This window comes from Sporolactobacillus sp. CQH2019 (assembly GCF_028765345.1).
Lineage (GTDB): Bacteria > Bacillota > Bacilli > Bacillales > Sporolactobacillaceae > Sporolactobacillus.
Map to the genome: position 1 here is coordinate 57,672 of NZ_JARAJZ010000014.1, position 57,659 is coordinate 115,330.

The 57,659-nt window shown below is 44.6% G+C and carries 54 protein-coding genes and 1 riboswitch (1 of these 55 only partly in view); of the genes, 35 read left to right on the top strand and 19 right to left on the bottom strand.

Annotated elements, in window-relative coordinates:
- The 3 genes from OYT88_RS17230 to OYT88_RS17240 form a co-directional block, all read right to left on the bottom strand.
- A protein-coding gene (locus OYT88_RS17230; RefSeq protein ID WP_274401593.1) for a PTS mannose/fructose/sorbose/N-acetylgalactosamine transporter subunit IIC crosses the window boundary here: on the bottom strand, positions 1-498 show its 5' portion. Its footprint begins 273 nt before the window's first position; 498 of the gene's 771 nt are visible here — the first part of the coding sequence; the start codon lies at positions 496-498; its stop codon lies beyond the left edge, outside the window.
- An 18-nt stretch (positions 499-516) separates the two neighbouring features.
- Positions 517-969, bottom strand: coding sequence for a PTS sugar transporter subunit IIB (locus OYT88_RS17235; RefSeq protein ID WP_274401594.1), 453 nt, complete (start codon positions 967-969; stop codon positions 517-519).
- Between the two features lie 666 nt (positions 970-1,635).
- Positions 1,636-2,418: a glycyl-radical enzyme activating protein gene (locus OYT88_RS17240; protein WP_274401595.1), complete on the bottom strand. Its 783-nt coding sequence runs from the start codon at positions 2,416-2,418 to the stop codon at positions 1,636-1,638.
- A 238-nt stretch (positions 2,419-2,656) separates the two neighbouring features.
- On the opposite strand from OYT88_RS17240, the gene OYT88_RS17245 reads away from it, so the two are divergent.
- Genes OYT88_RS17245 through OYT88_RS17255 form a run of 3 tightly spaced genes read left to right on the top strand, consistent with a single transcriptional unit; the run spans position 2,657 to position 6,475 of the window.
- Positions 2,657-3,448, top strand: coding sequence for a DeoR/GlpR family DNA-binding transcription regulator (locus OYT88_RS17245; RefSeq protein WP_274401596.1), 792 nt, complete (start codon positions 2,657-2,659; stop codon positions 3,446-3,448).
- The gene (locus tag OYT88_RS17250; protein ID WP_274401597.1) at positions 3,435-4,184 is read left to right on the top strand and encodes an N-acetylmannosamine-6-phosphate 2-epimerase; all 750 of its coding nucleotides are present in this window, start codon (positions 3,435-3,437) and stop codon (positions 4,182-4,184) included. The genes OYT88_RS17245 and OYT88_RS17250 overlap by 14 nt, the downstream gene beginning before the upstream one ends.
- Positions 4,184-6,475, top strand: coding sequence for a pyruvate formate lyase family protein (locus OYT88_RS17255; RefSeq protein ID WP_274401598.1), 2,292 nt, complete (start codon positions 4,184-4,186; stop codon positions 6,473-6,475). The genes OYT88_RS17250 and OYT88_RS17255 overlap by 1 nt, the downstream gene beginning before the upstream one ends.
- 1,020 nt (positions 6,476-7,495) lie before the next feature.
- On the opposite strand, the gene OYT88_RS17260 is transcribed toward OYT88_RS17255, so the two are convergent.
- On the bottom strand, positions 7,496-8,179 hold the full coding sequence (locus OYT88_RS17260; RefSeq protein WP_274401644.1) for an ABC transporter ATP-binding protein: 684 nt from the start codon (positions 8,177-8,179) through the stop codon (positions 7,496-7,498).
- 37 nt (positions 8,180-8,216) lie between these two features.
- Positions 8,217-9,656: an ABC transporter permease gene (locus OYT88_RS17265; RefSeq protein WP_274401599.1), complete on the bottom strand. Its 1,440-nt coding sequence runs from the start codon at positions 9,654-9,656 to the stop codon at positions 8,217-8,219.
- Between the two features lie 476 nt (positions 9,657-10,132).
- On the opposite strand from OYT88_RS17265, the gene OYT88_RS17270 reads away from it, so the two are divergent.
- From OYT88_RS17270 to deoC, 7 genes are all read left to right on the top strand, one after another.
- The gene (locus tag OYT88_RS17270) at positions 10,133-12,256 is read left to right on the top strand and encodes a BglG family transcription antiterminator (RefSeq protein WP_274401600.1); all 2,124 of its coding nucleotides are present in this window, start codon (positions 10,133-10,135) and stop codon (positions 12,254-12,256) included.
- A gap of 6 nt (positions 12,257-12,262) precedes the next feature.
- Positions 12,263-12,565 (top strand): PTS sugar transporter subunit IIB, encoded by a 303-nt coding sequence (locus OYT88_RS17275; protein WP_274401601.1) that lies wholly within the window; start codon positions 12,263-12,265, stop codon positions 12,563-12,565.
- A gap of 46 nt (positions 12,566-12,611) precedes the next feature.
- Positions 12,612-13,901 (top strand): PTS sugar transporter subunit IIC, encoded by a 1,290-nt coding sequence (locus OYT88_RS17280; RefSeq protein ID WP_274401602.1) that lies wholly within the window; start codon positions 12,612-12,614, stop codon positions 13,899-13,901.
- Between the two features lie 14 nt (positions 13,902-13,915).
- Positions 13,916-14,326, top strand: coding sequence for a tetratricopeptide repeat protein (locus OYT88_RS17285; RefSeq protein WP_274401603.1), 411 nt, complete (start codon positions 13,916-13,918; stop codon positions 14,324-14,326).
- 43 nt (positions 14,327-14,369) lie between these two features.
- Positions 14,370-15,227, top strand: coding sequence for a class II fructose-bisphosphate aldolase (locus OYT88_RS17290; protein ID WP_274401604.1), 858 nt, complete (start codon positions 14,370-14,372; stop codon positions 15,225-15,227).
- An 83-nt stretch (positions 15,228-15,310) separates the two neighbouring features.
- Complete coding sequence (locus OYT88_RS17295) at positions 15,311-15,922, top strand: ATP-binding protein (RefSeq protein ID WP_274401605.1); 612 nt, start codon at positions 15,311-15,313, stop codon at positions 15,920-15,922.
- A gap of 353 nt (positions 15,923-16,275) precedes the next feature.
- Positions 16,276-16,998: a deoxyribose-phosphate aldolase gene (deoC, locus tag OYT88_RS17300; protein ID WP_274401606.1), complete on the top strand. Its 723-nt coding sequence runs from the start codon at positions 16,276-16,278 to the stop codon at positions 16,996-16,998.
- A 290-nt stretch (positions 16,999-17,288) separates the two neighbouring features.
- Here deoC and OYT88_RS17305 read toward each other — a convergent pair whose 3' ends face one another.
- Both OYT88_RS17305 and OYT88_RS17310 read right to left on the bottom strand, forming a co-directional pair.
- Positions 17,289-18,671, bottom strand: a complete 1,383-nt coding sequence (locus OYT88_RS17305) for an amino acid permease (protein ID WP_274401607.1) — start codon at positions 18,669-18,671, stop codon at positions 17,289-17,291.
- Positions 18,672-19,158: 487 nt separating this feature from the next.
- Entirely contained in the window at positions 19,159-19,368 is a 210-nt protein-coding gene (locus OYT88_RS17310) for a hypothetical protein (RefSeq protein ID WP_274401608.1), read from the bottom strand.
- Positions 19,369-19,897: 529 nt separating this feature from the next.
- Positions 19,898-20,005, top strand: a riboswitch (SAM riboswitch).
- Positions 20,006-20,183: 178 nt separating this feature from the next.
- On the opposite strand from OYT88_RS17310, the gene OYT88_RS17315 reads away from it, so the two are divergent.
- From OYT88_RS17315 to OYT88_RS17335, 5 genes are all read left to right on the top strand, one after another.
- On the top strand, positions 20,184-21,746 hold the full coding sequence (locus OYT88_RS17315; RefSeq protein WP_274401609.1) for an ABC transporter substrate-binding protein: 1,563 nt from the start codon (positions 20,184-20,186) through the stop codon (positions 21,744-21,746).
- Positions 21,747-21,819: 73 nt separating this feature from the next.
- On the top strand, positions 21,820-22,764 hold the full coding sequence (locus OYT88_RS17320) for an ABC transporter permease (protein ID WP_274401610.1): 945 nt from the start codon (positions 21,820-21,822) through the stop codon (positions 22,762-22,764).
- Positions 22,765-22,776: 12 nt separating this feature from the next.
- Positions 22,777-23,670, top strand: a complete 894-nt coding sequence (locus OYT88_RS17325; RefSeq protein WP_338000562.1) for an ABC transporter permease — start codon at positions 22,777-22,779, stop codon at positions 23,668-23,670.
- A 37-nt stretch (positions 23,671-23,707) separates the two neighbouring features.
- Positions 23,708-24,769 carry an ABC transporter ATP-binding protein gene (locus OYT88_RS17330; protein WP_274401646.1) on the top strand — a complete coding sequence of 354 codons (1,062 nt, stop codon included), beginning with the start codon at positions 23,708-23,710 and terminating at the stop codon, positions 24,767-24,769.
- Entirely contained in the window at positions 24,766-25,737 is a 972-nt protein-coding gene (locus tag OYT88_RS17335) for an ABC transporter ATP-binding protein (protein ID WP_274401611.1), read from the top strand. The genes OYT88_RS17330 and OYT88_RS17335 overlap by 4 nt, the downstream gene beginning before the upstream one ends.
- A 486-nt stretch (positions 25,738-26,223) precedes the next feature.
- On the opposite strand, the gene OYT88_RS17340 is transcribed toward OYT88_RS17335, so the two are convergent.
- From OYT88_RS17340 to OYT88_RS21100, 6 genes are all read right to left on the bottom strand, one after another.
- Positions 26,224-27,198, bottom strand: coding sequence for an acetyl-CoA carboxylase carboxyltransferase subunit alpha (locus OYT88_RS17340; RefSeq protein ID WP_443217542.1), 975 nt, complete (start codon positions 27,196-27,198; stop codon positions 26,224-26,226).
- A gap of 381 nt (positions 27,199-27,579) precedes the next feature.
- Complete coding sequence (locus OYT88_RS17345; RefSeq protein WP_274401612.1) at positions 27,580-27,990, bottom strand: MaoC family dehydratase; 411 nt, start codon at positions 27,988-27,990, stop codon at positions 27,580-27,582.
- A gap of 127 nt (positions 27,991-28,117) precedes the next feature.
- Positions 28,118-28,615, bottom strand: coding sequence for a pantetheine-phosphate adenylyltransferase (gene coaD / locus OYT88_RS17350; RefSeq protein ID WP_274401613.1), 498 nt, complete (start codon positions 28,613-28,615; stop codon positions 28,118-28,120).
- 53 nt (positions 28,616-28,668) lie between these two features.
- Complete coding sequence (locus OYT88_RS17355) at positions 28,669-29,658, bottom strand: electron transfer flavoprotein subunit alpha/FixB family protein (RefSeq protein ID WP_274401614.1); 990 nt, start codon at positions 29,656-29,658, stop codon at positions 28,669-28,671.
- Positions 29,659-29,680: 22 nt separating this feature from the next.
- Positions 29,681-30,460, bottom strand: coding sequence for an electron transfer flavoprotein subunit beta/FixA family protein (locus OYT88_RS17360; RefSeq protein WP_274401615.1), 780 nt, complete (start codon positions 30,458-30,460; stop codon positions 29,681-29,683).
- 737 nt (positions 30,461-31,197) lie between these two features.
- On the bottom strand, positions 31,198-31,320 hold the full coding sequence (locus OYT88_RS21100; RefSeq protein WP_527194300.1) for a transposase: 123 nt from the start codon (positions 31,318-31,320) through the stop codon (positions 31,198-31,200).
- Between the two features lie 771 nt (positions 31,321-32,091).
- On the opposite strand from OYT88_RS21100, the gene OYT88_RS17365 reads away from it, so the two are divergent.
- The 4 genes from OYT88_RS17365 to OYT88_RS17380 all read left to right on the top strand — a co-directional run bounded on the left by OYT88_RS17365 (position 32,092) and on the right by OYT88_RS17380 (position 35,890).
- Positions 32,092-33,225 (top strand): acyl-CoA dehydrogenase family protein, encoded by a 1,134-nt coding sequence (locus tag OYT88_RS17365; RefSeq protein WP_274401616.1) that lies wholly within the window; start codon positions 32,092-32,094, stop codon positions 33,223-33,225.
- Between the two features lie 249 nt (positions 33,226-33,474).
- On the top strand, positions 33,475-34,269 hold the full coding sequence (locus tag OYT88_RS17370; protein WP_274401617.1) for an enoyl-CoA hydratase/isomerase family protein: 795 nt from the start codon (positions 33,475-33,477) through the stop codon (positions 34,267-34,269).
- 242 nt (positions 34,270-34,511) lie between these two features.
- A complete protein-coding gene (locus OYT88_RS17375) occupies positions 34,512-35,231 on the top strand; it encodes a 3-oxoacid CoA-transferase subunit A (protein WP_274401618.1) in 720 nt (239 codons plus the stop codon).
- Positions 35,231-35,890: a CoA transferase subunit B gene (locus tag OYT88_RS17380; RefSeq protein WP_274401619.1), complete on the top strand. Its 660-nt coding sequence runs from the start codon at positions 35,231-35,233 to the stop codon at positions 35,888-35,890. The genes OYT88_RS17375 and OYT88_RS17380 overlap by 1 nt, the downstream gene beginning before the upstream one ends.
- Positions 35,891-36,702: 812 nt before the next feature.
- Here the strand turns inward: OYT88_RS17380 and OYT88_RS17385 are convergent.
- Positions 36,703-37,620 carry a LysR family transcriptional regulator gene (locus tag OYT88_RS17385; protein ID WP_274401620.1) on the bottom strand — a complete coding sequence of 306 codons (918 nt, stop codon included), beginning with the start codon at positions 37,618-37,620 and terminating at the stop codon, positions 36,703-36,705.
- Between the two features lie 613 nt (positions 37,621-38,233).
- Between OYT88_RS17385 and OYT88_RS17390 the strand changes: the two genes are divergently transcribed.
- The 6 genes from OYT88_RS17390 to OYT88_RS17415 all read left to right on the top strand — a co-directional run bounded on the left by OYT88_RS17390 (position 38,234) and on the right by OYT88_RS17415 (position 44,416).
- Positions 38,234-39,529, top strand: coding sequence for an FAD-dependent oxidoreductase (locus tag OYT88_RS17390; protein WP_274401621.1), 1,296 nt, complete (start codon positions 38,234-38,236; stop codon positions 39,527-39,529).
- Positions 39,526-39,831: a ferredoxin family protein gene (locus OYT88_RS17395; protein ID WP_274401622.1), complete on the top strand. Its 306-nt coding sequence runs from the start codon at positions 39,526-39,528 to the stop codon at positions 39,829-39,831. The genes OYT88_RS17390 and OYT88_RS17395 overlap by 4 nt, the downstream gene beginning before the upstream one ends.
- Before the next feature lie 113 nt (positions 39,832-39,944).
- Positions 39,945-40,721, top strand: a complete 777-nt coding sequence (locus OYT88_RS17400) for an enoyl-CoA hydratase-related protein (RefSeq protein ID WP_274401623.1) — start codon at positions 39,945-39,947, stop codon at positions 40,719-40,721.
- A gap of 75 nt (positions 40,722-40,796) precedes the next feature.
- On the top strand, positions 40,797-42,371 hold the full coding sequence (locus tag OYT88_RS17405) for an acyl CoA:acetate/3-ketoacid CoA transferase (RefSeq protein WP_443029663.1): 1,575 nt from the start codon (positions 40,797-40,799) through the stop codon (positions 42,369-42,371).
- Between the two features lie 25 nt (positions 42,372-42,396).
- Complete coding sequence (locus OYT88_RS17410; protein ID WP_274401625.1) at positions 42,397-43,536, top strand: acyl-CoA dehydrogenase family protein; 1,140 nt, start codon at positions 42,397-42,399, stop codon at positions 43,534-43,536.
- Between the two features lie 163 nt (positions 43,537-43,699).
- Positions 43,700-44,416, top strand: coding sequence for an MIP/aquaporin family protein (locus OYT88_RS17415; RefSeq protein ID WP_274401626.1), 717 nt, complete (start codon positions 43,700-43,702; stop codon positions 44,414-44,416).
- 352 nt (positions 44,417-44,768) lie between these two features.
- Here OYT88_RS17415 and OYT88_RS17420 read toward each other — a convergent pair whose 3' ends face one another.
- The 3 genes from OYT88_RS17420 to OYT88_RS17430 all read right to left on the bottom strand — a co-directional run bounded on the left by OYT88_RS17420 (position 44,769) and on the right by OYT88_RS17430 (position 46,971).
- Positions 44,769-45,692 carry a LysR family transcriptional regulator gene (locus tag OYT88_RS17420; protein ID WP_274401627.1) on the bottom strand — a complete coding sequence of 308 codons (924 nt, stop codon included), beginning with the start codon at positions 45,690-45,692 and terminating at the stop codon, positions 44,769-44,771.
- Positions 45,693-46,230: 538 nt separating this feature from the next.
- Positions 46,231-46,368: a hypothetical protein gene (locus tag OYT88_RS17425; RefSeq protein WP_274401628.1), complete on the bottom strand. Its 138-nt coding sequence runs from the start codon at positions 46,366-46,368 to the stop codon at positions 46,231-46,233.
- A 33-nt stretch (positions 46,369-46,401) separates the two neighbouring features.
- Complete coding sequence (locus tag OYT88_RS17430) at positions 46,402-46,971, bottom strand: TetR/AcrR family transcriptional regulator (protein WP_274401629.1); 570 nt, start codon at positions 46,969-46,971, stop codon at positions 46,402-46,404.
- Positions 46,972-47,075: 104 nt separating this feature from the next.
- Between OYT88_RS17430 and OYT88_RS17435 the strand changes: the two genes are divergently transcribed.
- Positions 47,076-47,849, top strand: coding sequence for a sulfite exporter TauE/SafE family protein (locus OYT88_RS17435; RefSeq protein WP_274401630.1), 774 nt, complete (start codon positions 47,076-47,078; stop codon positions 47,847-47,849).
- A gap of 88 nt (positions 47,850-47,937) precedes the next feature.
- Here the strand turns inward: OYT88_RS17435 and OYT88_RS17440 are convergent, their stop codons facing one another.
- Both OYT88_RS17440 and OYT88_RS17445 read right to left on the bottom strand, forming a co-directional pair.
- Positions 47,938-48,171: a hypothetical protein gene (locus OYT88_RS17440; RefSeq protein ID WP_274401631.1), complete on the bottom strand. Its 234-nt coding sequence runs from the start codon at positions 48,169-48,171 to the stop codon at positions 47,938-47,940.
- Positions 48,172-48,483: 312 nt separating this feature from the next.
- Entirely contained in the window at positions 48,484-49,326 is an 843-nt protein-coding gene (locus OYT88_RS17445) for an aldo/keto reductase (RefSeq protein WP_274401632.1), read from the bottom strand.
- Between the two features lie 320 nt (positions 49,327-49,646).
- Here OYT88_RS17445 and OYT88_RS17450 point away from each other — a divergent pair, with 320 nt between their 5' ends.
- The 9 genes from OYT88_RS17450 to OYT88_RS17490 all read left to right on the top strand — a co-directional run bounded on the left by OYT88_RS17450 (position 49,647) and on the right by OYT88_RS17490 (position 57,323).
- Entirely contained in the window at positions 49,647-51,383 is a 1,737-nt protein-coding gene (locus OYT88_RS17450) for an MFS transporter (RefSeq protein ID WP_274401633.1), read from the top strand.
- Entirely contained in the window at positions 51,346-51,855 is a 510-nt protein-coding gene (locus OYT88_RS17455) for a PadR family transcriptional regulator (protein ID WP_274401634.1), read from the top strand. Before OYT88_RS17450 ends, OYT88_RS17455 begins: the two co-directional genes overlap by 38 nt.
- A 295-nt stretch (positions 51,856-52,150) precedes the next feature.
- On the top strand, positions 52,151-52,309 hold the full coding sequence (locus tag OYT88_RS17460) for a hypothetical protein (protein ID WP_274401635.1): 159 nt from the start codon (positions 52,151-52,153) through the stop codon (positions 52,307-52,309).
- A 646-nt stretch (positions 52,310-52,955) separates the two neighbouring features.
- Positions 52,956-53,237, top strand: coding sequence for a FeoA family protein (locus tag OYT88_RS17465; protein WP_274401636.1), 282 nt, complete (start codon positions 52,956-52,958; stop codon positions 53,235-53,237).
- A 16-nt stretch (positions 53,238-53,253) separates the two neighbouring features.
- Complete coding sequence (locus tag OYT88_RS17470) at positions 53,254-53,475, top strand: FeoA family protein (protein ID WP_274401637.1); 222 nt, start codon at positions 53,254-53,256, stop codon at positions 53,473-53,475.
- 66 nt (positions 53,476-53,541) lie between these two features.
- The gene (gene feoB / locus OYT88_RS17475) at positions 53,542-55,683 is read left to right on the top strand and encodes a ferrous iron transport protein B (RefSeq protein WP_274401638.1); all 2,142 of its coding nucleotides are present in this window, start codon (positions 53,542-53,544) and stop codon (positions 55,681-55,683) included.
- A gap of 50 nt (positions 55,684-55,733) precedes the next feature.
- Complete coding sequence (locus tag OYT88_RS17480; RefSeq protein ID WP_274401639.1) at positions 55,734-55,952, top strand: hypothetical protein; 219 nt, start codon at positions 55,734-55,736, stop codon at positions 55,950-55,952.
- A gap of 54 nt (positions 55,953-56,006) precedes the next feature.
- Entirely contained in the window at positions 56,007-56,426 is a 420-nt protein-coding gene (locus tag OYT88_RS17485) for a heavy-metal-associated domain-containing protein (protein ID WP_274401640.1), read from the top strand.
- A 381-nt stretch (positions 56,427-56,807) separates the two neighbouring features.
- Positions 56,808-57,323 carry a Dps family protein gene (locus OYT88_RS17490; RefSeq protein ID WP_274401641.1) on the top strand — a complete coding sequence of 172 codons (516 nt, stop codon included), beginning with the start codon at positions 56,808-56,810 and terminating at the stop codon, positions 57,321-57,323.
- Positions 57,324-57,659: the final 336 nt, after the last annotated feature.

Genomic DNA, 57,659 nt, shown 5'->3' on the forward strand with positions numbered 1-57,659 from the left:
ATAGTAAAGAACTAAAAAAGCCGGAATAAATCTTAAAATGAAAGCGAAAATCTGCGGCACTCCTAATGTCATAAAAGTTAATTTTCCTAAGCTGCCCTCAGCTGCATATTTATCTGCTCTGTGCGCAAAAAGGGCATTAACAGTCGCAAACAGTTGCCATACAAATGTTCCCAGTAAGCCAAGCGGAATCGCAATGGTCAGCGCCATATTAGCCGAAACATGTGCGGATAGTGCTAATGCTGTACCGACATAGCCGGCAAATGTCAAATCAGCTGCCATTGCTCCGCCGGGAGTTACCAATCCAATATATAAGGCGTTAATCGTGGCTCCTATGATAACCCCATTTTGAACATCCCCCATGATTAATCCTACAATCAAGCCTGCAACAAGGGGTTTGCCAAATACTAGATAGGCAATATCCTGTCCAAATAACCACGGGGTAGCTATCCATCCTAAATAGGCTATGAACGCAATCAATATAGCTTGTAAAAGTGTCATATTTCTTGCCCCTCTTTTTTATAATGTTTTAATTGCTTGACCAGGTACGGTCTGCATAAAACAGTGGACATTGCTGTATTCGTCTAAAGTTTTGCAGGCTTCATAATTATTTTTGTCAAGATGAACGGTTTGTGCAAAAGTTTTGCGGCCAGGTGCCATGCCGATATTGCCAATATTTAGATTCCAGTGAAAATTCATGTTCCCGTCAATCACTTTTTTAGCAGTAATAGGTGTTTTACAAATAATCAGCAAATCATTTTCGTTATAATCTTTGACACTATGGATGCCATCTGCCACTTTTTTAACGACCAGTTTTATTGATCCCGGCGTCGCCATTTTTAATGCTTGTCGGATTACAGGATTACTCGCAGCTAAATCATCGATCACCATGATGACTTTTACATTCAGTTCTCTCATCCATGCCGTCACAACCTGACCGTGAATTAATCTATCATCCACTCTGAGAAACATAAGCTTTTCCCTCCTCGCAAAGTATTGGACTTAATAATGAATTCCCCCTCGGCTTGGAGATCTGGGTCGCCTACAGTTGTTCATTCTGGAATATATCCAATTGAGTTATAGGTTTTCCCATCATCCAAACTCGAGATAAGCGCTTACATTTTTTCTTTGTATCAAACCGATTACTTCAATGGTCACCTCCTCTGACATACCAAGCAGCTAGAAGTGATATAATTTGAAAGCTCGCATCCACCCCCTCAATTATGGAGTATACATCAACTATCATCAAATTGACTCATAAAAATTCACTATTCATCAAATTGACTCATATTTATTTTGGATAAATTCGTTAAATGTTCATAAATAGTGTCTTGTTATTCTTGTATCCTTCTGTAAATAAATTTTATTTAAATGAAATGAAGCAATCAGAGATGCTCTGCATTATCCGGGAAATGACACTGATGATTCTTTGTGCCGGCAGGGAAGATGCTTGAAATTGTGTATACCCATCATGGGTCATAGCAATAAGTATACCTATGGGTCCTGCCAAAAACGTACGTTGATGTACAGGCTTTACTGCACGAGTTTGAAGCATGCAAAACTAATAGTGGAAACAGGGAGAGGGAAAACAGGCAAGGATAATCGTCATCAAATTCAAAAATTCAAGTTTTTATGAGCTTAGGAAATGGAACATTTTATACCTATACCCGTTATTATGCTTTTAATTGGTATAAGATCTTCGCCATGGAGGGGTTTAACGTTCTCGAAAGAATAAGGACGGTTTAAAAATTTATATTTATTTTTGCCGAATTGATGAAAAGGCAATAATTCGACTTCATTAATCCTGTGTTCTTTTAGTAAAATAGCGAGTCGCTTGGCGTCTTCGATTGAATCATTAAAACCTGGAATGATTGGGATCCTGACAAGCATATTTTTTCCGGTTGAAATTGCATAATCCAGAGCGCGTAAAATGGGTTGAACACTTACACCCGTGGCCTGCTTGTGTTTCTCATTGTCATAATGTTTGATATCGATGATCAATAAATCGATGTTTTCCAGTAGTAATTTAAAAGTCCGCAAAGAAGCAAAGGCTGATGTTTCACAGGCTACGGAAATATTATTTTTTCGGCATTCCTTCAATAGTTTTACAACAAAAGGAATTTGATTTAATATTTCTCCGCCTGTGACTGTAACCCCCCCTCCAGATTCCTTGTAATAGTCAATATCTTTTAAAATTGGGTTCATTATTTCTGCAATCGTAAGATATTTTCCTACTGTCGTATAGGCGTTTTTTGACTTATCCCATATTTTTTCCGGTATGGCTTTCTGAGATTCCGGATTTGCACACCAAGGACATCTTAGAGGACAGCCTTTAAAAAAGATTGAGGTTCTGATGCCGGGGCCGTCATGTATACTGAATCTTTGAATGTTGAAAATACATCCCCGCTCTTTAGATAGCATAATTATTTACCTCCAGAGTTCCATAAAATTTGAGTAATTCTCAATAGCAATTATAACAAGTTCTTTCATAAAGTAAATAAGATATGGTCCATTATGATTAAATATGAATAATTTTGACTGAAAATAATTGACCTCTTTAGCGAACAATGCTACTGTATAGTCAGAGTAAGCAAGAAAAATATTCTTGGACGATATTAAGTCTTGCGGTTCATAAACTACAGATACACGAGAGGTTATTATGATAGCTAAAGAAAGATTATTATACATTTTAAAAAGATTAAATGCACAACCGGCTGTTAGCGTTGCCGAGCTGTGCAAAGAGCTTCAGGTTTCAAAGTCCACTGTACAAAGGGATTTGGCAACTTTGGCAAAGGAGAAAAAAATATCCAGAGAAAGAGGTGGTGCCGTAACAAAAAAAATGGAAAAAACGATGAGTGATCTGACTGAAGTATCCGTTCTTGAAAAGATTAACGTTCATGCGGAAGAAAAACAAGCAATTTGCCAGGCTGCTGCTGAAGTTGTGCACGATGGGGATTTAATTTTTATTGACTCAGGTACAACGCCGAGTTATTTACTCCAATATCTTCAAAGTAAGAAAATCAAAATTGTAACAAACAGCTATTTCATTTTATCGAAGGCAAGAGGGACTAATGCTGTCGTCTATATGCTCGGTGGACAGTATTATCCCAAGTATGAGGTTTGTTACGGGCCCATAACAACAAAACAATTAAGCCAATTTAGATTTGACTATGCTTTTATTGGAGCAAATGGGATTGACCTTGATCTTGAAGAAGCCTATGCCAGTGAATTTGAGATAGGTGCTCTAAAAGCAGCGGCAATGGAGAGAAGCAAACACAAATTCTTGCTTGTAGATTCCTCAAAATTCGCGATTACCGGTATTTGCACATTTGCTAATCTTTCACAGTTTGACAAGATATTTGTTGATGATTTTCCGGGAAAAACGAAAAAAATTAAAAATATAGTTAAGGTGAAAATTGATAAGGAGGAACCAGAAAATGAAGACGTGTGACCCGAAGAAAAAGGCACTGTTAGAGTCATTGAAGGGTGGTTTAATTGTTTCCTGTCAGGTTCAAAAAGACGATCCAATCTACACGGAGGATATCGTTGTTAAAATGGCAGAAGCTGCTCAATGGGCCGGCGCTGTAGGGATCCGAGCGAATACCCCTGAGCAGATTAAACAAATTAAAGCTCATGTGGATCTGCCGGTGATTGGACTCTATAAAATTTGGCATGAGGATACGGATGTTTTTATCACGCCGACATTGAAAGCCTGTCAGGAGGTGTGGGAGGCCGGAGCAGAAATTATCGCACTGGACTGCACTTCACAAATTACTCATGAAAACAACTTAGCGTGGGATCTGTTACCGGTCGTAAAAAAGGAGATTCCTGAGGCAATCATTTTTGCGGATGTTTCGAATTACGATGAAGCAAGACGCGCTATTGATAATGGTGCGGATATTGTTGGTCCCACTTTGTACGGATATACACAGCAAACGAAAGACATTGAAGAACCGAATATGCGGGAATTCGCGCGCATGTGCCGCGATTTCAAGAATGAAGCCTATGTGTTTATGGAGGGTCATATCTATACACCGGAGGATGCGATGAAGTGTATTTTTCTGGGGGCACACTGTGTTGTTGTTGGAAGTGCCATTACAAGGCCGCATTTAATCGCAAAGCGATTTGTCGATCTGCTGAGCGGCTATCAGGAAAATTGGAGAATTGCGGAAAGGAGTAAGCACTGATGTTGGAAACAAAGGTTGATAATGTTGCCGGCCAACAGAACGTAGAAGTCAGTGTTAAATTGCCGAGTGAAAAATCCTTAGATGAACAATTAGCAATTATGGAAGAGTATACAAAAGTTCATAAAGAATCCTCCCGATTTTCAAAAGAAAAACGAGAAATCAATTGTCTCAATGTCATCTATCCCCGTTTGTTCCGCAGCATTGAAACGGGGGATTTAATCGCCGGAAGATTGGATTTTCTGCCGATTGGCTTTGGGTGTGTCACCTCACTTGGCGGTGTCGGCCATTATTGCGTTTTTGATAAATTAATGGAATTTAAAGACCGATTATCATCCGAAGAGGATAAGAAGCGAGTGGATAAATTATACGAATATTGGGAGGATCACGATATTAAGGCTCTTTACTGTAGGAAGGTGTTGACAGAACATACGATTGGTCGTTTTATTGATTGTAATTTCCCGTTGATGGCCACTGCCCGATTGAGCGGGATGATGCTTGATTATCCGAGATTACTGGACAATGGCACTGATGGACTCAAAGCAATCATCAGAGAAAAACTGACTTTGGATCCGAAGAATGAATTTTTGCGTGCCGGCATAGATACTCTGGAACTGTATGAAAAAGTTATTGATTACGAAAGAATGATGATTCGTAAGGCCATGCGGGATGCGGATGCCATAAGAATGAATCAGCTTCAACTGATGGATCGGGATTTAGCCGTCATTCGAAACGATAGACCGGTAACTTTCCATCAAGCCCTGCAAATGGTCTGGATGTATGCTCTGCTGGCCGGATGCATTAATTACGGCCGGCTGGACGATATTCTCGGATCTTACCTAAAAACGGATTTGGACGAGGGACGCATTACCGAAGAAGATGCTTATGACTATTTGAAGTCGCTGTGGACACTGATTGAAAATAGAAGGACAACTGTGAATGGAAGAATCATTGTCGGCGGTTATGGACGTAAAAACCCTGAAGCTGCGGACATTTTTACGAGAATTGCTCTCCGTGTGGCAAGGAATTGCAGATATGTAGAGCCTCAATTTACGTTGCGTATCACTAAAGATACACCAGCTGATATTATTGATAGAGCTTTGGATGCTTTAGGCGAAGGAGCAACCTATCCGACGCTGTATAATGACGAGGTCAATGTGCCCGCGGTTATGCATGGTATGCGTTTAGATCGTAAAACAGCAGAACAATACGTTCCTTTTGGATGTGGCGAATTTGTCATTCAGGGACAAAGTGTCGGTACACCGAATACACTGATAAATTTATTAAAACTGTTAAACATGACTCTGAATAAAGGAATCGATCCGATGGATGGGATTAAAAAATCGGGTCCTGTTGAAATAAGCGATCTTTCGGAATTCAAGACGTTCGATGATTTTTACAGTCAATATAAAAAGCTGCTGGATTATTATTTCGATCTGTCTATCGATGCACAATATTATAGTTATGAGTCGATGAATAAAGAAGTTTCATTCATGTTTGCCAGCCTATTGATGAAGGATTGTATTGACAGAGGCAAGGCAATACTGGATGGTGGAGTTCGTTATCTTGGCGGAACGAACGAAACTTACGGAAACATCAATACGAGTGATTCACTGATGGCCATTAAAAAATTGGTCTTTGATGAGCATAAGCACTCGCTTAATGAATTAAACACGGCTGCTCTGCATAACTTTGAGGGCTACAAAACGATTCGTGAAGATCTTTGGAATGCTCCGAAATATGGGAATGACATCGATGAAGTTGATGATCTCGCTAATGATTTGTATGAATATATTGCGAAGGGGATTCGTCAGCGCGGTATTGATAGGGGGATGCAATATTATCTGATCGTCATCAGCAATAACCAAACGAATACGGAATGGGGCAGAAGAACCTCAGCTTCTTTAGACGGACGTTATCGCGGCCAGTTCATGAATCCCGCGAACAATCCTCAGGGTGGCGCGGATAAGAGCGGCCCAACGGCTTTGTTGAATTCGTTAAGTAAGTTTAATGCCCAGTTTCATGGCGGTTCGGTTCAAAATATTAAGTTTACGCCAACAATGTTCAATAAACATCGCGACCAGATTAAAAATCTTTTTAGAACCTATTTTAAAAAAGGCGGTTGTCATTTGATGGTGACCGTAGTTGATCGCGGCGTCTTGGAAGATGCCCAGAAGCATCCGGAAAAATATCCAAACTTAATTGTCAGAGTCAGCGGGTTTAGCGCTGTTTTTGTCAATCTGGAAAAAGACGTTCAGGATGAACTCCTCAGCAGAATGCTCTATGACGAATAAAAATTTTAATATTAAAATCGCGGAATATGTAACTGGTATACTAAAATGGATGGATAGCTGAAAAAATGAATTTTCTTTTTGGAGAGATCTGTTACGGTTGCTGTCTGAACTTCTTTTGAATTTCTTCCATAGTCCATGAAATGTTTTTGCCAGAAAGGAAGAGTATCACAGTCGTTTGTTCTGTGATACCTCATTTTATATTTTTTTATTTAGCATTTTCCGAATATATAGAAAAGCATTATTTAGCGGTTTCTGAATGAATAAAATCGCCGGTCTTGAACATGAACAGAATGGAACATGAATATACGAAATTGAGAGGGAAAAATAAAGGAGCGGCTTAAATTGAATCATTGAATATATGAGGATAATCTGTAGAACGTTGTATTTCAAAAAAACGATTTTTTTAGCGATGATTTCTGAGGGGGGGAGACTCGGCCGTATCTTAATCTAGGTTTCCGCCAAATATACTACTATTTACAAAAATATGCTCTCGCATTCAATACGAATATTCATTAATTTGGAATAATAAAGATAGGCAGGAAACTTTCATTGCCTGCCTACCAACGGCTGTACAGCGACACAAAGAGCGAATAATCGTAACCTAACAGGATCATCTGTATAATTTAAAATTTTTATAAGTCAATGAGTCTTCGTATGGCTCAGCAAAGCCGAATGGATCTGAGATGTCGGACGGTTCAATGAGTTTTACCGATATCCGGCATCGGATCCTCGCGGCACACCCTATTTCATACATGCATATCAAAAAAAGCGGAACGAAAAGAACGTCCCGCTTGATATCCATTTAATTTATGATCAATCCCGTCTTGATTGCCCGGCATTCAAGGCCTGCCTGACACTAAAAAACGAATCAGCCGGAACGTGTGTAAGCATCGGAAATCGAGGCAGCCGTACTGATACAAGCTGTAATGATGCCGGCCGGCAGCGTCGCCTGTTCTGCCGAATGGATCGGTTATGCGGGTGAACGGAGCTTGCTCCGGCCGGCGGGGCCGGGCAATCGTCTCAGATTTTCTCTACCGCATGCATTTCTTGCAAATGACCGTCCTGCAGCCTGAGCTGACAGTCGGAAAGCTCGGATATTCGGTCATCATGGGTTACCATAATGATGCATTTATTTTCCTGATGCGCCAGTTCAATAAAAATATTAATGATTTCACGGCTTGTTTGCGGGTCAAGACTTCCTGTCGGTTCATCGGCAATAATTAAATCCGTGCCCGAACATAAGGCCCGGGCAATCGCAATTCGTTGCTGCTCGCCGCCGCTCAGCGTCAAAATTTTCTGCTTGGCCTTTTCCTCGGTGATATTGATTCTTTTAAGAAAATTAAGCGCTTGTTGCTTTGGCTGGTCGGATTGAATTTTTCGAATCGACATGGCGCTCACAATGTTTTCGATGCCGGTCATGTAGTTTAACAGATTGTGCTGTTGAAAAATAATAGAGACATATTTCTTTCTGAATTCGCCGAGGCCGATCTTCTTAATGCTCGTCCCTTCATACAGAACCTCTCCTTCCGAAGGATTATCCAGTCCGGCCGCCAGTGAGATAAACGTTGTTTTGCCTGAACCGCTTGGTCCTAAGAGCGTGTAGAACGTTCCCTTATTAAATGAATAAGAGATGTTGCTCAGGACTTTCTGATCTTTTGATTTGTACCAGTAACTGACATTTTTATACTCAGTGATCGGATTCATGATCATGCTAAAATCCTCCCTTAATTTATTTGTCCATTTATTCTTGCCGGGTCAGAATTTCTTTCGGTTTCAATCGCATGATTGCAATGGACGGAAGCAGGACCGAAAGAACGGCAATTCCGGTAGCGATGCCCACTGTTTTTATTCCGTCGGTATAATTCATCGTTACGGTCAGTTTTGTCTTAGCGGCCGTTACATTCTGACTGCCTCTCGGACCGCCTGAAGCCATCGCGGGCGCGTTTCCCGGCCCGCCGCCCTGGCCCGTTCCGGACATCTGCGTCGTGCTCGAAGTATTTGAATAGCTGTTTGCCAGTTTATCGGAGACGACATGAGCAATCGGCTGACCGACTGAAAGAGCCACAACAAATGCGAGAATGGCCGCCATGACAGTCTCCAGCACAAACTGTGAAATAATTTTCCCCTTTCCTTCGCCGATTCCCATGAGAACGCCGACTTCATATTTCCGGTTTTTAATTTGCATCATGACTACAAGGGAAATGATGGCAAGGCCGGCGATCGTCACTATATAGACCAAATTTTTCGAGAAAGATCCGATACCGGAAATTGAGCTGACAAGTGACTTATATGTAGAATCGTTGGAGATTAACGTGTATTTTTTCCAGGAAATGCTTGAAATAGCTTTTGCTTTTTTTTCAAATGATTGAATGTGGCTGGCGTCATCCATCGTGTATACAGCCGAATCAATACTCGTCGTCGTCCCTTTTAATTCATTCGCATCTTTATAGTTTACATAGATTCTATTGTATGGATTCATCGACGTAAACATGTTGGCCGTATTACTGCCGCTGGAGCTTGTTTGATAGAAACCGGCGATTTTTAAAGCGAGAGTTTTTGTTCCCTGAACATTTTTAATCTTGATCGTATCGCCGACCTTCAATCCGTCTTCCTGTGCGAGTTTCTGATTGATGACGGCTGCCGCTTCGGAGGAAGAGGTGATCGATGTTCCGGACGTTATTTTACTTGTACCTTGTTTAAATTCATCGAGGGCACTTAAATTACTGACACCTTCGATCGTTAGATCACCGGTCTGCATGCTCCTGTTTGAATTAGACTGCTGAGGGCCGCCTATATTATTTGACGACGTCTGACTGGAGTCATTGCTTGATTTTATTGCCGTAAAATTACCGGCATTTGCCTGTGCGTTGACAAGAAAATTGTAACTGGCGACATAGCTGATCGAGGCCAGCTTCTTTGCATCGGATAAACTAACTGAAGAAGTTTTAAAAGTGGGCCGTTGGCCGCTGGACGATGCTGCCAGCTGCTGATTGGGATTGTTCTGAAAGGTAACCGTGCTGCCTATCGAAGCTTTTGTCAGGGCCGTCGCTTTATTGGAAGCAGTCTGAATCAATAGCCCCGTTAGAATAAGAGACGCGACGATAGCAAGAATTAACACCTGCAACAAAAAACTCCCTTTTTTGGAACGGATACTTAAAAATGCCCGATGAAGAAAATCCACTCAAATTCCCTCCTAAGTAAAGACGTGAAATACGCTTTATAAATACAACCCTATCAGGGGAAGATGAATATTTAATTAATATTTGGCCTAGATGAGAGTGTTTTCCGCTCTCTGGAATTGACAGGTTCACATTTCAAATGTAAATACACTGCCTGTTTCCCATGATTAGATAAAATCTAAACGGCTGCGGAATGCCTTTCTGCATTTCCTCGGCTTTGACACCCTATGGATCAGAAAGCTTTCAGCAGTGGAGCCCGGATATCAAAACCGCTGCAGAAGGACTCTTTGATGTTGAAAATCAATGCCCGCCTTGATCTGCTTAGGATCCTTTCTCCTGTCAATACAATAGACGGTATAAGTAATAAATAGAGAGATCACAATGTAAGCGTATACCATCTTCTTGCAAAATCACTTTGCAAAAAGATCTACTTTTTGCCATGTATCCGATTACATATAATAGTTCCAGGGGGTTGAGAATGAAAAGTCGTACGATACAAATCATTCGCCAGTTGCTCAATTCGGGTGAAACTTCTATAGAAGCTTTAAGCAAATCATTTGATGTGTCTGAAAGAACCATACGCAATGAACTGCAGACAATTAATCATACATTGAATGATCTTTCGCTCCCTAACACTGTCCTGCAAAGAGGTGATGTTTCATTTGCTTTGAATGCCCGGCAAAAAGGCGACTTATTTGCTGAGTTAAAGAAAAAAAGAAGTGACCTGGATTATCTGGCGCCTGAGGAACGTTTAGTCATTCTTATTTTTGATTTTCTTGATGAAAGCCGAAAGGTATTCGTCGTTCAAGAGCAAAAGAAGTTTCAAATCAGTAAAAGTACTATAGACGAAGATATGAGAGATCTGCGCCAATTTCTAAAGAAATATTCCTTACAAATAGTCACAAGCGCTAAAAACGGCGTCAAGATCGTGGGTAATGAGCGCTTCAAAAGGACGATGATACATGATTTAATCAATCATTATTCAGATGTAGGCAGACTGATAACGCAGCATTCAATGTATAACGGTCCTATACCGGATCGTATTAGAGAGTTTTTTGGAGATACAACGATTCCGACCATATTAGAATTGTTCAAATCCGATTTAATATTTAGAAAAGCAAATATCAATGAACTTTATTTACAGCAAATCATCCTTATTACTTCAATTTGGGTGGTGAGAGTGCAGCACGGCTGTTTCTTAAATGCAGAATTAAAAAATGACAAACTGCAGACAACTCAGGAAATGTATCGCTTTATCAACCAATTGGTGCAGACATTTTCTTTGGAAATCAATCAGACGAGTGAATTTAAGTACATCACGTTCATTATCAATAGTTTTGACACAGATAAAGAGCCAAACATCAATAATTGGGTCAATGCGCAGATCATATCGGTTTCAATGATCGAGTTTATGGAATCTGCAATGAGCTTCCCGTTTTCAAAAAATGAGGAATTGTATGAGGGCGTTTACAATCACGTCGTCAGCCTGTTGGATCGATTAAAATGGCAGGTCCATTTATTTAATCCGCTGAAAAATACAATCAAGAATAACTATCCGGAAATATTTAATAGTCTGACTCAATTTATCCGGCATTCAAGCAGGGCAAAATATTTAGCTATTTCTGAGGATGAGATTGCTTATCTGTCCGTTTACTTCTCAACGGCAAAAGTTGAGATAGAGAAGGACCAGTATTTAAATTATCGTATTGCGATCTTATGCAATTATGGAATGGCAACGGGGAAATTATTAGCTGTCAAATTGGAAGAAAATTTTAATATTGACGTCATTGCTGTTTTGGGTGTCGCAGAGATGCGTGTTTTGCCAAAACTGTCAGTTGATCTGGTTGTCAAGACGACTGATGTGAATACCGGCGACTTGCCGAGTATTCGATTAAATCCCATTTTACAGGATGTTGATATCAAAAAGATAAAGGGATTTTTAGAGGAAAACAAAAATGTCCTTCGTTTCAACGACAAAAAGGTTGATTCGACAATCTTTTTTAAGCAGATCCTGACCCTTGTAAAGGAACATTCAGACAATAAGATAACCAAAGATTTTGTAGCGGATCTGAGAAACTTATTCAGGCGGAATCATTTAGATGTGAATGGAACGGAGGTGCAGCCTATGCTTAAAGATTTACTCAAAGATGACCAGATCTTATTAAAAGAAAGCGTATCTGACTGGAAGGAGGCGATCAAAAAAGTTGCTTCACCGCTTCTTAAAGACGGATGTATTTCACCGAGCTATGTGAAAGCAATGATTAAATCTGTAGAGGATTTCGGCCCCTATATCGTCATTGGTCCGCATATTGCCCTCGCTCATGCAAGACCCGAAGATGGTGCGAAGAAACTGGGCATAAGCATCATGACACTGAAAGATCCAGTGAACTTCGGCAGTTCTGATAAATATAAAAATAATTCCGTTTCTATTGTCTTTTGCCTTTCGGCGATCGATAATTATTCACATTTGAATATTATGAAATCAATTGTCCAGTTAATCAATGATCAGAACAAAGTCGCACGGCTGTCACAGGTTTCCGAAGTTAAAGAATTTAGAGAGATCCTCTTTGACAATTCAGCACAGCATAATGAAACGAGGTAATCAATGATGAACAGAAAGTTAACGATTTATTTTATATGCGGCGCCGGTTTGGGCAGCAGTCTCGCCTGCCAGATGGTTGCCGAAGACGTGTTGAACAAAAAAGGATTGGATGCGAAATTGGAACATGAAGCCATATCGTCCACACCCGGTTTAAGAACAGATATCATTGTTTCGGCCGAGAATTTTAAATCGCAATTTAGTAAATATGATCTGGATGATAAGATTCGTTTGGTGTTTTTGCATAATATTGTTGATCCTAAAGAAATAGAAGATAAGTTGCTGCCCGTCATCGAGGAGCTTCAGAATTAATCGGCCGACAAAATATGTATAAATTCATTCAAAGGGGGCAACTCCCATGATCGTTGTTGATTTTATTATTAAAAATATTCTGACTCAGGCAGCTATCACTATTGCCTTGATTGCTATGCTCGGTTTGATTTTACAGAAAAAATCAGCCGGATCGATATTGATGGGAACATTCAAGACTTTGCTTGGCTTCGAAGTATTATCAGCCGGTTCGGCAATTATCGTTGCCAGTTTGACATATTTCGGTACTATTTTTCAACATGGCTTTCATTTACAAGGTATCGTTCCCAGTATCGAGGCAATTAATGGACAGGCGATGAACAATTTAGGGCTGGGCAATGACATAGCCTTAACGTTCCTCGGCATCTTTATCGTGAACATCATTATCGCCCGATTTACCAAATGGAAATATATTTTCTTAACCGGCCAGGCTTTACTCTGGATGTCAACGATGACTGTTGTCGGCGGCAACTTTGCAGGCCTGAAGGGTTTTACCAATATAGCTGTAGGCAGTATTATCGGCGGCATCTTTGCTGTAGCTATGCCGGCGGTTGCTCAGCCTATCGTGAGAAAGATTATCGGAAATGATGCCATTGCATTAGGACACTTTTGTACAGTCGGTTATATGTTTGAATCAGGTGTTGCATGGCTGTTCGGTGAACGCGGCGAAAAGAAGCATTCTGTCGAAGAAATGAAGCTTCCGAAGAGCATGGAATTTTTACAGGATACGTATATGTCAGTAGCCGTTGTCATGGTTCCGCTTTATATGATTACTGCCGCTTTTGCCGGCCCTAAATGGGGGGCGGCGGGAACTGCCGGAATGAACTACATCATGTATGCATTTTTGCAAGGTATCCAATTCGTCGTCGGCGTCTATGTCCTGTTAGCAGGCGTTCGTCTCTTGCTTGGTGAAATCGTTCCGGCATTTCGTGGTATTGCCATGAAGCTGGTTCCCAATGCAAAACCTGCTTTGGATTGCCCGGTCCTGTTCCCGTATTCACCCAATGCTGTTATCCTTGGCTTTATAACGACAACGATTGGTACGGTTCTGGGCATGTTCCTGATGCCGGCTGTCGGGTTAGCCGTTATTTTGCCGGGGATGCTGACTAATTTCTTTGCCGGCGGTACGGCAGGAATCTTCGGCAATGCCGTCGGGGGCCGCCGCGGGGCCATCATTGGCGGCATTTTTCACGGATTATTTATTACACTACTGCCTGCATTGCTGGTAGGCGTTCTTCTGAACATGGGATTCGTCAATGCAAGCGCGACCGATTCGGATACGATCGTCTCCGCCTTGTTATATGCATGGATCCTGGCACCGATCCTTAAAGCCATTTAATAGAGGTGATATAAATGTTCAAAGGTTTATTCAAAAAAAGGAACAGCCATGTTCCAAAAAAAGAAGAAAATCAAACGCCTGAGACAAAGCCGGCCAGAGATCCTGAAGAATTAAAACAAGAATTGCACCACCTTCAACAACAATTGAGACAGGCCGAAGACGGTGACAAGATCACGATTCTGAATAACCTGGGACAGATATATCAGGAATTAGGCGATGCGGATCAGGCGATCCAATATTTTGAAAAGAGTCTGGCGGAGAAAGAACAGTTCGGCAGTGCTTATAACGGTTTACTCTTTTTATATGATAGAAAACGCCAGGAAGCTGCAAGGGCAAAGAATGACGATGAAATACAAAAGTGGGTCAGCAAAATGGATCGTCTTGTAGATATGTCGAAGCGCGTCATGAGATCGAGTTTATCTTAATCAGTTGATTACGGGATAATAAATCTACGATGGAGGCAATATTATGTTCAAGAATTTACACGACCTGCTTACAGAAGCAGAAAGACTTAATTATACGGTTGGAGCATTCAATGCTCATAACCTGGAAATGGTGCCGGCCATGATCTCGGCCGCAAGAGATGCCGGTTCGCCGATCATTATTCAGACAAGCGTCGGTACCGCGCGTTATGTGGGAATGAAGAACTTCGTTGCTGTCTGCCAATCGATGGCCGAGGATCTGCTTGTCGATGTCGATTTACATTTGGATCATGCAAAGAATTTTGCAGATATCAAAGATGCGATTGATGCCGGGTATCGCTCGGTTATGTTTGACGGTTCAGCATTGCCGCTGAAAGAGAATATCATGAAAACCTTACGTGTGATCGAATATGCTCATCCGCGTCATGTGTCTGTCGAAGCGGAGATCGGTACGATCGGCGGCACGGAAGAAGGGGTCACGGTTAAAGAGGGGGCTTACACCGATCCTAAAGATGCGGTTGCGTTTTGCAGACAGGCAGACGTTGATGCTTTGGCCGTCGGTATTGGCACTCATCACGGACAATTCAGGTCCAAGACCCAGCTGAACTTTCCATTGATTGAAGCCTTGCACAAAGTCTTATCGGTTCCCATGGTAGTTCATGGCGGAACCGGTGTGAATGAAAAAGATTATCATCGATTGACAGAAAACGGTATCAGAAAATTTAACGTGGGCACTGAACTGTTGGTTACCTGGACAAAAACAGCTCAAGAAAAATTCAAAACAACTGAAGTCAATGCTTCCCTGAGGAACAATATCGTGCCTTGCAATGAAGCTGTCCACGATATAGTATTCCACAAGATTAATTTATTCATGAACAAAAATAATAATGTTTTAATGGCATAATGTACGCTGAATCTATAGGCTGACTAAAATAAGGATCCATATTGAGTGTATGATCCTTATTTTATTTTGGGGAGGCAAGGATTATGGCAGCAAAAAAAGTATTGCTTTTGATTGCAGGACCGCCGGGAACGGGTAAAACATACCTCGGAGACATGATAGAAAAAGAGATCGGCCATTTTGCCAATGTTAATATGGATAAGATTAAAGAGGCTAATTATGATCAGTACGGCTTTGATAATTTAGATGAAAAGAAAAAGGTTGACCGTCAATCGCTGCAGGATTACTTTGAAGCAATTGACGAAGCGATGAAAACAGAGCGCCATATTTTGACGGATTATCCATTCAGTGACAAACAAAAACCCGCACTGGAAAACTTAGCAAAACAATATGATTATGTCCCGATTACGATCCGCCTTTATGCAGATACTGATGTACTGTATGAGAGACAGCGAAAGAGAGATCTCGATCCGACCCGTCATCTTGGCCATATAATGAATCATTATCACTATGGCGATGTTTTAGATGATCATTCGAAAGCGGACGGTTTGCCCACAAAAAAATTGTTCAGCGACAGAATAAAAGTACGCGGTTACAATACATTCAGGCTAGGCAGGTTATTGACTGAAGACGTCAATGATTTTTCTAAGGTTGATTACACAGACTTGCTGAAGAAATTAAAACAATGGATTGAATAGGTTTTGGGTTTTCCGATCCGGCTCCGAATAATCGCTGCTTTTCCGTTGCCTGATTTAAGGCAGGTGAGCGACAGCCTGAGTCCGCCGTCACGATTCCAGAGGGCCGTGCAGCTGCTCCATTAGAATGCAGAGCTATGGACCGGCCATCCGGGAATCATTAGGGACAGGGACTGCGAACGAGAACGAGATCTATCAATGAAATAAGTTCAAAGCTTCAGAACGCCGACGGATCGGATCAATGAGACATAAAGAGCAGGTTCACCATTTTCACTTTTCCGGTCTGCCGTTCGATTAATTCCGGATGTATAATTAAGTCAATTGATAGATATCTTTATCTAAAGGAGCGCTGTTAAATGACCGAATATACCCTTGATGAGCTGTGCAGGCTCATCGATCACACCAATTTGAAGCCCGATGCAACGAAAGAGGATATCGAGAAATTGTGCAGGGAGGCAAAAACGTTTCACTTCAGAATGGTGGCAGTTAATCAAGTGCAATCCGGTTTTTGTTCCCAACTGCTTAAAGATACGGACGTCCACGTCGGAGCAGCCGTCAGTTTTCCGCTGGGCCAGACCTCGATCAAGGCGAAAGCAGCAGAAGCTAGAGATGCACTTGACAATGGCGCAGATGAAATCGACTATGTGATAAACATTGCGGAAGTGAAAAATCAGAATGATGCCTATATAAAGGAAGAAATGTCTCAAATTGTTTCGGTTTGCCATCAGTACGGAGCCGTCTCCAAAGCTATATTTGAAAACGCTTATCTGACCAAAAGCGAGATTGTTAAGGTAGCAAACATTGCTAAAGAGGTACGTCCGGATTTTATAAAGACTTCGACCGGATTCGGCCCGGGCGGTGCAACCTGTGAAGACGTGCGTCTTATGAAACAGACAGTGGGGACGGCTGTGAAAGTGAAAGCAGCCGGCGGCATACGCGATGCGGAAACATTTATTAAAATGATTGAAAGCGGAGCAGAGAGAATCGGCTGCAGTTCAGGCATAAAAATCGTGACCGGGCTTAAGAAAATAATGGAAGAAACGGGTAAAGCATTCATCGGCATTGACCCGAATATTTAAACGCGCGTCAGACAGCGGCCAACTGCAAGTGTCCGCAGCCGGTCTTTCAGGATGTGTTTTGGTTGGTCGGCATTTGTTGAAATTTCATGTTTTCATCATCTCATCTTCATTTTTAACATGGGATATCCAATCTTTTAGTAAGTGATGACTATGCCCGCGTAACAGCTATGAAAAAGACCGGATCATCATTAAATTAAGAGCGGTTAAATAGCGAACATCCGGGTCACGCAAAAATTCTGCAGCGGCATCCGGCCTGTAAATGACTACGGGCAGAATACAGTCAAACAGACTTATGCCTGCTTGTGTTGTTGAGTGCCTTGCTTTTTTGCCTTCCTTATAAGATAGGCCGCCACAAGCAGCACGAACCAGACCGGTGTAACGAACAAAGCAATGCGCGTATCTGCGGCGAGTGCCAGCAGGACAATAACGAAAACAAAAAAGGCAAGAATAATCCAATTTATATAAGGTGAAAAAGGCATTTTAAAGGTATTTTTTCTGGCTTCCTCGGGTTTTAATTTTCGAAATCTTAAATGTGCGATTAAGATAATACCCCATACCCAGATAAAGCAAATAGTTGCTATGCTGGTTACAAGGGTAAAAACGGTCGTTGCATTGGGAATGATATAATTAAGCAGCACACCGATTAAGAGCATAATGACTGATGCAATTAATGCGGGAGCAGGGACGTTCCTGCTGTTCAGGACTTTTAATTTGCCTGGTGCTTCACCGCGTTCGCCAAGCGAATACAGCATTCTGCTTGTACTGAAAATGCCGCTGTTACATGAAGAAGCGGCGGACGTCAGGACGACAAAGTTAACAATACCGGCTGCACTGGGTATTCCGACCATTGTAAAAACCTGGACAAACGGACTGCTTGAAGGACTGACGTCATTCCAGGAATAAATCGACATGATCATTAAAAGGGCGCCGATATAGAAAATCAAAATTCGAATCGGTATGTTGTTAATGGCTTTAGGAAGCGTTTTGTCCGGGCGATCCGTTTCCCCGGCCGTAATGCCGACAAGCTCTATGCCGACAAAAGCAAATACGGCCATTTGGAATGAAAGGACAAATCCGGTAAACCCGTTAGGGAAAAATCCGCCGTTGGCCCATAAATTTGAAAAGGCAGCGTGCGTCTCATGATTGTGAAATCCTGCCAGTACAAGAACCAATCCTATTGCAATCAAGGCTAAGATTGCAATAATTTTTATTAAAGCAAACCAAAATTCAATTTCACCAAAAGCTCTGACAGTCGACATATTCAGAATAAATAAGGCAAGAACGCAGATAAGCGCCGGGATCCATTGCGGGACAGCCGGAAACCAAAATTGGATGTAAATGCCGACGGCCGTTATTTCCGCGATAGCCGTCGCGATCCAGCAGAACCAATAGGTCCAGCCGGTAATGAAACCGGCCCACGGTCCTATGAATTCCTCGGCAAATGCGGCGAACGAACCGGTTGTAGGCCGATAGATGAGCAATTCTCCCAAGGCCCGCATGACGAAGAAAAGAGCGATACCAATGATTAAGTAAACGAGTAAGATGGAGGGACCGGCTAAGTGAATGGATTTTCCGGCGCCCAGGAAAAGTCCAGTCCCAATGGCTCCGCCGATAGCCATTAATTGAATGTGCCGGTTCTTCAAACCACGATTTAATTTTTTATTCTCTGACATAATTCCTCTTCTTTCCTGAATGAAACTTCAAAAAAAACAGTTTGAACTTCATATTCTGCTGAACCTCGGCTTCATGAAACAGCGCTGAATCCCAGATGGCGGGCATAACCGGGCATGCTGAGAGAGACATAAAGGGGGTTTGTGTTCTCCTGTGAGGGTTCGTGGCGGGAACGGCGAGGTTCGATTCCCAGCTGTTATATACCATAATTATCTATTATAGAACAACAGGGAACCTTTGAGCAAAAAAATTTCTTGTCATTGGAATTTGTAGACGGGGAACGGCTGCAGAATGAGCAAGCAGTTTCGGACATTAATAGGAGTGCCTCTTTAGCTTATTGTCCTGCTGTGCCGTCAATGGATGTTCGACTCTTCCTGAAACCATCTATCTTTTGAAAGACGGAGAGCGTTTCCGTGACTAACAAACTTCTGCAGCAGTCGATAAAATCCTGTCGCGGTTGATAAACCGGGTGTAATAGCTGAAGACCGATTAAGCACCGTCGACGACCGATAAACTCTCTGTGACGGTTGATAAACCGGGTGTAACGACCGATAAACTCTCTGTGACGGTCGATAAGGAACTGAAATCCACTCTATGCAGCCGGGCCGCCGGCCAGTATCGCCCTGAAAAAAGAATGAATCGCCCTAAAGCAGTAGACAATCGCCCTGAAATGGTCGCGATTCGCCCTGTTTTGGTCAAGTATTGCCCCGCCAAGAGCTTATCGCCCTGAAAAAAGAATGAATCGCCCTAAAACAGTGGACAATCGCCCTAAAATGGTCGCGATTCGCCCTATTTTTGCCAAGTATCGCCCCGTCAAGAGCTTATCGCCCTGAAAAAAGAATGAATCGCCCTAAAACAGTGGACAATCGCCCTGAAATGGTCGCGATTCGCCCTATTTTTGCCAAGTATCGCCCCGTCAAGAGCTTATCGCCCTGAAAAAAGGATGAATCGCCCTAAAGCAGCGGACAATCGCCCTAAAATGGTCGCGATTCGCCCTATTTTTGCCAAGTATCGCCCCTTCAATAGCGCTTTCACATCGCGGTCCGACAGGATACCCATTTAAAAATATTTTGCAGCAGTATGCGACATTTCTGAATCTCTTTTCAGGCCGCATGATTGTTTGTCAAAATGGATAATGATATAAAAGTCTATAGGATTAATGCACTTAATCATTGACATCGGAGGCTTAACAATTTATTATTAATCACATCAACTTAATATGCTATATTTCTTATCCAGAGTGGCGGAGGGACTGGCCCGAGGAAGCCCGACAACCAGCACATTGGCGTGTATGGTGTTAATTCCAGGAGAACGATTGTTGTTCTGAAGATAAGAGGGACGGATGACAAGCCTTTTTATCTTATTTGGCTTGTTTTTTTGTTTTCGGAGTGCGGGAGGGGGGCTCGTCCTGAGAAAAAATAATAAATGGATGGATCATCATTGTTTGAGCAGGTTTATTTAAAAGAGAAAAAAGGCTGTATGATTTTATTATTTTTCTACGAGGGGGAAGAGAATTGAAAAAGCTGCTGCTTACTTTTTTTGCCGTGCTCTTGATCGCGTCGCTAACGGCATGCGGTTCGGGTACAGCATCATCAAGCAAGGGAAGTAAAGAGGGGGGATCGATTACCATTGCTGTATCAGGGGATCCGGATGTTCTGAACCCGAATTACGCCAGCGACCGTGTCACCCTGACTATTCAGCAAGCCCTGTTTGCTCCGCTGTTTTATATCAGCGGCCGGAAGGTTATACCGGCGTTAGCCGATAAACTGACAGTATCAAAGGATCAAAAGACGTATAAACTCATACTCAAGAAAAATTTGAAGTGGCAGGATGGAAAACCGTTAACGGCCAAGGATGTTGTCTTCACGATCAATACGATCCTCGATCCAAAACAAAACAGCGATCTTCGCGGCAACTTTGTTTTTAATAATGAGCCGGTCAAAGCGGTTGCTTTAGACAATCAAACGGTTCAATTCACGCTTCCGACGGTTGCCCCTTCTTTTCAGTTGAATCTGGAACAGCTCTTTCCGATTCCTCAGCATGTTTTCGCCAACGAAAGCAATCTCCAGAAAAGCACAAAAAACAACCATCCGATTGGATCGGGACCTTATCAGTTTGTCACCTATAAACCCGGCCAGTATGTTGAATTGAAACGATTCGATGGTTACTACGCAGGAAAACCGCATCTTGATAAAGTAGTCTTTCAGATTGCGAAAGATCAGAACGCGGCCAATCTTGGCCTTCAAAACGGAAGCATACAGTTGAAAGCCATTCAGCCTGAAGATGTGGCTAATGTGACCGGCAAGGGGAATGTTGACGTGGTTTCCTACCCCGAATATCGTCTGAACTATGCGACCTTCAATGAGAATGTACCGGCTTTTAAAAACAAAACGTTTCGCCAGGCTATTTCCTACGCGCTGAACAGGGAAGATATCATAAAGTCAGCCTACGGTTCTAATAAATACGCGGTTCCGGCATCTTCTATCTTTACTTCAGATGTAAAGTTCCAGGATACCAATGTTCAAACGTATCCATATAATCTAACGAAAGCGAAACAGCTTCTTGATCAGAGTAAGGTAGATAAGAAGCAGCCGTTTACCATTCTTTACCTGAATAATAATAAGGCTCAGGAAAGCATTGCGCTTTATTTCCAGCAACAATTCAAGAAAATCGGTTTGAATTTGCAGCTGAAGCCGACGGATCCGGCGGCTTTTACCAACATTGAGCTCGATCGTAAGAGCACGGCCGACGGTATTTTACTCAACGGCTATATTATGGGACCTGAAGCCGATACGTATAAGATGCTTTTCCAGTCGGCCTCGCAATATAACTATGCAAACTATCACAACGCTGCGCTCGATAAAGTTTGGGATACGGCATCCGTTGAGACAAACCAGACCAAACGATTCGCTGAATATGATCAGATTCAGAAACAGCTTGCAGATGATGCGGTACTCTACCCGATCTCTTATGACGATGCGCTTTTTGCCATCAGTAAAAATTATGGCGGCATCGATGCGGCCAAACCGCAGCCGGTGACGATTTTAAGAGATTTATCCAAACTTTATTTGAAATAATAATCAATTTGTGTCTGTTAGGATCACGGACTTGGTGGCGACACCAAGTCTGCTTTTTTGGGAGGAATAAGGATTGATGAGAATGGCAGTCAGACGCGTGCTTCAGATCATTCCATTGCTGTTTGTAATTTCTATTATCTCCTTTGCACTGATTAAATTATCGCCGGGAGATCCGGTAAAGATGTTTGTCACCCCCAATATGCATCCGGAAGATGTCGAACGGATCCGGAAAAGTCTCGGACTCACGTTTCCGGTATATATTCAATATTTCAGATGGCTGGGCCAGATCCTGCATGGCAATCTGGGCTATTCGCTGATAAACAGTCAGCCCGTTCTCGGGCAGATCATTCAAAGACTGCCTGCGACGGTCGGTTTAATGGGTACCTCGCTGGCGGCGACGCTTATGTTCTCGATTCCACTGGGCCTGATCGCAGCAAAGTATGAAAATACCTGGATTGACCATGTGCTGAATATGATTTCGTACATCAGTATCTCTATTCCGGTATTCTGGTTCGGGATACTTCTGATTGATTTTTTCTCAGTGAAGCTTAACTGGTTGCCGTCGCTTGGCATGCAAACGGTTGGTGTGAACAGCTTCGGTGATTTGGTATGGCATGCTGTGCTGCCGGTGACGACTTTGACTTTTCAGGGATGCGGGGCTTACTATCGCTATGTCCGCTCCAACACCCTGTCTGAGATCAGAAAAAGTTATGTCGAATTTGGCCGTGCCAAGGGGCTCTCCATTTGGAAACTATTATGGTATCACGTTTTGAAAAATGTGATGCTTCCAGTGATTACATTGCTTGGCATGTCGCTTCCGACATTGATTTCCGGCGCTTATATTACGGAAAGCGTCTTTTCATGGCCGGGACTGGGTTCGCTCAGTGTGAATGCGATATTCAGCCTGGATTATCCGATTATTATGGCGATGACGCTTTTTTCAGGATTATTGCTGATTATCGGGAATCTTCTTGCGGACATCACTTATCAAATTGTAGATCCAAGAATTCGAAAGTAAGGTGAACCCAAAATGTATGATGGACGTTTTGAACTTCTCAACCAGGGTTCTATTGTAACGGAACAAGTGACTTATAAGGAACGCCGAGAAACCGTTCTTTATCGGCTGATTCATGATCGCCGGGCTGTAACGGCCGGCTCCGTATTGATTGTGCTGACCATTGTTTGTCTGTTTGCGTTTCTTTCCCCTTATGATCCGAATCAATTATCGATTGCTGATAAGCTCCGGGCACCTTCATGGGCGCACTGGTTCGGTACCGATGACCATGGGCGCGACTATCTGACCCGAATTCTGTACGGAGGCCGGGTATCTCTTGCAGTTGGACTGCTTTCAATGCTGATCGCCGTTTCTCTCGGAACCCTGATTGGAACGGTATCGGGCTATCTGGGCGGCGGGGTCGACAGTTTGTTCATGAGAACTCTGGACGTGTTTATGACACTTCCGTCTTTTTTCATCCTGATGATTCTCAATGCTTATCTGAAGCCGAGCGTCGCGAACATGATCATCATTATAGGATTGTTGTCGTGGATGGACGTCGCAAGAATCGTACGGTCCCAGACAATGAGTATAAAGGAACAGGAATTTATGCTTTATGCCCAATCGATTGGCGTCAGGATGTGGCGGGCCATTTTCAAGCATCTGATTCCGGGAGTGATGCCGTCCATTGTTGTGGCTGCTTCGCTCAATGTCGCCAATGCAATCTTAACCGAATCAGCGCTGAGTTTTCTCGGACTCGGGGTACAGCCGCCTGCATCCTCCTGGGGGAGCATGCTGAATAACGCACAGGATTATATCGGAACTGCCGGTTATCTTGCTATTTTTCCGGGAGTGCTCATTCTGATTGTCATTTTATCTTTTAATATTATTGGCGATGCGTTGAGGGATGCTATTGAACCCGTAAAATAAAGTGGTTGATGAAGAAGCCAGAGTTGAGGTGGTTGATTTGACAGATTCTAAAATATTGCAAATAAATCGTTTATCCGTTTCGTTTCACACGCGGGCGGGGGATGTTCAGGCCGTCCGCGGCATCGATCTGACTCTCTATCGGGGGGAAACACTGGCGATTGTCGGTGAATCCGGTTCGGGAAAGTCCGTTACTGCCAGAGCGGTCATGCGTCTTCTTCCTGAGAAAACAGCGGATATTCAAAAGGGCTCCATTCTTTTTAACGGCATCGATTTATCCCGTGCTTCTGAAAAGCAAATGATGAAGATACGGGGAAAAGACATCGCAATGATTTTTCAGGATCCCATGACTTCCCTCAATCCAACTCTGACAATTGAGCGGCAAATGATTGAGCCCCTGCGTATGCATCAAAAATTGAAGAGAGATCAGGCAAGAAAAAAAGCCGTCGAATTGCTGAATATGGTCGGTATCTCTCAGCCGGAAACAAGAATCAGGCAATATCCTCATCAGTTTTCCGGAGGGATGCGTCAGCGCGTGGTCATTGCCATCGCATTGGCATGCAACCCTGAAATACTCATTGCCGATGAGCCGACTACGGCCCTGGATGTGACGATTCAGGCGAAAATTCTTGAATTATTGAAAGACCTTCAGAAAAGGATGAAGACATCCATTATTTTTATTACCCATGACCTGGGCGTTGTGGCCAATGTGGCCAGTCGTGTAGCTGTAATGTACGCGGGGCGGATCGTTGAAATCGGAACAGTGGATGAAATTTTTTATAATCCGAAGCATCCCTATACGTGGGGATTGATCGGTTCCATGCCCACCCTGAATCTTACGGATAAAGAGCTCCATACCATTCCGGGATCGCCGCCCGACCTAATCCATCCGCCGAAAGGGGATGCGTTTGCGCCCCGCAATCCTTACGCATTGAAAATAGATACTCTGGAACAGCCGCCGATGTTCCGTATTTCCGATACCCACTATGCGGCAACATGGCTTCTTGATTCAAGGGCGCCCGTTGTCACGCCTCCGGCGGAGATCCAACGGCGCTATGCAATTTTTAAGCGGCTATTTGGAAAGGGGAGGGTACCTTCATGAATGAAAAAGAGGAAAAGTTGTTGGAATTACGGCATGTAAAAAAATATTTTAATGCTGGAACCCGCCGTGAAGTTCGGGCCGTTGATGATGTTTCGTTTGCTGTCTTCAAGGGAGAAACTTTCGGCCTGGTCGGCGAATCGGGATGCGGAAAATCGACGATCGGTCGCACGATTATTCAATTGTACAGAGCGACGGGCGGAGAGATATATTTTAAAGGGAAAAATATCTTTAAGATCAGAAAATCTGCTGAAAGAAATGCGCTGCGCCGGGAGATTCAGATGATTTTTCAGGATCCATACGCCTCTTTGGATCCCTATATGACGGTGAAAGAGATTATTGCGGAAGGAATGGATGTCCATCATCTTTCCGGATCGCCTAAAGAACGCGATAGCAGGGTTTACGAGCTGCTGGAACAGGTCGGCCTGAATCACGAGCATGCGGGACGCCGTCCCAATGAATTTTCCGGCGGCCAGCGCCAGCGGATCGGGATTGCGCGAGCACTGGCCGTTCGCCCGGAACTGATTATTGCTGATGAACCCATTTCCGCTCTTGATGTTTCCATTCAGGCACAGGTCGTTAATTTGTTGAAGAAAATACAGCAGCAGCAGGGCTTGACCTATCTTTTTATTGCTCATGATTTATCCATGGTTAAATATATCAGCGATCGAATCGGCGTCATGCATCAGGGGAAAATTGTAGAACTGGCTGATTCAGGTGAACTGTACAGAGTACCTCTGCATCCGTACACAGAATCCCTTCTGTCGGCCATTCCGCAACCGGATCCAATCTCGGAACGAAGCCGGAAGCGGATTGAGTATCAACAGGTATCAGACGGCGAATATACTGAAAAGCTTCATGAAATTGTCCCCGGCCATTTCGTTTACTGTGCAGAGCCTGAGGTTGTGGAATACCGGCATAAGTATGCGGGTATCAGGAAAAGGGAGGGGAAAATAAAATCATGGAGTTAATTGAATCATCCGGTCATGTTGAACGGGCCCATAAAGGCGGGAACCGGATTTCTCATCAATCAGAAAGATGCTGCAGCGGCCGCAGCATATGGTCCTCCAAGTGCAGGTGCTGACACAGATAATGAACGTTACAAAGAGCGGAACGTGTATTCGCTAAATCTCTATCCGGGCTCATTCCATTTTAAGTGGGGGAGAAACAATAAAAACAGTACGTCCTGTCTCGAAAAGCTGTCCTGTTGTTTAATCGGTACGTCCTGCAGTCGGAACCGAAGAAACCGTCTCTTTTCATTGAACCCAATAAAGAGACGGTTATTCTTATATTCTTAAGCGCTGTGAAAAAATCTCAGGAAAGCTGAAATTGCAAAACAGATACATATTATACGCAAAATGACTGATTCCGGCAGGCTGAATCGATAAAGGAGTGCACGTCGGATTCAATGAAGGATGAAAAAAGTTAAAGTTGACGAACCCAATCACTCTGCTTACTCATTCAGAATGATCCGCTTTAGCAGTTGTAAAGGTGCCGATCGACAGAAACTTGGCGGTTCGCTGTTCCCGAAGCGCTTCAGGGCTCAGCTTATCGAGCTCCAACAGTGTCTCGGTCAGCGCCTGATCCAGATAACGTGCCTGTTCTTTGTGATTACGATCGGCGCCGCCGCTGACCTCCGGGACGATTTTATCAATAATTCCAAGTTCTTTTAATTCAAAACAAGTAATGCTCATCATTTGTGCCGCTCTTTCCGCAAACTTGGCGTCCCGCCACAAGATAGACGCGGCACCTTCGGGGGAGATGACCGAATACCAGGAGTTCTCCAGCATCAGTATTTTGTTCGCAACGCTGATTGCGAGGGCACCGCCGCTGGCGCCCTCACCGATCACGGCGCTGATAATCGGAACCGTCATGCCGGCCATCTCGTAAAGATTCCTGGCAATCGCTTCACTTTGTCCGCGTGCTTCGGCCTCGGAGCCGGGATAGGCACCCTTTGTGTCAACAAATGTAATGATCGGACGGTGAAATTTTTCAGCTTCCCGCATAAGCCGCAGCGCTTTCCGATAGCCTTCCGGATGCGGCATGCCGAAATTACGTTCAAGATTTTCTTTTGTATTTCGCCCGCGCTGTTCGCCGATAATGGTTATCGGGCGCCCGTGAAAACGCGCAATCCCGCCTACGATCGCAGCATCATCGGCAAATAAACGATCTCCGTGGCATTCAATAAAATCCGTAAATAAAAGATGAATGTAATCCAATGTCGTTGGCCGGGAAAATTTTCTGGCGATTAAGACACGATCCCAGGGTGTCACCGATCCGGTTATTTTTCCTTCTACTTTTTGAAGGGCTTCAGAGATCTCATCGATTTCCGGAGTAAGATCCGTATGGCTTTCGCTGATAGAACTTTTTAAATCGTCCATTTCCTGTTTTAGCCGTGCCATTGTTTCTTTCACTTGCTCTTTCGGCTCCAAAAAGCTCCACATCCTTTGCGATTAACTGCTCAATGCAAAAATTGACCTGCCGCGTACACGTGGCGGTAGGGGGTAGGGGCAATAAAAAAATTCAAATGATATTACTAGTATACAATACTTAGAGGCCTATCAATCGATCTTCGATTCAATGACGGATTCATTAGGCAGTCTGGAAATATTAGCCTCTTAATTTTTGGAACGGCCGGCAACTAAGAAGAGAGAAGAAGCCGTTCGTCATCACTTATTGTCGAACTTTTTCTGCTGATGCTTGTAAACCGGAATAGAAAAAATGAGGGGCTTTTCCGGAAGAAAAAATTTTCCCGGAACAGCCCTTCAATCATCGTTCGTTCATCATTGCTTTATTGCCTTTTCCGCTGTTTTTCAGCACTTCAAAACCGCTTCTCCGTCAATAACCGTTTTTCCGTCTTGATTCGTCACGACGGTATGCAGTTTAACAATTCTTTTATCATCCCGTTTTTCTGTTATCGTCGCCTTTGCCGTAACTGTATCCCCATATTTAACCGGCGCTGTAAATTTTAAAGTCTGACCCAGATATATGGCGCCTTCACCCGGCAATTTAGTTCCAAGCACAGCAGAAATAAACCCGGCGGTCAATATCCCATGGGCAATTCTTTCTTTGAAAAGGGAATTTTTGGCATACTCGGCGTTGATATGAACAGGGTTAAAATCTCCCGTCAGACCGGCGAAGGTTTCAACATCGTGTACGGTGATCGTTTTTGAAAAAGTTGCGCTGTCGCCAATTTTAAAATTTTCATAATCCTTTGCTGCCATCTTTCTCAGCTCCTAATTAATTAATTTTTAATCAAAATCCTTAATCACTAGCGACTAAGAATTTTAACTGTCCGATTTAAATTTATCCATTCGATCCCGAATGATAACATTTACTCTTGCCGCCCTTTTAGACGGTTCCTACTTTTTTTTCGAATTTTTCTTTTAAAGCGCTTTCGCAAATTCTCGGGACAAGCTCGGAAATGTGTCCGCCGTACTGGGCCACTTCTTTCACCATGCTCGAGCTTAAAAATGAATATTTATTGTCCGCTATCATGAAAAAGGTTTCCGCTGCCGGATAAAGCTTTTTGTTAAGCAGCGCGATTTGCATTTCATATTCCAAATCCGATATGGCCCGAAGTCCGCGAAGAATCGTGTGGATATTCTTTTCATGCAAATAATCGATAAGCAATCCGTCAAAACTGTCAATCGTCACATTGTCAATTCCCGAAGTCGCATCTTTTAAAAAAAAAAGCCGTTCTCCGACTGTAAACAGTGGTTTTTTGCAGGAATTTTTAAGAACGGCAACAATCACCTGATCAAACAGCTGACTGCTTCGTTTAATGATATCAAGATGGCCAAACGTAACGGGATCGAAACTGCCTGGATAAACGGCGATTCTGCGCATGAATACCTCCCCCCTCCGATTCTTTATCGCTGAATTGCGAAAGTAAACTTAGCTTATTTCAATTTTTTAATTTCCGAAATGACTGCCGGAACGACCTGATTCAAATCCCCGACAACCCCGTAATCCGAGATTTCAAAAATAGGCGCGTCGGCGTCGCGATTGACAGCGACAATGACTTTCGAATCTTTAATGCCCTGAACGTGCTGAGAAGCTCCGGAAACACCGATAGCGAAATAAAGATCCGGACTAATCTTTTTCCCGGACAGTCCGATTTGTTCCTGCGGAGACAGCAAGCCTGCATCAATGACAGGGCGTGTTCCTCCGACACCTCCCGCTTCAAACAGAGAAGCCAGTTCCTTCAAATCCGCCATGTTTTTATCGTTAACGCCTCGTCCTGCTCCGACGACTACCTTCGCTTCTTCAAGATTGATGGAGGAGTTGTCGGCTTTAATGACATTAACGAGTTTGACCTGAGCGGGATTCTTAGGTTCGATAGATTTCTTGATCACTTCGGCATCGGAAGGGGCTTCCACTTTAGAAAAAATACCCGTACGAACCGTAGCGATTTGCGGAAAGACGCCGTTGCCGACGACTTTTGTCAAAAATTTGCCGCCGTATATAGCACGTGTCCATTCAATGGCACCGTCGACCACAGCGGCAGCGGTGCAGTCATTGGCGACGCTTGTCCCGCTTTTAGCGGCCAGGCCTGCCGCCAGATCCTTACCATTTAACGTTGCTCCGAAAAGCACGGCTGCCGGCGCATATTCAGTGACCAGGGCTGCCAATGCACCGGTGTAGTTTTCAAGATTGAAAGTTTTATAAGCTTCGCCGTCGACACTGAGAATCTGATCAGCGCCATATTTTTTGACGGTGTCGATGATTGTCTGATTGTCGCTGCCGATAATGACAGCGACTACTTTTTCTCCGTTTTCTTTAGTCAGGCTTTTTGCACCGTTGATCAATTCCAGACTTACATTTTTAATCAGACCGTCGCCCGTTTTATCAATGTACACCCACACATTTTTAAAATTATCTGCTGCCATTATTACAGTTCCTCCTCAAAGATCAAATTAATTTTGCTGCGGCAAGCTGCTCAACCAGTTTTTTTGCGGAAGCTTCTGCCGAATCTTCATTAATAAGGATGCCGGCCGCCTTTTTCTCCGGTGCAAATACTTCTTTAATTTGAGTCGGTGACCCTTTGCCGACTTTGTCTGCTGCGATTCCGAGATCAGCAAGAGACGATGTTTTTATCTTTGCGCGCTTGGCCGTCATTTTACTCTTAATGGACGCATAACGTGGTGTATTCAGCGAATCTTCCACTGTTATTAAAACAGGGTAAGGGGTCTCGACAACTTGCAGGTCGTCATCTGTTTTTTTAGTAACGGTGATCTTGTTGTCCGCTGCTTCCAATTTAATGGCATGCGTAATCGTCGGAATGCCGAGCAGCTCCGCGACTTGCGGTCCAACCTGGCTGTCATTGTCATCCGTTGTCTGCACGCCGGCAAAGATGACTTCAAAAGTCCCCAGTTTCTTAATGGCTGTCGCCAAAGCAAGACTTTCGGCATGGCCGTCGGAACCGGAAAGGGCCGGGTCGCTGATCAGCAGGGTATCATCAGCGCCAAGCGAGAGCGCTTCTTTGAGAACGGTTTCACTGTCGGGTTCACCGATTGATAAGGCCGTTACGCTGCCGCCGAATTTTTCCTTCAGCTGGACGGCCGCTTCGAGAGCAAACTTATCGTAAGCACTCATGATGCTGGGCGTTCGTTTCGGGTCAATCTGGCCGGAAGCGTCAGTCACAATTGCTTCATTATCGAAAACTTTTTTAATAAGCACTAGAGAATTCATGATGTAAACCTTCCTCCGTTCATCCGCAAAATTTTAAAAATGATTCTTCCCGCCGGAAAATCATGCCGCTGAAGATTCATTCCAAATTCAATCTAACGCTTTGTGAAAAGGATTACAATTTAATCTTTATGAAGAACAGCGAATTATTTAGATCAGCAAACATAAAAAAGTCTTTATTTAAAAAATACTTTATAATTGCTTTTTCTTTCGAAATGATGAATTGTTCCAATCATTTCCGGATGATATTCCAAAATTTCAAGGGAAAGCGATGTATGCTCGATCCCGGTTTAAATGATTGTTCTGAGATAAAGATAGTTTTTAATTTCCAAAAGCATAGTTTAAACCCGCCTTAGGCAGTATCCGTTTTCCCCTTTTTTTCGCGTTCATATTTCAAGAAGTGAAAGTATGGACGGTTATCAAAAAACAGTCATGCGGCTTGGACCTGCTTACTTTAGCAGATGTTCGTTTGATTAAATCATCATTCGTGAACTGCTGACGGTATTTTACGCATTCTGCCCACGTGAACTAATCGGCTGCTGCCTTCCTTCCGCAGCAACGTAACCGGCAGATCAACGAACTCCAGGCGGACTCTTTTATCTCACGGTTGATTGATGAGGCGGTTTCAAAAGCCTCTTAAAGCTCAGGAAACAAAGAAAATTTATAAAAAATGCCTCTCCGGGTCTTCTTTGTGTGAAAACAGAGTTCTTCCTTCCAGGCGCAATCCCTTCAGATTTTCTTTATCTATGATAAGCCAATGCCAACGAACCGAATTCAATTGCAATTTTGTCCAACCCTCGCAGATGAAATCGTCGGAAACCCATATTCTGTTTCAGATTGCTAAAGACAGGTTTCGCCTTCAGTTTTCACTGCCGATGCTTTGCTGCGGACTGATTTCCCGGATAGCTTCTCCTCAATATTTAACTGCCTCCTCAATTGTTCTTTGTCCGATTCCTACTGCAGCGGCACCTACAGAAGGTTTTTTAAGGTCTTTTGTTTTCATTGAAGTGAAATCCAACAATTGCTTGATCTGTTTAAAGAAACATTTGAAGACGAGTGTATGTCCAACCGAAAGGGCAATCAATCGGAACCTCGAAAAGTCTTTAGGCAAGCTGCCGGAAACAGCTGACAAAAGCGGCCGCCGGTCTAATTGATCCAGGGAAAATGCAGAGCTGACAGGGATTGAGCTGCCTTTTTAACTTTCAAATTTTAGTCCTGTGAATAATAGAAACCATTCGTTTTTTTAATATAATCGGCTATGTTTGCGGGAAGCAATATAATACTTATTTGTGATAAAAGTTAAATTGTTCTGAATTATTAGCGGTGTTAATGTTGAAATGCGAAAAGAAAGGGGGGTCAGACATGACTGATGAGAAGTCTCGGGTGACTGTCATGGGTGCGGAACTGACCGGTACCGCCATTCGTCACAAGAGCTGGGAAAGAGGTGACCCCTGTTAAGGAAAGCCTCCCTGGCAGCTCCCCCCGTTTTCTCCCCTCATTCTATTATCCCGGGTTCCCTTTGCTTTTGGGGGGAGGGAAAGGAAAGAAATTAAAAAAATAGAGAGGAAGCGACCTGCAAAAATAAAAGTCAAAATGATTAAAAAATGAAAAGTCATTAAGGAGGCAGTTAGAAAATGGGCTATATTCTGAATGAAGAACAAACTGATTTGGTGGATTTGGTAAAAAAGTTTATGAATAAGGAAGTAGAACCTCACGTTGCAGAGTTTGATATAACGGGAGAATTCCCAAGAAAATTATATGAAAAAGCATTTAAAATGGGCCTGCATTGTCTGGAAATTCCCAAAGAATTCGGCGGCGGGGGCGTTGATTATATGACTGCAGCCGCTATTTATGAAGAAATGGGAAAAACCGATGCCGGATTTGCAACGGGGCTATGTGCCAACAGTTTATCTTTAAAACCTGTGCTGATTGCAGGGACACCTGAACAGAAAACCCTTTTTTCAAATATTGTTGTACCGGGCGCTTTCGGGGCTTTCTGTTTAACAGAACCGGGTGCAGGATCGGATGCGGGTTCCGTTAAAACCACTGCAGTTAAAGATGGAAACGATTATATAATAAATGGCGTGAAATGTTTTATTACTAATGGGGGAGTAGCGGACGTCTATGTAGTTTTTGCATCTACGGATAAGTCAAAGGGAGTAAAGGGACTGACTGCCTTTATTGTTGAGAAGAGTCGCGGGGGTATATCAGTTGGTAAAGAAGAAAACAAAATGGGGATCAGGCTTTCAAATACAACGGAAGTCATATTTGATAATGTAAGAGTTCCTGCTGCCAACCTTTTAGGCAAGGAAGGCGAAGGATTTAAAATTGCAATGAAAACATTAGATCTTGCAAGGCCTTTTGTCGGGGCTGTTGCAGTAGGCATTGCACAAAGAGCCATTGAAGAGGCAGTTAAATATGCAAAGGAAAGAGTTCAATTCGGCAGACCCCTTGCTAAATTCCAGGCCATACAGTTCATGCTCGCGGATATGGATATTGAAACAGAGGCAGCGCGCCAGACCGTAGTCCATGTGATACAAATGATTTTAGCTCAAAGACCGTACACTAGAGAAGCATCTATTGCCAAGTGCTTTACAGGGGATGTTGCAGTTAAGGTGGCATTAGATGCCATACAAATTTTAGGCGGTTATGGCTACAGCAGAGATTGCCCGGTAGAAAAACTCTTGAGAGATGCAAAAGTATTCCAGATATTTGAGGGAACGAACCAGGTTCAAAGGATAGTAGTTTCCGGAAATTTATTAAGATAAAACGCCTTGAATGTGTCCGATAGCCAGTGTGGAGCAAGTCTTGATGATGAGAGATCTACGGGAGGTCCGTGACCTCAGTTGCTTCTTTATAGAGTTGCAATCGACGAGATCAAGGCCGGGAAGCGGGCATGCCCTTTCCCCAAAACACGGCAGAAGCGGCCGAAAATCGTCCTCAGACCCGAGCTGGGGCAGGCCCGGTTAAAAAGGAGACATATATCAATACCAAATATTTTAAGGAGAGGTCAAGACATGAAACTGGAAAAACTGCAGTACACAGTGGAAGACGGCGTCGGTATCGTGACCATGAACTACATGAAGAATCTCAACGCCATCGACGAGCAGATGGCTGATGAACTCAAGTACGTCGTGGCAACCATGGAGAAAGACCCCAACGTCAAGGTCGTCGTATTCAAGGGTTCCGAGAAGGCTTTCTCAGCCGGCGGAGACATTGGGTATTTCTATCAGCTGATTAAGGCCGGAGGCGAGGTCAATATGGACGGCCTGATCGGGAAGGTCGGCGTTGTCACCGACGGAATTAAGAAGATGAGCAAGCTGGTTATCGCCTCTGTCAGCGGTGCCGCGGCCGGTGCCGGCGTCAGCCTTGCGCTCTCCGCCGACTTCGTTGTCTGCGCGGACAACGCCAAGTTCATCATGGCTTTCGTGAATCTCGGCCTGGTCCCCGATACCGGCGGGACCTATTTGCTGGTTAAGGAGCTGGGCGAGAAGCGCGCCATGGAGCTCTGCGCCACCGGACGGCCTCTGGGCGCCGAGGAAGCCAAGGCTGCCGGCATCGTTTACCAGGTCGTCCCCAAGGGGGAGCTGGACGCCGCTACCATCAAGCTTGCTAAGAAGTTTGCCGCCGGCCCGCTGCTCTCCTACAAGAATATCAAGAAGCAGATATACGAAGCCAGTTTCTCTGACTACAAAAAGTACCTCAACGAATGCGAGATCCCCACTCAGCGCGAATGCGCCGCCTCCACCGACTTCCAGGAAGGCGTCAAGGCTTTCATGGAGAAGCGCAAGGCTGCCTTTGAGGGCAAATAATCAAAAGACGGAACGGTAAGGAATTACATTAAGAGGAGGCAAAAATCAGCGGCGCTGCAGTACCTGAAGTCATTGCGTTTCCGCTGTTTATAACCGGTCGGCATCTATGCCGCAGGTGCCGTGCAGTCAAACACCGACTTCGGCAGGACTGTTCTGCCTTCTTCCGCTCCTGATCAAAAACAAGGTAACCGAAACAACCTGATTCTTAATGGCTTAGCTTAATATGAAAGGTGGTAACTAAATTGCAATCAAAAGTAGTGACTAAAGAAGAAGCCCTCGCAAAGATTAAAGACGGTCAGACGATCATGTTTGGTGACTGGCACGGCGAGCTCGCCGCAGAAGAGATCATCACCGGAATGCTCGAGAAGGGTGTTAAGGATATTTCTGCCATAGCCGTTTCCGCCGGCATGGCCGATCAGGGCGTTGGCAGGCTCATCAAAGCGCACCGTGTCAAGAGTATTGCCACGACACATATCGGTCTCAATCCCGTCGCCCGCGACCAGATGTTTACAGGCGAACTTAAGGTCGAATTCATCCCGCAGGGTACTTTTGCTGAGCGTGTTCGCTGCGGCGGCGCCGGCCTTGGCGGCTGTCTCACCCCGACAGGCATCGGCACCGACATTGAGACCGGCAAGCAGAAGCTCACCCTCAACGGCAAGGAATATCTTCTTGAACTGCCCCTGCACGCGGAGGTCGCGCTGATCAAGGCATGGAAGGCCGACACCGCCGGCAACATCGCTTTCAGACTGACCGGCAGAGCTACCAATAGTTACATGGCCTTTGCGGCGGACACTGTCATTGTCGAAGTCGAGGAACTGGTGGAGGTCGGAGAACTCGGTCCTGACGAGATTGACGTTGCGGCTCCTATCATTGACATGGTATATGTCAGAACCGGTGAGAAGAAACCTTTCTGCCCGATGTGGCAGCGTGCTAGGGCGAAAGCAGAAGGAGGTAAAAAGTAATGGAAGGACTGAAAGGACGCGCACTTATTGCAGCTCGTTGTGCAAAGTTCTTTAAGGACGGCGATTTTGTGAATCTCGGAATCGGCGTTCCTCTGATGTGTGTGAACTATTTGCCCGAAGGCGTCAACCTCTGGCTTGAGGCTGAGATTGGCATTGTCGGCAGCGGGGCCTCCCCTAAGTGGGAAGATGCAGACCCTGATCTTATTGATGCCGGCGGACAGCCGGCATCTGTAATCAAGGGCGGCAGCGTATGCGACCATGCGACTTCTTTCGCCTTTATCCGCGGCGGTCATATCGACGCGACTGTACTTGGCACTCTCCAGGTTGACCAGGAGGGCAATATAGCCAACTGGACCATCCCCGGCAAGCTCGTCCCCGGCATGGGCGGTGCAATGGATCTCTGCGCCGGCGTAAAGAAGATCGTTGTTGCCACCGACCACTGCGAGAAGAGCGGCCAGTCAAAGATACTCAAGAAATGCACTCTTCCTCTGACCGGCGCCAGGTGCGTAACCGACATTGTCACAGAGAGATGCTACTTCGAGGTAGGCGCCGACGGGCTGATACTCAGAGAACTGGCTCCGGGCTACACCGTCGAGGACATCCGCGCATGCACCGAAGCCGATTTCACTGTCCCTGAAAAGATTGCCGTAATGGAATAATTCAGGGCCGGGAAGAGTTAAATTTCAGAATAACGATACTGAATTGATAATAAATAGAGAACAACCTTCGTCTAATAAATATAATCCCTATGCTAGACTTCGTGTATCATAACGAGAGAAAAATTCGTTCTCTCGTTTTTTATCTTATAGCCATAGAATCATCTAACATGAATCCATCACTATGTCAATGGATTTTTAATGATCTCATAAGGGAGGAATACATGGACGGGCCCGAATCATCGATGCCTTCAGGCTTACTTTCCGGAGAACAGTCTATATCAAGCATCTAAAAGACAGTGAGGTTCAAAAGCAGAGGCAATTCGGGCACTGGGGAACGGATACCATCGTCGGTAAAAAGTTCGCCAAGGATGATGTGTTTGGCCTTGGCAGCGCAAAATCAGACTTCGGCTCGGCATCTGAGAGCCGGAGCGATGAATCTCACTCGTCATTTTTGTTTTTATTCTGACGGCCGGCAGCACGACAGACTGTACACAAAGTCGGGCACAGCTGAATTATTTCCGCTGCCGGTTTTACGCCAGAAACGTTGTTGATAAGAGAGGTGAGGCGGGTTCATGCAGCAAGCCCTATCTATACTTAGGGCTTGCTGCATTATTAAAAAGATCAGTCTAAATAAGATCCCCGAAAAATTATGTCACCCTGATCATCAATCGTTTCAGATATTTAAGACCAAACTTCTGCGCAGGAGGCTGAATGATACAAATACTAGCGAATCAATGATCCTGTTCAAGGAAGACTTTCCTTCCTTCTGGACTTGTTTCAGCAGGCCAGGGTCTGACCGCCATCTCACACTTTTAGGGGTTAGCACATAGCGGAAGATTATATTTGTTAAAAATGTGCTTTTTAAAATTATTTGCAATCGAATTTTCCGGTCTGCGTGCCGAATTGGAAACCATTAATACTGTATGCGTAATTTTAGGTACCACGTGGATATAAGCAATATCTGCCAACTGAATTCCCGTTATCAGATTCCATGGCAGCAAAGTCACGGCGGCATTTTCAGCAACAAAACCGAGTGCTGTATTGATGCTGCCTACTTCGAAATTCGTTAATCTGGGCGAAAATCCCGCTTGGAAACAAGCGTCGGCCGTTTTCTTGAGCAAGCTTGAGGACCGCGGAAAACGAATGAAAGATTCGCCGGCCACCTCATTAAGCTGAATGGACCGCCTTTTTGCCAGAGGATGCTGTTTACTGACGATAAGAACAAATTCGTCGCGAGCCAGAGGATAGGATTTCAGATGAATATCTTCAGGCTTGAGATTAGCCGGAGCAGTCAGCAGGGCCAGGTCGATCTCATTATTATAAAGCAGCGGGTAAAGATTATAGCAGTTGTCTTCACGAAATTCGACAGCAACAAACGGATACTCACTGACAAACGACCTGATCCAATGGATAATGCCGTACTCCCTTAAAATCGGCATGCAGCCGATAACAAGTGTGCCTACTGTTCCTTTCGCATATTTCTGCATGGTTTTTTCCAAATGAAAGACGTCGGACATAATCCTATTGGCATAACTTATGAAATCCATTCCGGCAGGCAGAATTTTCACGGAGCGAGTTGTTCGTTTAAACAGCTGAACATTGAGCTCTTCTTCAGTTCTTTTGATTTGTTGGGACAAGGTAGAAGGAGTTGCACATAGTTCGGATGAAGCTTTGTTAAAGTTACGGTATTTGGCGACAGCCAATACGCACTTAAGCTGATAAAAATCCATTTTTCTCACTCCTGCGACAGAAATTTAAAGAAAACGTTTTCAAAAAATGTGTGTAAAAAATCTGAAAATATTGGAGACAGGAAATAAATAATTTATTAAGAGAAACTTAATAATACTTTTTACCTGTTCTCTTCTTCACAATTAATTATGGATAGTTTTAATGAAAAGATCTGTGATCAGTTTAATAACTAGATTAATAACAGATAGTGAAATTATTCCAGTAAAAATAACAGATGGTGAAAATATCCTGGTAAATAGTTAAATCATAATAATAATTAATAATAAAAAGAAAATATATAATTAAATGACTATTTACCAATTTTATTCCATCTTGATGATGAAAGGGATTACAATTTAATCTTTGTGAATAGCTTCTCATTATTTAGTTCAGCAAACATAAAACACCTGTTATTTAAAAAATACTTTATAATCGCTTTTTCTTTCGAAATAATGAATTGTTCCAACCATTTGTTGATGATATTCTTGGGTTGCAAAGGGGAAACGATATAAACCCGGTCTTGATTTAAATGATTTGTGTTGGAGTGAAGAGAAATTCTAGTAATCGCTTACATTTATTGCACGTCGTGATAGCAGAGAAGGAGTGAAAGAGTTCATGTCGGATGAAAAAATACAAGTCATTATAATCGGTGCCGGCCTGGCCGGCAGTGCAGCCGCTTATCGTCTGGCGAAAGCCGGGAAAGAGGTCATGCTTGTCGAGAAAGGGTCGGCGGCCGGAAGCAAAAACGTAAGCGGAGGCCGTTTATATACGTATGCGCTCGAAAAATTAATGCCGGGCGAATGGTCGGATGCCCCGTTAGAACGTAAAATCAATCGCGAGTTAATGATGCTGATGACTGCGGAAGACAGCCTGACGATTGATTCAACATTTTCATCAACGGAGAGTGATTCTTACTCGGTATTGCGATCGAGTTTTGACTCGTGGCTGGCCGACAAGGCGGAAGAAGCGGGCGCGATGGTGATTCCGGGAACGACGGTGGAGAATCTAATCGTCCGTAACGGAAAAGTCTGCGGAATAAAAACAGAAGAAGAGGAACTGGAATCGGATATCGTGATCGATGCCGAAGGGGTTAATGCCCTGGCCGCCGAACGCGCCGGCCTGACCAATAAATTAAGCCCATCCGATGCGGCGGTCGGGCTGAAATACGTCTTTCAGCTGCCTGAAGAAAAAATTAATGATCGTTTTAATGTAGAAAGCGGTCAAGGTGTGGCTATGCTGGCCGCCGGCGCCTGCACGCGCGGCGTAAACGGTGGCGGCGCTTTCTTATACACCAATCGCGACAGTATTTCGATCGGGCTTGTTGCCGATACGGTCAGCCTTAAAAATTCAGGGGTGAAGATCGTCGATCTTTCAAATGAATTCATTCAGCATCCTTCTTTAAGCCGTTATATTGAAGGCGGAAAACTGGTTGAATACAGCGCCCACCTGATACCGGAAGGCGGATTCCATGCAGTGTCGAAAAATAAACTGTATGCTCCCGGATTCCTGATCGCCGGCGACGCCGCCGGACTCGTCGTTAACCGCGGATTTACGGTGCGCGGCATGGATTATGCGATTATATCCGGCATTCATGCGGCCGATACGGCCATTGAGGCAATCGATGCCAATGACTTCTCCGAGCAGAAGCTGAGCGCATACGCCGGCCGCCTTCAAGGGGTTGTGATGAAGGATTTGAAGACGCTTGATAAAAGCCATGATTACATCACGCATACGAAGTACATGTTTAAGACCTATCCGGCACTGGCCACGGGCGTCATGAAAAACCTTTACACCGCTAAAGATGAGCCGCTGAAAGGGGCAATGAAAACGATCATGCAGACAGTCAAAGGACAGAAAGTATCATTATTCGGTGCTGCAAAAGATGCGTTTAAGGGAGGCCGCTCATTGTGAAAACTTATCCGATGGATGTGCGCCTTTCCAAAACACTTTTTAATAGTGACGATACGCATCCGCATATTGTGATTGATCCTGAACAATGCGTGACCTGCCCGGATGATTATGCCTGTTTAAGGAATTGTCCCGCAGAGCGCTATACATGGAATGAAGAAAAACAGAGAGTCGTTTTCGACCATGTCGGCTGCCTGGAATGCGGCAACTGCCGCCTGGTTTGCAGCCGTCTGTATGAAGGGGCAAAGGGATATGACTGGAGTTATCCAAAGCAGGCAATGGGAGTTGTTTATCGAGAAGGGTAAAAATATTCTTCCGATAATTAATAATAGATTTTAGAGTAAACCAAAGGCAACAACAGCACTTTTTGTGCTGAAAATATAGCCACCAAACCTGGCGCAAAAAAGGGGAGTTTTTAATGCCAAATGTATTGCTGGAAGTCAATGATGGAATTGCTACCGTAACGATTAACCGTCCGAAAGCGCTGAATGCCTTAAACAGCGAGACGGTTACTGAGCTAAAGAAGGTTATCGAGGACATCGCCAATAATGATGAGGCGAAGGCTGTTATTATAACCGGATCGGGCGAAAAATCATTTGTTGCCGGAGCGGATATTGCTGAAATGAGTACACTGAATTCGACTCAGGCGACGAATTTTTCACGTCTGGCACAGGGTGTATTTTCAGAAATTGAAAATCTTCCGAAACTGGTTATTGCTGCGGTTAATGGGTATGCTCTCGGCGGCGGCTGTGAATTAGCGATGTCGGCGGATGTTCGCTTTGCTTCGAAAAAGGCGAAATTCGGCCAGCCCGAAGTCAATCTCGGCATTCTGCCAAGTTTCGGCGGCACACAGCGTCTGCCGCGTCTCGTCGGCAAGGGCATTGCCAAAGAACTGATTTTTTCAACAGATATGATTTCGGCGGATGAGGCTTATCGTATCGGGTTGGTCAACAAAGTTTTTGAACCGGATGAATTAATCGCAAAATCGATTGAATTTGCAAAGAAGGTTATGAGTAAATCGCCGGTCGGCGTTCGTGTGGCCAAGGCATCGATTAATAACGGCCTGGATGTTGATCTCGAAGCCGGCCTGAAATACGAAGCCGCTTCCTTCGGCCTTTGCTTCTCGACAGAGGATCAGAAGGAAGGCATGAATGCGTTCTTAAACAAGAGGAAAGCTGAGTTCCATGACCGCTGATTTTTTGTGACATATTTGTGAATGAATTATCAAAGTCTGTTTGCATTAAAACTTATGCGAAGGAGATGGATCATCTTGGCAGTTCAGTTTTTAACACCCGATGAAGCAGTTAAATGGATTAAAGACAGCGACACGGTCAGCACGAGCGGTTTCGCTTCGGCTGCTCTCCCGGAAACGCTGACGTCGTCGCTGGAACAGCGTTTTTTGTCAGACGGTTCGCCGAAAAATCTTACTTTGTTTCATTGTGCAGGTCAGGGGAATGCAAAGGGTGCCGGTTCGGATCACTTTGCGCACGAGGGTATGGTCAAGAGAGTGGTTGCCGGACATTTCAATATGGCGCCGAACCTCAACAAGATGGTCGTTGATAATAAAATAGAGGGCTACAATCTTCCGCAGGGGACGATTGCCCAGCTCTATCGCGACATTGCCGCTCACAGAGTCGGCACAATCACGCATGTCGGCCTGAATACATTCGTGGATCCGCGCAATGAAGGCGGGAAGCTGAACAGCAAAACAACGGAAGATCTGGTTAAACTGGTTGAGATTGATGGCCAGGAGAGGCTGCTCTATAAAGCTTTTCCGATTAATGTCGCACTTCTGCGCGGCACCTATGCGGATGAGAAAGGGAACATCTCACTGGAAAACGAAGTGTGCACCTCCGATGTCAAGCTCATCGCCCAGGCAGCGAAGAACAGCGGTGGCAAGGTGATTGTACAGGTTGAAAAAGTACTCGCCGAAGGTGCGCTGAACCCGAAGCTCGTTGAAATTCCTTCTATATATGTTGACGCCGTGGTCATTGCCAATCCGGAAGATCGTCATCAGTACTTCGGCAGCAGCTATGAATTCGATCCGTCTCTTTCCGGGCAGATGACTGCTCCTACTGGTAACATCGGCACTATTCCGCTCAATCAGCGTAAGATTATTGCCCGCCGCGCCGCTATGGAGCTGCAGCCGGGGGCGGTTGTCAATCTCGGCATCGGCATTCCCGAGGGGATCTCGATGGTGGCTAACGAAGAAGGCATGGGCGATTACATGACGATGACGGTTGAGGCAGGACCGATCGGCGGTATCCCGCTCGGCGGCAGCGGCTTCGGCGCGTCGATTAACGCCGATGCCATCTTCGATGAAGGGGCGCAGTTTGACTTCTATGACGGCGGCGGACTGGATCTGGCCTACTTAGGCCTGGCTCAGGTCGATCAGGAAGGAAACGTGAACGTCAGCAAATTCGGCACACGGATTGCCGGCTGCGGCGGGTTCATCAACATCACACAGAATGCGAAAAGGGTTTTCTATTGCGGCACGTTTACTGCAGGCGGTTTGAAAATCAAGACCGGGGACGGCAAACTGACGATTGTTCAAGACGGAAAATTCCCCAAATTTATTGATAAGGTCGATCAGATTACGTTCAGCAGCGCCTATGCACAAAAGATTAAGCAGCCGGTTCTCTATATTACGGAAAGAGCCGTGTTTGAACTGCGGGAAGACGGCCTGTATCTGACGGAGATTGCTCCGGGCATTGATTTGGAGAAAGACGTGCTCAGCCACATGACGTTTAAACCGAAGATCGATCAGCTCAAAACAATGGACGAAAGAATTTTTCGGGATGAATTAATGAATTTAGGTAATAAGCAAGAAGCTGTTCATGCTTAATTTATAAATTTGAGGAGGAAACAACATGGATTTCGAACTTTCGGATGCATTGAAAACGGTTCAGGAAACCGCAAGGAATTTTGCTGAAAAGGAATTAAAACCGCGTGCAATTGAGGATGACGAAACGAAAGAGTTCCCAGCCGAACCTTTTAAGAAAATGGGTGAACTGGGACTGATCGGTACGGCCTATCCGGAAGAATACGGCGGCGGCGGCCTCGGTGAACTGTCTTATGTGCTGGCAGTGGAAGAAATATCGAAGGTGCACGCTGCACTGGGCATCACTTTGTCGGTTTGCGCGTCGCTGTTCTCCGGCGCGATCTTCGACAATGGTTCGGAAGCACAGAAGAAGAAATATCTGCCGGAAGTGCTGGCAGGCACAAAGATCGGCGCGTTCGGCGTAACTGAACCGAATGCGGGCTCCGATCTTGGCAATCTGCAGACAGTTGCCGTAAAGAAAGGCGATCATTACGTACTGAACGGAAGCAAGATATTTATTACCAACGCGCCTATTGCCGACTATTTCTTCGTTGCGGCGGTAACCGACAAGAGCAAGGGTGCCAAAGGCATTTCCGCATTTATCGTTGAAAAGGGAATGAAGGGTTTCTCAGTCGGCAAACGGGAAAATACGTCGGGCCTGCGCTCGGCTCAGGTTTCCGAACTGATCTTCCAGGATGTTGAAGTTCCGGCTGAAAATCTTGTCGGCGAAGAAGGCAAAGGCTTTATCTATGCACTGGGTACCTTGGACGGCGGGAGAATCGGCGTTGCCGCTCAGGCACTGGGTATTGCCGAAGGCGCATTTGAACGGACCGTTGAATATTTGAAGCAGCGTGTTCAGTTCGGCCGTCCGCTCTACAAACAGGAATATATCAGCTTCAAGATGGCCGATATGGCGACTGAGATTGAAGCAGCCAAGTACATCGTCTACAAGGCAGCGCTTGATAAGGATAAAGGCGGACGGTTCAGTGTATCTGCCGCGAAAGCAAAACTGATCGCCGCGAAGACGGCCGTTGACTCAACGCTGCAGGCTATCCAGTTCCACGGCGGCTACGGCTATACAAAAGAGTTCGAAGTGGAAAGAATGCTCAGAGATGCCAAAGTCACGGAGATCTATGAAGGAACGAGTGAAGTACAGAGAATGGTTATCGGCGGCTCGCTTTTCCGTTAAGATATTTAAATTTTAAAGAAAGATAGAAGCAGGATGTAAACTTAAAAGAGATCTACTTATTGGCTGGCCTTTAAACTGGCTTAAAGCAGATTTCTTTTTTTTTTCAAGATTTGAAAGAGCTTACATCTTGAAAACAATATTAATAGGAAAGAAGAGGTTATTGATGACTGCACCTTTAATCACACGTTTTTTCGCTGAAATGGTAGGAATGTTTTTTCTGATCTTTCTGGGTGACGGCGGCTGCGCTAACATTTTTCTGAAAAAAGGGCGAGAGGGCGGCAATTGGCTGGGCATATCCCTTGAATGGGGTGCTGCCGTAGCTGTCCCTGTCTGGCTGTTTGGTTCAATCAGCGGCGCACATCTCAATCCGGCTGTTACGCTTGGATTAGCTGCTATCGGACATTTTCCCTGGGCCGATGTTATACCCTATATCGTTGCTCAGTTTATCGGCGCTATCCTCGGTGCTGTTGCGGTGTACATCATCTTTTATAAGCAATTCGAGGCAACTGAGGATAAAGGAGCGATACTTGGTTCATTTTCAACAATACCGGCTGTTCGCAATTACTTTTTAAACTTTGTGGCAGAATTTCTGGAAACATTCACTTTGGTGTTCGCCATTGTTGCTGCTTCGGCTCAGAATTTTGCGCCTGGGATCATGGGCCTGATTGTCTTTTTCGTCATTTTCGTTCTCGTGATAACGGTCGGCGGGACAACGGGATGCGCCTTGAATCCAGCTCGTGATATCGGACCCCGGCTTGTCCATGCGCTTCTTCCCATCGCCAACAAGGGAAAATCCGACTGGGCGTATGCCTGGATTCCTGCCTTCGCCACGACACTTGGTGGAATCGCAGGTGCCATGTTATACGTCGCTCTGTTTTAAAATTTAGAACGTCGCAACGGATCTTGGCATTCATTGCAGGCAGCATCACAAATGTCAGAAATCTTTAGTTTTACTGGTCAGATATGTCCTTTTAGCTCAGCAAGCCCTAAACATTAATAGGGCTTGCTGAGCTATTTCGAAAAAAATAATCAATTTATGTATAAACGTAAAAGTGGTTTCCAATCGTTTCGGGGAATCGGAGAAGCCCCCCCGAAACGGATTTTGATTATCCGATTTCAGGGGGGCCAGCCCGGTGTACAGAGGATTTCATGATCTGATATATTAAGAAGAATCAATCCCCTAAAGAAAGTTTTACCCTTCTTTAGGGATCCGCTACAGGACGAGAAACTTTTTACGGTTGGCATACGAGCGGAAGATTATATTTGTTAAAGATGTAATCCTTAAAATTATTGGCAATCGGGTATTCAGGACTGTGCGCTACCTTAGAAACCATCAAAAATGTGCGTTTGACTTTAGGTCTCACTTGAATCTGCCGAATCTGAAAATTCGATAACTGAATTCCGGCAAGCTGTTTTTGCGGCAATAAAGTTACAGCGATGTTTTCAGCAACAAAACCGAGCGCCGTATCGATGCTGCCCGTTTCGAAATTCGTAAACTTAGGCGAAAATCCTGCCTGATGGCAAAAATCAACTGTTTCTTTAAACAGACTCGATGACTGTGAGTAACGAATGAAGGACTCATCGGAAATTTCACTGAGCTGGACGCAGCGCCTTCTTGCCAGGGGGTGCTGTTTACTGACAATCAGAACAAATTCGTCACACGCAAGAGGGTAGGATTTCAAATGAACATTCGTGGGCTTAAGATTAGTCGGAGCAGTCAGCATGGCCAGATGGATATCATTGCTGTAAAGCAGCGGATAAAGGTTATAACACTCATCTTCCCGAAATTCAATAGCGACAGACGGATACTCATCGACAAACGATCTGATCCAGCGAATAATACCGTACTCCCTTAAAATGGGCACGCAGCCGATAACAAGTGTGCCGACTGTTCCTTTTGCATATTTTTGCATCGTTTCTTCCAAATGAGAGACATCAGCCATAATCTTATTGGCATGATTGATGAAATCCACTCCGGCAGGCAAAATTTTTACAGATCGGGTTGTTCGTTCGAACAGCTGAACATCGAGTTCCTCTTCAACCCTTTTGATTTGCTGTGACAGAGCGGGCGGAGTTACACAAAGTTCGGATGAAGCTTTATTGAAGTTATTGTACTTGGCAACAGCTAACACACACTTGAACTGGTATAAATCCATACTTGTTTTCCTCCTAACAGCGTATTATCATATCAATGAAAACGTTCTTAAAAATGTATAGCTAAATACCACAATCCGCAGCTGGTAGGACAGGATAAATTAACTGTTAAGAATCACTTAATATATTAGAACAATCGGTCTTTATTAAGAATAACTTAATATTCCTTCCATCTATACTATAACAGCCCCCAATAAAAAGATCTGTGACGTATTTAATAATCTGTACTATAACAATTACCAAAAAAGAAATTTGTAATACATCTAATATCCTGTATCGGAAAAGGTAACAAAAATGAATCAAAAATATAATAAAAAAAGAATCATTTTAAAGCCGGTTTATTGATTTTATTCCGTCTTTTCTTAAGTCCGTCGAGTGTTCCACGGATAAAAACATATTCGACGGTCTTGTCCGCGAGTGCAAGTGCCAGCGGCTCTGTCCGGTTCCTGTCTGAACAGGGTTAAAATCAGAAGGATGGAACAACCGTTCAGCCGGGTATTTGCCTGATTATGGCCATCAGGGTTACGCACGCGAAAGTAACTAAAAATAATCCATCGTCATTGTTTCTTCCGATGGATAAACATTGATGACTCCAAATTTTTTATCAATGACACCGGCAATTCTTTTTTTCATGAATAGGCTTGTCATAAAAATAAACCGGCTGATCTTCGACTTCATCCATCATTCTCTGCTTCCTTCAATCCGGATGAATCAGACCCTGCTTCGGCCGCTTTCCAATTGCGCAATAAAATCTTCAATCATTCTTCTATAGCTCTCGCCGACGCTGACGTCTTTTCTGAAATAGCCGGCTTGCTCCAGCGAGATAAATCCGTGAATCATGCTCCTCAGTTCCCGTGCTTTATAGGTAGTCTGTTGGCAATCCAGACCGTAGGACTGAAAAATCAGGTCAATCATCTGTGTCAAATGTCTGCCTCGTTCAAGGAGCTCCTCACTCAGGCAGGGCATCCATAAAATGGTTTTATAAAGTTCAGGGTTTTCTTTGGCAAACGAGTAACAGGCCTCAGCCATAGCCAAAATGGCGTCGCCTGCCGATCGTCCGATCGTTGCAGTGCTGATCCGGTCACTCAAACGGTTCATAAGAAGCAACGATAGCCCAATCTTCAGATCGTTTAAATCTTTAATGTGATTATAAAGCGAGGGCGAACTGATATGCAGGTATTCGGCCACCTTTTTTAATGACAGGTTTTCCAGTCCTATTTCTTCAACTAGCTGAGCACTGGCCCGGATAATTTTGTCTTTTGTCAGTCCTCTTTTTTGCATGCCGATGGCCTCCAATAAATAGTCGCACAGATTTGTAAACTAATCCAATTAGTATTATACTAACATTCGTAGTTTATATCAACGCATGTTAGGAGAGATTCCAAATGATCCATTACATTGCTCTGCCCATAGTCGGACTTCTGGTCGGCATATTCATTGTATCGCTTGGCGGGGGAGGGGGTGCCATATATGTCGGCATTCTGATGACTTTATTCCACATCTCACCTGAGGTTGCTGCATCGACTTCACTTGCAACAATGATTCCCACATTGGCAGCGGGCACTTACAGTCACTGGAAAGCAGGCAATGTCAATCTGAAATTAGGAAAATATATGAGTGCCGGAGGGATAGCCGGAGTCTTAATCGGTGCTCTTCTGTCTGGCATGATTCCGGCATTCTGGTACAGCAAAATTGCCGGTGTTATTTTTGTCCTCCTGAGCATCCAGATGCTTGTCTCTATTATCGGCAAACGAAAAAAAGAGCAGCATTCCGCTGTTTCCCAGCGACCATTCACTTTCTGGAAAATCTGCGCGGCATTGGCTTACGGAGTATTAGGCGGAGTGATGTGCGGGCTGCTCGGATTAAGCGGCGGCGGACCGATCGTTGCCGGTTTGTTTGTTCTGGGAAGCAGCATGACGGAAAGTGCGGGGACTTCCGTTTTTGTCCTGACTGCCCTTTCAATTGTCGGTTTGCTGATGCACCTGAGTCTGGGGAATATCGACTGGGGGCTGGTCGGACTGCTGCTGTTGGGTACGGTTATGGGTGCTTTGATCGGCCCGGTGTTCATGAAACATGTGAATAAAAATTTACTGGAGCACATCTTGCAGCCGGTCATGTTTGTCCTGATCTTTGTCATGGGGGCGGTTCTTATTCTTTAGTACCCAATAAAATACAATAACATAATAAGAAGCTCGTTCATGCAAACGTGAAGCCGGTAACAAGAGGTACCCGTTTAAATATATTTAATCATGATTCGTCATCGCTAATCGGCGGCAAAAACCCTCTATATCCGCAGCCGGGACAAGTGACTTCGCGTTTGCCCATCGCATGGAAAGAAACCATGTAGGCCGCCACCGGTATTTTAAAGGCGCATCCGCATTCCGGACATTCAAAATGAGAATGCTTTGCGCGCCGGGCGACAAGCAGCATGAGCATAATGGCAAGAATAAGCACGATGAATGGTACGATTTGCGCCGCCATTTTTGAACGCCTCCAGAGATAGATACCAACTCATTAAGTTTAATTCTATTTTCCATATATAATAATGAGAAGTCAACGATTGATACGTTCTTATTATGTCATGGCCGGTCGCTCTTCAAATTTTCAGGACTGCCTTTCATTGTTTAAACACGTGTCCGGAAGATTCTGTGCATCTGCCGGTCTGGTGTCTGCGTTGGAATAACCTGTATAAAAAAGAGCATCCTGCACCCGGCAGGTGAACCGGCCGGATACGGGATGCTTTTTGAAGATCTTAGGTGTCCCCCATAGGAAAATTGTCTACATGGAATTTTTTTAGAATTCTTCGTATTTTGCCGGGTCCTGATCGGCGGTCCGGCCGTCTTCATGGCTTAGGCCGTTGATTGCCTGCATCTCTTCATCTGTCAGTGAGAAATCGAATATAGAAAGATTCTCTGCCTGGCGCTGCGGAGAAGAGGACTTAGGCAGCGGCAGCGCACCGAGCTGAATATGCCAGCGCAGAATAATCTGCGGGATCGATCGTTGATGGGCGTCGGCGATTTTCTTAATAGTCCGGTCCTGCAGCAGTTTATTTGCCCGGGCCAGCGGGCTCCACGACTCGGTCACAATGCCGTGCTCCCTATCCCACGCCCGCTGCTTCTCCTGTGAAAAATAGGGATGCAGCTCGACCTGATTGACACTCGGAGTCACGCCGGTCTCCTTAATTAGGCGTTCCAGATGTTCCGGCAGGAAGTTGCAGACGCCGATGGAACGGATGAGCCCCCATTTTCTGGCATCGATCAAAGCCCTCCAGGCTTCAACATACAGGTTTTTGCTCGGATTCGGCCAGTGAATGAGATAAAGATCATAATAATCCAATCCGGCCCTGAAGAGAGATTCCTGAATCGTGGCCAGGGCTTCCTGGTATGAGTGATGGCGCCCGGGCAGTTTGGACGAGATCCGCAATTTTTCACGCGGGACCGAACTGCGCCGGACCGCCTCACCGAGCGCTCCCTCATTCTCGTAATTAAAAGCTGAATCCAGCAAACGATAACCTGCATCAATAGCACTTAAAATTCCATTGACGCCTGACGCACCGTTCATTTTATAGGTGCCGAAACCAATCGCGGGCAGCGTTAATCCGTCATTCAGTTTGATTTCCGGAATTGATGTCACCAAAGCAATCGCTCCTTTCTTTTAATGAACTCTACTGAAGTTTAACACTCACAAATTTCTTTGATCCGGACACTATAAGAATAACACATAATTTTTTACAATAAATTGAATTTCATGAAGAGACACCGGAGGAACTGATCCTGTACAACAAACGATTTGTCCCCGGATGGAGAGTATTTTCTGAAAGAAGCCGGAAAGTCGTTGCCGATAAAGAAGCTAACAACCGTATTTTTTATTTCATCGATTGCCTTGACAAATCTTATATATATAAATATTATATGAATAACTTATATATATAATATTTATATATGGAGGGACTATTGATGAATAAACATCAGAAAACGGTTGTTTTTGCCATGTCGATAGGAATTTTTTTGTGTATGCTGGATACAACGATTATGAACATTGCCTTACCGGCTATTCAGTCCGGGCTGAATGTTTCGCTGGATAATCTTTCATGGGCCCTGAACATTTATACAATTGTGTTTGCTGTGTTTACGATTCCGTTCGGACGCTTTGCCGATCTTTACGGCAGAAATAAAATTTATGTATTAGGACTTATTGTTTTCGGTATCGGTTCGATCATCAGCGGTCTTTCCGGAAATGCAGCTTTTCTTATCCTGGGCCGTGGGATTCAAAGTGTCGGCGCTTCTGTTGTTTTCCCCGCCAGTATGACAATCGGCATTTCACAGGCAAGTGTTGAAAAACGCACCCAAGCGATTCTTATTTTAGGGGTCACGCAGGGACTTGCCGCCGCGCTGGGCCCGACAATCGGAGGGATTGTGACGCAATACCTCGGCTGGCGCTGGGTATTTTTAGTTAATGTTCCGATCCTGCTTATCGCCTTGATTTTATGCTTGACAGAACTTGACTTCCAAGGCGAAAAAAAGGTGAATGCGAAACTCGATCTCTCAGGTTCAATGATGAGTATGCTCTTTCTGTTTGCGTTGACGCTGGCGCTGATAAAGGGAAGAGACTGGGGATGGCATTCACTGTCGATTACGGGTCTGTTTGTCATAAGTATTCTGTCATTTGTCGTTTTCATTTATCACGAACATAAAACAGATTCGCCGATGATTAATATGAAGCTATTCCGGTATCGTCAGTTTAACGGTTCCTCACTGACAGCCATTCTGAGCCAGCTGTTCCTCGTCGCTGTGATGGTTATCATGCCGACATTTCTGACCCGGATACAGAATGAAACCGAATTGACAGCGGCCATGCTGGTCACGCCCATCTCCTTCATGACTTTCGTCTGTGCGCCGATTGTCGGTCTGCTGGTTCATAAACTTGGCGCCAAATTTACGATTTTCATAGGGTTTCTGGCAATGGCTTTAGCCTGTTATTCTTTCTATCACTTGGATGTCTCACGCAATTACTGGCAGTTAATCCTTACCTGCATGCTTCTCGGGATCGGCTACGGCATCATTGTCGGTCCGATTACGGTGCTGGCGGCTTCAGATTTTCAGGGAGAATTGCTGACTGCTTCGCAAAGTGTAATCGGCGTTTTAAAACAACTGGGGTCTGTATTGGCGGTAGCCATCTTTGTTTCCGGCCTGACCGGCAATATCGGTCAGGCAAAACTGGCTTCGGTTCAGTATGCGAAAAAACAAATCGAGACACTGGATGTCTCTGAAACCGATCGGCAGGCGGCAATCAATAAAGCTGTTGATTCTATTGATCAGGAACGGTCCGAATCGAATAAACCGGCTATTTCCCAGGCAAAAGAACGGTCAATGATCACTGCGGCCTATCACCAGGTGCTTGCACAAAAACATATCAACGAAAGGGAGCTTGCCGATCCGGAGAAAAAAGCGATGACGGCGAGTGTCACACAATCTGTCAAACAAAGAGTGAATCAGATCAATGATGATGTAAAATATAAGAGTACGCTGATACAGAATAAGACGAAGGCAAACATGAAGGAAGCATTCTTATCGCTTTATGGATGGGCTTTTCCATTTGCTCTTGCTTCATGTTTCATTGCCTTCTTATTCAAAGGAAAAGCAAGGGGGTTCGTTCATGAAAAGCGAAGACGTCATTCTGGGAATTATCAATGAAAACTCGCGGACCGGTTATGAAATCGTTGAAGTCTTTAAAACCATTTTCTCTCATTTTTTTGACGGTTCATATGGCAGTGTTTATCCTGCCTTACATAAACTGGAACAGCAGGGCATGGTCACGAAACAAACGGTTGTACAGGAAGGAAAACCGAATAAGTTCGTGTATTCCATCACGGCACAGGGCAAAGAACAGTTTAAGAATTATTTAAAAACATCTTTGCAGCCTGAAAAAGTAAAATCTGATTTTTTGATGCGCATGTACTTTGGCGAATATCTTACCAAGGAGGAAATACAGGACATAATCAGCCACGAAATCAGGCATAAAGAAGCCTTGCTTGAACAGCTTAATTCCAATTATGATCACTGGCATTCAAAAATGTCCCGTCTGCAACAAGTGTGTTATCAAATAGGGATTGCCCGCTATCAGTCTGAACTACAGGTTTTGAAGGAAAACGGCATAATTGAGTGAAGCGGCCGCAGTCTGCGGCTAATTTCGCGGGCTGGCCAATGTCAAGACATAACAATATGCTATAAATCGAACGAAATTCATAATATTTATGATGATGGATCCTATTCACTCGCCCGAGCCGAAACTGCGATTTAAGTTTTCGGGATGATTGTCCCCCTACTGTCGAAAAGGGACGGATTCCTACGAAAAAGTTTATTCGTAACTCTGATTATTCAAATTTATTGATTCTTTGGCTTTTGCTGTTGATGTTCTGTGTTTTACTGCAGACATTATATCCTTTGCTGTAGATTCTGTGATGGCAACTGTTGATATTCCGGCGATTACTGATGTAACTTTGCCATTTTCTGCTGATTTTCCGATGTTTCCGAATGATTATCGTCATGGGACTGCTGAATATGCAGCATCGAAGATAAATATCGGCCGTTTTCGGAATTTAGCGTCTGTCCGTGAATGATATTATCCTTCAGAAGAGTTTATCGGCACTCGTATGAATTTTTGGCTCTCCATCAAAAGATGAAGGATGGTGCATTTACACCACGGCCCTCAGGCATATGGACCGGTGGGGGACTCGTTTTTGTTAATGGAATGTTTATCATTAACCTGCCTAAGAGAGTTTTCAATAATCTAGGCGAAAACTGTAAAAGGAACAGATTTATCGGTAAACGCAATGGAACGGTTTTAACATAGTAATAATATAGAAGAAATTATTTGCGCCATTTGCCGGAACCGAGTTTTTTATCAGCTGCCGGAGCTGATAGGGAGCGAAGCGGTGACGGCGGCCGCAATTTTTCCTTGGAGACGTCCAATCCGGCCTATATTGTGCTATGATCATCATGCTAGCTCCTTTCGTATAATGGCTCTGTTTGGAAATGAGTATCTTATTCCAATTAACCCACGGATCTACGATCAAGGAGCTAGTTTTGTTCACGGAGCCTTGCAATAATATGCCGAACCTGTGAATATTATTTTCCGGAGGAGAATTATTGCCAAATCATATTGACATTGAAAATCATTATCAATAAAATGAAATTAAAGAGTTCTTGGCATGATTATGAAGCAATAACCATAAGAAAAAATCACAAGAAAAGGGGGAACCGGAGATGATGAAGAAACAGACTGATTTATCTGATCGGGATCATAGGGCTGGTCCGGCGGGACATCGGCCTGCATTCCCGCTGAGCATGGTCCGTGCCGGGGAGCAGGTTCGTGTTCAGGCTGTTTCCGGCAAAGACGAGACCCGGCATTTTCTTCATAATCTGGGATTCGTGGACGAGGCCGTTCTGACTGTTGTTGCAGAAGTAAAGGGCAATATGATTGTTAAAATCAAAGGGACAAAAGTAGCGGTCAGCAAAACGCTGGCCAGGCGGATTATGACTAATTAACGGAGGGATCCGGCTAATGAGAACACTTAAAGAAGCGAAACCCGGCGAGGTTGTTTCAGTCGTGAAACTGTCGGGAGCAGGAGCGCTCCGGCGCCGCATGATGGATATGGGAATTACAAGAGGAACCAAAATTATCGTACGCAAGGTTGCTCCATTGGGGGATCCGATTGAGATCAGCTTACGCGGATATGAACTTTCTATTCGAAAAAACGAGGCTGAACATATTGAGCTTGCCTGAACCGACAAGGTTGTTTCACTCGTATAGAAACGTTAATGAATCCTTTTTCCGAAAGGACAGATAGTTATGGAGATACGAATCGCGCTTGTCGGCAACCCGAACTGCGGCAAAACGACTATGTTCAATAATTTGACCGGCAGCAGCCAGTATGTGGGGAACTGGCCCGGCGTGACTGTTGAAAAAAAAGAAGGCAGATTGAAAGGCCATAAGGATGTGATGATCACTGATCTTCCGGGGATTTATTCACTTTCTCCGTATACACTGGAGGAAGTGGTCAGCCGCAATTATTTGCTTCATGAGCGGCCGGACGTCATCGTTGATCTGGTCGACGGAACGAATCTTGAAAGAAATCTTTATCTGACGACGCAGGTATTGGAGCTGGGCATTCCGGTTGTAATCGCCCTGAATATGATTGATGTCGTCAGGAAAAACGGCGATCGAATAAATATCGGCAAACTGAGTGAAGAGCTGGGATGCCGTGTAATAGAAACTTCGGCTGTTAAAGGGACAGGACTGGCAGAAGTTATGGAAACGGCAATCGAACTGGCTGATAACGCAGATAACAGCCGTACCCGGAACTTTTTCAGCTTAGATACGGAGAAGATGCTGGACTCGGCAGCCGATCTTGTCAGAAGCAAAGTGGACCCTGAGCGTATCCGCTGGTATGCAGTCAAACTTTTTGAAAAAGATGAAAAAGTGCTGGCGGAGCTTCACCTTTCGGATGATGCGCTTACCCGGTTGGAAGCGCTGACATCCGCTGCCGAAAAAGAATCGGGCGATGACGGCGAGATGATCATTACCAACGAGCGCTATGATTACATTGCCCGGCTGGTTGATGAGTGTGTACATAGGAAGGCGCAGCAGCTAACCGTTTCGGATAAAATTGATCGAGTTGTGACCAACCGATTCCTTTCGCTGCCCATTTTTGCGGCCATTATCTGGCTTGTTTACTATATCTCCGTGTCAACCGCCGGTTCTTATGTGACTGACTGGACCAACGATACGCTGTTCGGAGACTGGATCACGAACGGAGCCACGCATTTCCTGAACGCAGTCGGCGCGGCAGACTGGATGACCGGCCTGATTGTGGACGGTGTCATCGGCGGTGTCGGCACGGTCCTCGGTTTTGTTCCGCAAATGCTGATTCTTTTCTTTTTTCTTTCCATCCTTGAAGATTCCGGTTACATGGCGCGCGTTGCTTTTATCATGGACCGGATCTTCCGCCGCTTCGGTCTGTCCGGAAAATCGTTTATCCCGATTCTGATCAGCTCCGGATGCGGTGTGCCGGGTATTATGGCGACACGGACGATTGAGAATGAAAAAGACAGGAGAATGACGATCATCCTGACGACATTCATGCCCTGCAGCGCGAAACTGGTGATCATCACGATGATTGTCACAACCTTTTTCCCCGGATCCCTCTGGATCGCTCCCGCCATGTATTTTCTCGGCATCGCGATGATTGCTGTATCCGGTATCATCCTCAAAAAGACAAAAATGTTCGGCGGAGAACCGGCTCCCTTTGTCATGGAACTGCCCGCTTATCACATACCCTCGCTTAAGGGCGTGTTGATTCATATGTGGGAACGAGGTAAACATTTTATCACGAAAGCCGGAACGATTATTTTTCTTGCCTGCAGTCTTATTTGGTTCCTTTCTTCATTTAATTGGAGAATGCAGATGGTTGCCAGTGTTGACACAAGCATTCTTGCCCAAGTCGGCCGTGCAGTCAGCTGGTTTTTTGCACCTCTTGGATTCGGTTCCTGGAAAGGGGCGGTCGCGACCATCAGTGCGCTCGCAGCCAAGGAAAATGCGATCGGTACATTGGCCGTTCTGAACGGTGTATCGGACACAGCGAACACGCATGCATTGGCGGAAGGCGTTCGCTCCATGTTCACTTCACTCAGTGCTTTCTCATTCATGCTGTTCAATCTGTTTAATCCGCCGTGCATCGTCGCCATGAGCACGACGGGCAGAGAGATGAACAGTTTCAAATGGACGCTGGCTGCCATTGGCTATCAGACGATTCTTGGCTACAGTATCGCTTTTGTAGTCAATCAGCTGGGCGGCGTACTGTTCATGGGAAAGAGTGTCCTCAGCACAGGACCGATTCTGGCAGTAATCATTCTGATCGTTGTTATTTATCTGCTGACCCGTCCGGCTTATGGAAAAAGGACCGCACTGCATCATGCCGACGCCGGCATCTGATTTTTTAAAAATAGAGACATCACGTACAGGACAGGAGGCATGTTCGTGTCATGAATTTAGCAACCATTTTAATCGGCGTTGTTCTGTTTTTCAGCTATTTGCTGGCTATCCGTCATGTATGTAAAAACGGAGCCTGTGCGGACTGCGGGCTGCAGGGCGTCTGTCCGATTCATACTTTGCAAGACTCTAAAAAACCGAAACCGGCGGAGCTGGAAGCGATCAGGAAAAGTTCTCCGAGGCCCGATATTCGGGTCACGATTCATCGCTGATCCATCGTCGCAGAAAGAACTGCCTGCAATTTCATAACGGAAGGAATGAAAAAAATGGCTACGATTCTGATCGGTGCGCTTTTGGTCGTGTTTCTGTGTCTTGCAGCCCGCCATTTATTCCGAAGCCTTCGCTCCGGATGCTGCGGGACGGGCAAAACAATGAAAAAGATCCATTCTGCAGACAAAGTTGCGGCTCATTATTCTTATGTTAAGGTGTTAAAGATTGAAGGGATGACCTGCCGGAACTGCGTGATCCGCATTGCAAACGCACTGAATTCATTGGAGGGTGTTTTTGCAAAAGTAACGCTCGGCAAGGCGGTCGTCCGCATGAAACTGAATCTTCCCGATGACCGGCTGCAGCAGGCGGTTGCAAAAGAAGGCTATACGGTGCTGGCCATTGAAAACGGCCGGAACAGCAGCATGACAAGTGCTTTTTCGGAACATGAGAAGAGAACCGCGGGTATTCAGCGGTGAAAATGGTTTTGAAACGTCGAGCATGGACGGCGGCATCTTCTGATAAATTTAGAGGGGTGCACAGCGTGAATTCTGATCATTTCAAGATTTTTAGGCGAGCATTTTTTGAAGCTTTTCTCTTTGCTCTTTTTTTTGATGCACTGATTGTTCTGGTTTTCGGTTATCTGATGAGCGAGGTTTTGCCTAATCCGGGACTGATCTGGGCTGCTGTATTCCTTTATTTTTTAAGCGTGAGGCTGCTTCTGCTCGAATGACACAAGAATCGGAAGCAGGGATGACAACAGTCTGTCACATTTTGCGAAAAAAAAGTTCCGAATCCTCGCGCTTCTTCAACTTTTTCCTCAAAATGTGGTAAAACTAAATTTGAAAGGGGTGTTGGAAATGGCAAAATACAAGTATGATTTTCCAAAAACGAAAGCGGCGTTAAATCAGGCGATTGCTGATATCAGTGAACTGAGTGCGAAGGTCCATCAGGTTCATTGGTACATGCGCGGGCTCAACTTTTACACGATGCATCCGAAAATGGATGAATTTATGGATCTGTTGGGCGGTCAGCTGGATGAAATCGCTGAACGGCTGATTGCGATTGGCGGTGCCCCGTATGCTTCGCTTGGCGAATTCCTTGAACACACGATCCTTAAAGATCAGAAAACGACGTTTGAAGAAAAAAATCTTCCTGAACGGATTGACGATCTTGTGGCTGATTTTAAGACATTGCGCGATGAATATCAGGCGCTCATCGATGTCAGCGGCGATGAAAATGATCTCAGTACCCAGGATATGATTATTGGCATGAAGACGGAAATTGAAAAGAATATCTGGATGATGCAGGCCTTCCTGAATAAAGCGCCATTAGATGACGAAAAAGTAAGGATCAGCAAACTGCAGTATAAATAATTCTTTAAAAGTTATTGACGGGCAGTAATGGGATGGCCTGTCAAGGCTATTGTCGGCATTGATAATGAACCGGGCACCGATCAGATGTAATGAAGGATGATAAAATACGGCTGAGCGTCGATTCATTTTTGCGGCGGGACAATACAATTGCCGGCCGGGCCGTGTTGCTTTTCTGTGTCAGTGCCGGTTGGTCCATTTTTTTAATAGTTAAAAAGAGGCTGTCTCAAAAGGTCAGTCTGTAGTGAAAAACGAGAGGGACATTTTTTCCCTCTCGTTTTTCGCTCATCCTTGAAAGATCACAGAAAAAAATCGCCTCTTTTTATATAATGAAAAGGA

Bases quoted from the DNA above. Each gene is read 5' to 3' on its own strand.
- OYT88_RS17235 (WP_274401594.1), bottom strand. From the start codon at position 969: ATGTTTCTCAGAGTGGATGATAGATTAATTCACGGTCAGGTTGTGACG.
- OYT88_RS17240 (WP_274401595.1), bottom strand. From the start codon at position 2,418: ATGCTATCTAAAGAGCGGGGATGTATTTTCAACATTCAAAGATTCAGT.
- OYT88_RS17245 (WP_274401596.1), top strand. From the start codon at position 2,657: ATGATAGCTAAAGAAAGATTATTATACATTTTAAAAAGATTAAATGCA.
- OYT88_RS17250 (WP_274401597.1), top strand. From the start codon at position 3,435: ATGAAGACGTGTGACCCGAAGAAAAAGGCACTGTTAGAGTCATTGAAG.
- OYT88_RS17255 (WP_274401598.1), top strand. From the start codon at position 4,184: ATGTTGGAAACAAAGGTTGATAATGTTGCCGGCCAACAGAACGTAGAA.
- OYT88_RS17260 (WP_274401644.1), bottom strand. From the start codon at position 8,179: ATGAATCCGATCACTGAGTATAAAAATGTCAGTTACTGGTACAAATCA.
- OYT88_RS17270 (WP_274401600.1), top strand. From the start codon at position 10,133: ATGAAAAGTCGTACGATACAAATCATTCGCCAGTTGCTCAATTCGGGT.
- OYT88_RS17275 (WP_274401601.1), top strand. From the start codon at position 12,263: ATGAACAGAAAGTTAACGATTTATTTTATATGCGGCGCCGGTTTGGGC.
- OYT88_RS17280 (WP_274401602.1), top strand. From the start codon at position 12,612: ATGATCGTTGTTGATTTTATTATTAAAAATATTCTGACTCAGGCAGCT.
- OYT88_RS17285 (WP_274401603.1), top strand. From the start codon at position 13,916: ATGTTCAAAGGTTTATTCAAAAAAAGGAACAGCCATGTTCCAAAAAAA.
- OYT88_RS17290 (WP_274401604.1), top strand. From the start codon at position 14,370: ATGTTCAAGAATTTACACGACCTGCTTACAGAAGCAGAAAGACTTAAT.
- OYT88_RS17295 (WP_274401605.1), top strand. From the start codon at position 15,311: ATGGCAGCAAAAAAAGTATTGCTTTTGATTGCAGGACCGCCGGGAACG.
- deoC (WP_274401606.1), top strand. From the start codon at position 16,276: ATGACCGAATATACCCTTGATGAGCTGTGCAGGCTCATCGATCACACC.
- OYT88_RS17305 (WP_274401607.1), bottom strand. From the start codon at position 18,671: ATGTCAGAGAATAAAAAATTAAATCGTGGTTTGAAGAACCGGCACATT.
- OYT88_RS17325 (WP_338000562.1), top strand. From the start codon at position 22,777: ATGTATGATGGACGTTTTGAACTTCTCAACCAGGGTTCTATTGTAACG.
- OYT88_RS17335 (WP_274401611.1), top strand. From the start codon at position 24,766: ATGAATGAAAAAGAGGAAAAGTTGTTGGAATTACGGCATGTAAAAAAA.
- OYT88_RS17345 (WP_274401612.1), bottom strand. From the start codon at position 27,990: ATGGCAGCAAAGGATTATGAAAATTTTAAAATTGGCGACAGCGCAACT.
- coaD (WP_274401613.1), bottom strand. From the start codon at position 28,615: ATGCGCAGAATCGCCGTTTATCCAGGCAGTTTCGATCCCGTTACGTTT.
- OYT88_RS17355 (WP_274401614.1), bottom strand. From the start codon at position 29,658: ATGGCAGCAGATAATTTTAAAAATGTGTGGGTGTACATTGATAAAACG.
- OYT88_RS17360 (WP_274401615.1), bottom strand. From the start codon at position 30,460: ATGAATTCTCTAGTGCTTATTAAAAAAGTTTTCGATAATGAAGCAATT.
- OYT88_RS17365 (WP_274401616.1), top strand. From the start codon at position 32,092: ATGGGCTATATTCTGAATGAAGAACAAACTGATTTGGTGGATTTGGTA.
- OYT88_RS17370 (WP_274401617.1), top strand. From the start codon at position 33,475: ATGAAACTGGAAAAACTGCAGTACACAGTGGAAGACGGCGTCGGTATC.
- OYT88_RS17380 (WP_274401619.1), top strand. From the start codon at position 35,231: ATGGAAGGACTGAAAGGACGCGCACTTATTGCAGCTCGTTGTGCAAAG.
- OYT88_RS17385 (WP_274401620.1), bottom strand. From the start codon at position 37,620: ATGGATTTTTATCAGCTTAAGTGCGTATTGGCTGTCGCCAAATACCGT.
- OYT88_RS17390 (WP_274401621.1), top strand. From the start codon at position 38,234: ATGTCGGATGAAAAAATACAAGTCATTATAATCGGTGCCGGCCTGGCC.
- OYT88_RS17400 (WP_274401623.1), top strand. From the start codon at position 39,945: ATGCCAAATGTATTGCTGGAAGTCAATGATGGAATTGCTACCGTAACG.
- OYT88_RS17410 (WP_274401625.1), top strand. From the start codon at position 42,397: ATGGATTTCGAACTTTCGGATGCATTGAAAACGGTTCAGGAAACCGCA.
- OYT88_RS17415 (WP_274401626.1), top strand. From the start codon at position 43,700: ATGACTGCACCTTTAATCACACGTTTTTTCGCTGAAATGGTAGGAATG.
- OYT88_RS17420 (WP_274401627.1), bottom strand. From the start codon at position 45,692: ATGGATTTATACCAGTTCAAGTGTGTGTTAGCTGTTGCCAAGTACAAT.
- OYT88_RS17425 (WP_274401628.1), bottom strand. From the start codon at position 46,368: ATGAAGTCGAAGATCAGCCGGTTTATTTTTATGACAAGCCTATTCATG.
- OYT88_RS17430 (WP_274401629.1), bottom strand. From the start codon at position 46,971: ATGCAAAAAAGAGGACTGACAAAAGACAAAATTATCCGGGCCAGTGCT.
- OYT88_RS17435 (WP_274401630.1), top strand. From the start codon at position 47,076: ATGATCCATTACATTGCTCTGCCCATAGTCGGACTTCTGGTCGGCATA.
- OYT88_RS17440 (WP_274401631.1), bottom strand. From the start codon at position 48,171: ATGGCGGCGCAAATCGTACCATTCATCGTGCTTATTCTTGCCATTATG.
- OYT88_RS17450 (WP_274401633.1), top strand. From the start codon at position 49,647: ATGAATAAACATCAGAAAACGGTTGTTTTTGCCATGTCGATAGGAATT.
- OYT88_RS17455 (WP_274401634.1), top strand. From the start codon at position 51,346: ATGAAAAGCGAAGACGTCATTCTGGGAATTATCAATGAAAACTCGCGG.
- OYT88_RS17460 (WP_274401635.1), top strand. From the start codon at position 52,151: ATGGCAACTGTTGATATTCCGGCGATTACTGATGTAACTTTGCCATTT.
- OYT88_RS17465 (WP_274401636.1), top strand. From the start codon at position 52,956: ATGATGAAGAAACAGACTGATTTATCTGATCGGGATCATAGGGCTGGT.
- OYT88_RS17470 (WP_274401637.1), top strand. From the start codon at position 53,254: ATGAGAACACTTAAAGAAGCGAAACCCGGCGAGGTTGTTTCAGTCGTG.
- feoB (WP_274401638.1), top strand. From the start codon at position 53,542: ATGGAGATACGAATCGCGCTTGTCGGCAACCCGAACTGCGGCAAAACG.
- OYT88_RS17480 (WP_274401639.1), top strand. From the start codon at position 55,734: ATGAATTTAGCAACCATTTTAATCGGCGTTGTTCTGTTTTTCAGCTAT.
- OYT88_RS17485 (WP_274401640.1), top strand. From the start codon at position 56,007: ATGGCTACGATTCTGATCGGTGCGCTTTTGGTCGTGTTTCTGTGTCTT.
- OYT88_RS17490 (WP_274401641.1), top strand. From the start codon at position 56,808: ATGGCAAAATACAAGTATGATTTTCCAAAAACGAAAGCGGCGTTAAAT.